The organism is Paenibacillus tyrphae (assembly GCF_000722545.1).
GTDB lineage: Bacteria > Bacillota > Bacilli > Paenibacillales > NBRC-103111 > Paenibacillus_G > Paenibacillus_G tyrfis.
The window spans coordinates 114988-171897 of record NZ_JNVM01000012.1; the positions used below are offsets into that span (position 1 = coordinate 114988).

Sequence of the window (56910 nt, forward strand, 5' to 3'; positions counted from 1 at the left end):
ATATGAAGGCGGGCAACTCCATCATTAATACGGCTTCCGTCACCGCCTACCGCGGCAGCCCGCAATTGATTGACTATTCATCCACTAAAGGGGCGATCGTCACCTTTACCCGGTCGCTCGCTCTTTCGCTGGTCGAGCAAGGCATTCGGGTGAACAGCGTAGCTCCTGGTCCGGTCTGGACCCCGCTGACAGTCTCCAGCTTTCCCGCTGAGCAGGTGAAGACGTTCGGCACGGATACGCCGATGGGCCGGGCCGCCCAGCCGTTCGAGCTGGCGCCGGCCTACGTATACCTCGCAAGCGACGATTCGAGGTACGTCACCGGCGAGACGCTGCATGTGAACGGAGGCTCGTTCATCACCTCCTGACGCCCCAACGTCAAAAAGGACTGCGGAGATAGCCTCCCGCAGTCCTCGGAGTGTTGAGCAAGTGGTCAAATGAGATAATAGAGGTTACGGGAGGGTGAGGTATCCACTTCCGACCGCTGTTGTCATCGGGAAATTTTTATTGAAGCCGCTTAACAGCGGATATTTCCCGAAGACAAAGGCGGCCGCTATCGCTTCTCCAATGGATACCCCACCTCCGTATGTTTCTCTATTTTTTGTTAAAGTCCACTTTCTCAACAAGCTCTGCATAGCCGCAGATCACGGCTTGTCCGCCCCGGGCCGTCACCAGCTCCGCCGTCTCCTCGATCGTTTCCGTCCGGCCCATATCGGAGAGCCGCCCCCGCAAGCTGCGGCCGGTCACATAGACCGTCGCTCCCGCTTCCCCTAGCATTTCAGCGATCCCGCGGCCCGCTCCTCTTGTCACCCCGGCGACGACTGCGATACGTCCTTCCAATGGTTTCATCGTTCATTCCTCCGCTTTCCTTAGCCGTCCGACGGCTGTACTCTGCCATTCCCGCAGTTCGTATCGATCCGCCGGATCTCTAAGCATGTCTCCGTCTTTACACTTTCATCCTATCAATCCTAATATGTCAACCCTTGTCATATTGCTGTGATAAAATGAAAATATCTGATGATGTACAAGGAGCGACTATCATGCGTGCGGACCGACTGTTATCGATTTTATTACTGCTTCAGAACCGCGGCCGAATGACCTCGCGGGAGCTCGCCGAGCAGTTGGAAGTATCGGAGCGGACCATCTTCCGCGACATGGAGGCGCTTAGCGCTTCCGGCATTCCGCTTTATGCCGAGCGAGGCTCGGGCGGCGGCTGGGTGCTGCCGGAAGGCTACCGCTCCCAGCTCACGGGACTCAAGATTGATGAAATCCGCTCTCTCCAGCTCGCCCACGGTTCCGGGATGATGCGCGATTTGGGCTGGCGCGAAGCTTTTGAAGCAGCCTTATTGAAGCTGCTTGCCGCTCTGCCTCCTTCCCTGCGGCGGGATGCGGAGGCGGTCCGTGAGCGCATCCACGTGGACGGAGCCGGGTGGTACGGACCCGCGGAGGAGGTATCGTGTCTGCCCGTCGTGCAGGAGGCGGTATGGGAGGAACGGCGGCTTGCCGTTCGCTACGGGCGGGGCGATGAGGTCGTCGAGCGCGAGGTTGGCCCGCTCGGGCTGGTCGCCAAAGGAAACGCGTGGTACTTGATCGGGCTCGTAGACGGCCAGATCCGCACGTACCGGGTTTCCCGGATACGCAGCGCCATCATCCGGCCGGAGAGCTTCGAACGGCCGGCGAACTTCGATCTAGCCCGTTACTGGGAGCAATCGACGGCCGACTTTAAGTCCCGGCTGCCCAGCTATCTCGTGACGCTGCAAGCGAATGCTTCCACGCTTGTTCTCCTGCGGGAGGAGCACTTCGTCAAAATCCGCGAAACCCATCCGCCTGTCGACGGCCTGACCGAGCTTACCGCTGATTTCCAAACGGCGGATTACGCGCTGCGAATCATTCCGGGATACGACAGCGGACTGCAGGTGCTGGAGCCGGAAGAGCTTCGTGCAAGCCTCCTCCGGCTGGCGGAGACGATCCGTCAAATGTACGGCCAGTGACGACACGGTCCGTTCTGCGCACCCGAAGCCGCAGCGGTACCGTACGTCTCCCGACTCCGGTGCTTGATCGCCGGGGTTATTTTTTCGTGCGGCGACGATTTTTTTGAACAAAAAACGAACGAATCCAGAGCTCGGGACCAATATAGAGTGAAAAAACAACGATAGGGGGGCCGGCCGCCTATGACAGACTCCGAATGGCAGTATTGGATCAAGCAAGCAAAACACGGAAACGAACAAGCGTTTCAAATGATTTACGAGCAAAGTAAAGACCACGTGTACCGCACGGTCACGCTTCTCATCGGAAGCAAACAGGACGCGTGCGACGTGGTCAGCGAGGTGTATGCCGAATTATTCAAGTCGCTCGCGAAATACGACGGACGCAAGCCGTTCCGCTCCTGGCTTACCGGCCTCGTGATCCGCCAAACCCGCAACTGGAACCGAAAGTTGTGGCGGAAATTCAGGCTGCACGAGCGCAGTAAATTGCTGGAAACGGAAGAGCGGACCCCGGATACGGAGGAGCTGTTCCTGCAGCATGAGCATCAGCACGAACTGATCGCTCTTGTCCATAAGCTGCCTTACAAGCTCCGGAGTGTCGTCGTGCTGCGGTATTATCAGGAGCATACCTTTGACGAAATTGCGGAACTGCTGGACATCCCGTCCGGTACGGTCAAATCGAGGCACCACGCCGCGATGGCCAAGCTGCGCAAGCAAGCAGCCCATTTAATCGAAACGAATGAAGGAGGGCTTGCCCCATGTCCATCGAAAATCAATTGAAAACCGAGCTTCAGCAATTTGCCGGAACCCTTCACGCCCCTTCACAGCTCGACGATCGGATCGCAGCGTTAATTCGGAAGCAAACCCGTATGACGGCTCCGTCCCTTAGACCCGGCAAACGTAAATACGCGACCCGGGCAGCTCTTATCGCCGCGTGCATCTTTCTGTTTTCCGGTATCGCCTATGCTTCCAACCTGCTCTATACGATGCAGTCGGATAAGGTTCGCGTGGAGTTGACCCAGCAAGCCGCGGCCACCTTGCCCGCAAGCCTGTCCGCCGAGCTGACGCAATCGGTACGCGACATCCGCAGCCAGCTCGCTTCGGGCGAGTCCGCTTACGTATACAGCGCGGAGCTTGAGAAGCGGAAGCTGCCGGCCCTGCTGAAAATTACCGCCCCCGCCGCCTATACGAACATCGACGCATGGAAAACGGAGACGAAGAAGCGCTTTGTCCCGTTCAAGACGCCGACGGCGCTGCCGGCCGGATTCGCCTTCGTACGGGCGGAGCTGGAGTCTCCTGTAAGCGGCATCGACGCTGCGGCCTACGAGCAGTACCATAGCTTGCTTCGAAAAAAAGCCGGGGCAGCAAACCAAACTATCGTCTGGCAAAAGGCGCCTTCGGCAGATAAAGCCGTCTCCCCGATGGATACGCCCGGGCTGGTCTATGCTAACGGGGACGGGGAACAAATCGAGGTGCGTTACCAAGTGTTCTCCGGAGACGATGCGGCGACCGACGTCCGCACCATAACCGGCGAATCGACAACTGCGGAGAAGGTTTCCGTTTCGGGCAAGGATGGCTATTATACGTTGAACCGCAACCATATGCTCAGCGAAACGGGCGCGATGCAAAGCTTGGCTTGGTTGGAGAAACAAGACGGCAGCACGATCCTGTACCAAGTGACGACTCCTTCGCTGAAAGTGTCTGAAGACGATTTGCTTCACATCGCGAATAGCTTGCAGTAACCTCCCGCGTCCGGTCAATGCTGTCTTGCGAGACAGCAGGGCCGGGCGCTGCCGCTTATCCCATGCAGCAAAAAGGGATCTCCGTGCGCGATTTCACGTGTCGAAAGATCCCTTAAAGCCGTGCTTCAGGCGTAAATAGCGGTTCTCCCGCCGATTCGAACGACAATCCGGCCGCGGGCTTCCGGCGGCAGCCAAGCAAGCGCCGTCTGGGAAATCGGAACCCGGGAAGATGCCGCCTCGTACAAATAAACGTAATTCGGATACGTTACCTGATCGATCAAATAGGCGGACTCGGTGCTTCCCTTCTTGCGGTGCTTGTTCAGCTTGGCAATGATGCCTGCCGCATTCGTGATGCCAATCCCATGGCCAAAATAGCTGTCGCTTCCGAGCTTCACCACGTTCTCTCCCTGCCACTCCATCCATTCCGGATCAACGTCGGGATTTTTGAAATACAGGATGTCTCCCGAATACGTTGGCATCTTCTCGGCAATCGTGATCAGCCGCAGGTCACTATCCACCTCCCACGAATACAAATACAGGTCGGCGAACAGCCGGTTGAACTTCTGATCTCCGATCGTCTCCAGCACCGCTTTGTACAGCACGATGATGATGGCGGTAGCGCATTCGAACGCGTAAGCCCGGCCGTTCGAGAAAATATCCCGGATCGCTTCGGAAGGCAATACGTCATGCCTCATCTGAAATCCGCCATTCTCGGTACGTATCCAATAGGCCGCGTTGCAGCGCGATTTTTTGAAGGAAGCGAACGACGCCGCGCTGTGCTGCAAATCTTTGGCCGCTTGGACAATCGCCGTCCGCAGCCTGAGCTCGAAGCGCAGCGCTCTTTCCGAATCATATTGATACGTCGTGGGGTTCCTGTGTTTCTCCTCGTAGATGTCCCTCTCGGGCGGTTCCCAGCCGGATATATCGACCGACGTTTGGCCGTCCGCAATAACGATCATAGGGACCGGTCACCTCCTCATCAGAGATGCGACACTAGCGCTCGCTCCCAGTATATGCCGGAGAGGGCAAGGATCAGACCCCAAAAGCCTTAATCCATCTCATAGATCGAGCCGGACTTGCTTGCGAACAGCTCGGCGTATACCTTCTCCGCGTAGGCATCCGTCATGCCGGAGAGATAGTCGGCCACGAAGCGCGGCCACGTCCAGCGGTTTTTATGCCGTTCGTAATTTTCGATCCAATCGGGCGGAATGATCAGGTGCCCTTCCTCAGGCACCTTGAAGCTGTCCCACAGTCGCCGTATCATAATTTCGCTGCGCTTCTGGAGCCGCTGCACGCGGAAATCTTTGATTAGCGTCACCCAAGCCAGCTTCTTCAAAATTTCCATCGTCCGCAGCAGCTCCAAATCCTGCTGTCCGTCGCGAACGAACGTGACCCGCTTCCAGCCTTTCTTCGGATCGTCGATAATGCCGACCCGCCCGGCAAAAGCGCTCACCCAGCGGGCTTTCATCTCCCTGCGGGTCCGCGAGACCTCGTTGTCGCACTCGGCGTAGATTTCCTCCCACTGCTCCAGATACGAAGCCAGCACACGCTTGACCATCGCCTTGATATCGACCTGGTCCCAGCCGACCTCCAGGTTCCCCTGGTCGCCCTCGATCTCTTCCACGAGATGCATAGCCAACCGGTCGTCCTCGAAAAAGGTCCGGTTCATCTGAATTTTGCCGGCGCGGATGCCGTCCTCGATATCGTGCGTCGAATAAGCGATGTCGTCGCTCAAATCCATCAGCTGCGCCTCCAGCGTCGAGCAGCTGGCCGGCATGTTCCATTTGTCGCGAAGGCAGCTGATACCTTCCCATTCCATCGGATACACACCCTTAATCCGTCCGGGCGTGTCCAGATTATAAGGGTATTTATTAATCCCAAGCAGCACAGCTGCCGTCAAATCGAGGCCGCTGCCGCTGCCGGCGCGCTTCTCCAGAAACATCAGCAGGCGGAAATTTTGCGCATTGCCTTCGTAAGCCAAGCCGTGCTCTTCGGCAAGCAGCCGGTCCAGCACTTCTTCCCCTTTATGCCCGAACGGCGGATGTCCGAGATCATGCGCGAGCGCAGCGCATTCCACGACAGCCGGGTCCATCATCAAGCCAGGGTGCTCCTTCCGCCGCAAAAACTCGTAATGCTCGCCAAGCCGCCGCGCTGTCTCGCGGGCAATTTGCGACACCTCAATCGAATGCGTCAGTCTTGTCCGATAGTAGTCGCCGGTCCCGGCGCCGAATACCTGCGATTTGCCCTGCAGCCGCCGAAAAGCCGGGGATTGGATGAGCCGCGCATAATCCCGCTCGTATTCGTCCCGTTCTTCGCTGAACGTCCCGGCCACCGGTTCGTCCAAACGCAGTTTACGCAAGTCCATAATAATTCCCCCCGCTACTCTGCTTTCCTATGTCATGAAAAATAACATCATAGGTTGTTGAGCAAATTGTAGCATATTCCTTTTGCAAAGGAAAAGGGGCGCTTTATGGGCTTGTCCTACGTCCTGCTGCCGAAACGGATGCGGGGGCCTCCATGGTGCGGATCGCTTCCCCGAGAAGCCGGGGCAGATTTGTTACCCTGATCCGGATTGCCGTTCTCCCCGGATTTGTGATCCGCTGCAGCTTTGCCGTCAAAGGCGGGCTTGCCCTCCGTTGTGGGATTCCCGCCTGCCTTAGATTTGCCTTCCGACTTAAGATTACCGTCAGCCACGGGCTGGCTTGTGCCGTTCCCGCCCCCGTCGGCTTCCTTGCCGTACGTATACGCTGCTCCGATGTTTAGCTTGCCGCTCAGCTCCCGGATACCCAACTGTCCGAGGTTGTTGTTCAGATCGACATGCTCGACAACCACCTTCTCAATAGACAACGATTGGATCACGATGGCCGGCTGAGTCTGCCGGTCCTCCAGCTTCTCCATCAGTTGGTTCAACCGTTCTTCCAGCTGACGGAGCCGCTGCGCTTCTTCCTGATTGCCGCCTTGCTGTGGAGGCGCGTTGGAATTGGACGTTGTCCCGAAAAGCGATTTCCTATTCATCGTATCCCCACTTTGTTTGGTAATAATCTCAAAGTTATTCGATCTCGATATGTTCATCTTTGCGCCGCGTACGCTCGTAGTTTAGAATCAACAGTCCCCGTTCGAAGTGGGCATGAACCGGAGACTGCTCTCCGAGCTGCGGCAGCGGGATCGTACGCTCGAACGGTCCGTAAAAGCGTTCTTTATGAAGAGGTATGGCGTTATCCACCGGCGGCTTCGCAATGCCCTGAACGGTCAGTTCATTGCCCGACAGCGTCAGCTCCACGTCCTCCTTGCACAGCCCGGGAAGCTCCAGCACGACCCAATTCTCCTCCTCCCGCTCGTACAAATCATACGCCGGATAACCGCTTGGCTTACCGCCTTGCGCGCCTCCAGAAGGCGCTTCGCCATGGGTATCGAATACACCCTTCCAGAAATCCCCTTTTTCAAGCTTCTGCGCCAGCTCCATCCACTGCTTCAGTTTATCCATCTCCATAACCCCGAAGCCCCCCAAACGACCGTTTGCACCTTAGGCCACACTTCAGGAACAAAGGCCCACGCTTCGTTCCTAGTCGAACGCTCTTGCCCCTTCCGCCCGCAACCCGCTGAATGTTAAACGGTATTCACGACCGGCGTGATTGGGCTGCCGAACGTATTCTGATTTTGATCGATAACATCCGGGTCCACTCCAGCATTGATCATCAGCGAAGAAACGGGGGAAAAGTCCCCGTTGGCAAAGTTGGCGCCGACTACTTTCACGTTGACCGTATGACCGCTTTGCACCGTCGTGCCGAAATCAATGTTCGCGTTTTTGGACAATCCATTTGTCTTAATATTAAAAACATTAATAATGTTGGGCATCGTTGGCGCCTCCTTCTGCTTGCAAGCCCGCTGGTAAAGCTATAGCATACGCTTTATTTGGGAGAAATCGTAATCTCCCCTTGATCGTTCAGATCGGGGTCGATATAAATATTGCGCATCTCGGACCGTGGCGGAGAGCCGTCCCCATAGGACGCATTGGTCCCCTGTGTTTTGGAACGCACCGAATGGCCGTGGTGGAACGTTTCCCCGATGCTGAAGGAGCCATTATTCGAGATGCTGTTGATTTTGATATAAAAAATATTAATCGCCGGCGTCGTCACAAGAACCCACCCGCTTTCGGCATTGATTCTATATTGTATGCGCGGAAAGGCAGTCATTTGCCCGCCAAAGCAAAAAAAGCGCAAAAAGACGGCTGGACCTTTTGTCCAACCGTCTTTTTGTTGCTGCAAGCAATCCGTTATTCAGCGTCGCACGGCGCTAATGCCCGTCGGCATTCGGTACGGCTCCCCCGCCTCCCGGATCTGCCGCCCCGGCGGCAGAAGGAGCTCCGGTATATTTGGCGAGATACTGCTTTCCGAACAGTTCATCATATTGAAGCTCCCGGTACTTCTCCACATCGGCAGCGGCCGAAGCCGGAACCGACGCATGCATCTGTCCGTCCGAATCGATGACGAGATTGCGCAGCAGACCCGGAACCTTCTTGGACAGCTCGGCATTATACGCCAGCGCGGCAGGCTTCTCCATCTGCAGCCGGTCCAGCACGTAGGCGCTCAGGAACGAGTTGCTCAGCACCGGCACCTGCTCCTTCGCCATGTCGAAGTTGGACCACATCACAAAAGGCACGCTGTGCATCTTTTTCAGCTCCTCCAGCGACCATTGATCCGATTTGGCCGTATGAATGAACCCGGACTGCACATACGCGTCATAATCGTAACCAAGCATCGGCAGATGATCGCCGTAGAACACGATAATCGTCGGCTCGTTGGAATTTTGGAAATGATCGATCAACAGCTGTAGACTGCTGTCCGCATCGCGGGCACCGTGCACGTACGTTTCCAGCGTATCGCGGGCCGTATCGTCAAGGTTGCCTTGAACTTTAATGGGATTGTCGCTGCCGTAGCGATGATCGTCGTAAGGGCCGTGATTCTGCATCGTGACCGCATAGATGAACGTTGGGTTGGCGTTGGACTCCACTTCCTTGATAATGCTCTTGGACACCTCGTCATCCGCGATGAAATCGCCGCGGTACTCGGGATTCTGGAAGCCGTCCTTGCTCTGGAAGCTGTCGAAGCCCATATGCTTGTAGACGTTCTCGCGGTTCCAGAACCAGCCTTCGTACGAATGGATCGCCGCGCTCTTGTAGCCGAGGCCCTTGAAATAGCTGGCCATGCTCGGGATCGGCTTACTGATGTACTGCTGATACGGCACCGACCCGGCCGGCAGAAAGCTCATGGACTGCCCGGTCAGCACCTCGAATTCTACATTGCTTGTTCCGCCGCCGAACTGCGGCGATAGCAGATAGCCCGACGTGCTCTCCTGCTCAAGCCTGTGAATGGTAGGCACCGGATCTTCGCTGAAGGTCACGTTCGGCAGCAAGGTCGGGTCCCAGAACGCTTCGTTCATAATAAAAATGACGTTCGGCTTCACTCCGCTTGCCGCGTTCGCCGTCGACGTACCGACCATTTCGTTGAGACTTTCGGCCAAATTGGCCATGGTAGGCTCGCTGTAGCCCGGCGGCTTCGGTACGATCGTATTTTTTACGTTCATGGTGAACGCCAAGGATAGCCCGTTCGTTCCGTAGTTTTCCTGCTGGTTCCAGACGATCTCGTTCACTCCCGCCCGGTCCAGCAGCGTTCCGACCCACGGAGCCCGCACGCCGAAGCTGTACAAAGCGAAGATGCACAGCGCGCCGAGGACTATCCGGGTTACTGGGCGCAGCGACAGCCGCGGCACCCACAGGCGGAACAGGAAGATCACGGCCACGATGGCGAAAACCAACCCGATCCGCACAAGGGCGGTATGCGTTGTGACCAGCGGCAGGATGTTCATGCTCTCCTTGTTCAAGAAAATATCCCATGGAAAGAAGGGCTCGCCAATCAGCTTTACCTTGAAATAACTGATCAGCGATACGATCGACAGCAGCAGGGCGCTAATGCCGGCAGACAGCACTAGCGACCCGATGATACAGTAAATCAATACAAATACCAGAAACACAATCAAAGCATTCAATCCGAACAGCTTCCAATTAGCAATTAGCCAAGTCCAGGTCTCGTGTACGGTTCCCCGTCCTATCAGTTCCATGCCAAATACCAGAAGCAGGGGAATTCCGATCATTGCGGCAACGATAAAGCTGTTCCATCCCACGCGGGCAAGCTTTGACCGTGATGACTTTGGCTGTCCTTGGACATCCAAGGGACGCATCGCTTCTCACACTCCTATCAGCCCGCACATCGTTCTTATTGCGGAATCGATTTTTAACTTATTGTAAAGGTTAAATATTAAAGAAAAATGAATTTAAGATGAAAGGGAGAAATTGGCCCTTGCGGCTCAGGACTTTATCCCCGTTATCGACAAAAAAGAACAGGGCTTGCTCCGGAGAGCTTTACCTGCTCTTTCTTATTACCCAGATTTACAAAAGATTAACACCTATGGGGCCGATGGCTGCCATTTTTTTATTTTATACAGCCGCCACTCGTTGTCAAAATCATGATACAGCTCGGCCCATTCGTTGCCTTTTTCGTACAAATCCTTGTATTTCGTATTAATGGCGCTTTTATCGGCGTTCGGCAGCGGCCGCGGAATCAGAATATAATCGACGCCGTTGCCGGGCGGATCGTTCTTGGCCTTCTTGAAGTCATAATCGCTCGTAATCAGAAATTTCTTCGTATTGCGGCTGTTCACCAGAATCGTGAACGCAGAGGCCGAGTCGGTCAGGATGGTCGCATCCCCCATATGCTCGTCCAGCCACTTCGCCACGGACCGGTCCAGAATCTGGCTCTGGTAATATTTGTTCCCGCTCTTGATCGTCAGAAACGTGTTCTCGTCAGGCGCAATTTGCGGGTTGGTCACCGCATACGACAGCAGCACGGAAGTCGCCAGCAGTCCGGCAGCCGCAACCGTGAAGGCGGCCCGGCGCTTCCGGAGCAGGCCTCGTAAGGAATGCGGTCTCATTGCAGAATAGCCATTCCAGTACGATGCACAAAAAAAGCCGTGCGCCGGCTCTTGGACTTTCCGAGTTACGCACGACTTGTGCCGAAGGCTTACTTGCCGCCAAACACGGCTTCGATCCGCTCCAGCTCTTCGCTGCTGAATTCGAGCTTGCTTACCGCGCTAACGGCATCCTCGATCTGGCTTACTTTGCTCGCCCCGATGAGAGCGGAGGTCACCCGGCCGCCGCGGAGCACCCACGAAATCGCCATCTGCGACAGCTTCTGGCCGCGTTCCCGGGCGATGTCGTTCAGCTTGCGCACTTTGCCCATCACTTCGTCCGTCAGCTCCTCCGGCTTCAGGAAAACGCTCGAACCGGCCGCGCGGGAATCCGCCGGAATTCCGTTCAAGTAACGGTCGGTCAGGATGCCTTTGTAAAGCGGCGAGTAGGCGATGCTGCCGACGCCTTCCCGCTCCAGCAGATCCAGCAGGCTGTCTTCGACCCAGCGGTCCAGCATGGAGTAGCGCGGCTGATGAATGACACACGGCGTGCCGAGCGACTTCAGCATGGCGATCGCCTGCTCCGCCCGGTCGGCGCGGTAGTTCGAGATGCCGACATACAGCGCTTTCCCTTGGCGCACGAGGTGGTCGAGCGCGCCCATCGTTTCTTCCAGCGGGGTGTTCGGGTCCGGACGGTGATGGTAATAAATATCGACGTAGTCCAGCTTCATCCGCTTAAGGCTCTGATCGAGACTCGCGATCATATTTTTGCGGGAGCCCCATTCCCCATAAGGCCCCGGCCACATGTAATAGCCCGCTTTCGTCGAAATGATCAGCTCGTCGCGATAGTTTTGGAGATCGGAATGGAGTATTTTGCCGAACGTTTCCTCTGCCGATCCCGGAGGCGGTCCGTAGTTGTTGGCCAAATCGAAATGCGTGATGCCCAGGTCAAAGGCGCGCCGGACCATAGCCCGGCCGTTCTCATAGATGTCGCCGCCGCCAAAGTTGTGCCACAAGCCCAAGGAAACGGCCGGCAGCTTCAGCCCGCTGGCTCCGAGCCGGTTATATTTCATCGTGTCATACCGGTCGCCGCTCGGTAAGTAGGACATATTCGTATTTCCTCCTTCATCCAAGTGATTTTTCCTGCACTTTCTTGTTCCATTGTAGCGCGTTCCATTGGAAAATCGTATGTCAGCATGCTGGACAAATATAGTATAATGTCACTTGATTCTCCTCAGGGCGAGTCCGATTCATGGAGCGGAGGTGGCGATAGTGTGTGCCTTTACGTATGTTCACAGGCCCGGACCGCACGAAGCGGGTACGGACTTGAAGCTGTATTATTGCGGGATGGAAGACTGCGCGCCCGGACATTCTTGGGGACCCGGTCTGAAGGATCATTATAAAATTCATTATGTCCATCGCGGACGCGGCGTGTACCGGACTCCCTGGCATACGTACGAGCTGTCGGCAGGATACGGCTTTCTCGTGTCCCCGGATACGGTTTCGTCCTATCAGGCGGACCTTGACGAGCCTTGGACGTATTCTTGGGCGGCTTTTAACGGAGTGCAGGCGAAGCATTATTTGCAGCGGGCCCGCCTCAGTCCCGAGCAGCCGGTCTTCGAGTGCCGCAGGCCGGAGGTCATCGAAGGCTGTCTTCAGCGCATGTTCGAGGCGGGCCGGAGGTCCCCGAGCCGGGATATGAAGCTGTTGGGCGCGTTGTATGACTTTTTGTCCATACTGACCGACGAAGCTTATGAGGAAGAGGATATGCCGCCGGAAGCTTTTGTTCCGATGCGAGATAAGTATGTAAAACAAACGTTGGAGTTTATCGAAACGAATTATTCGAGGAATTTTACGATCGAAGAATTGGCTCATTCAATCGGTCTCGGCCGGAAATACTTGTCCCGGCTGTTCAAAGAAGCGCTCGGCGTATCGCCACAGCACTTCCTCCTCCGGTATCGTATGGACAAGGCCTGCGAGCTGATAAACAACGGCGCGCTGTCGATCGGTCAGATTGCCTATTCGGTCGGCTATAAGGACCAGCTGTTGTTTTCGCGCATGTTCAAGAAGATGAAAGGCCTGGCTCCCAGCCATTACAGGAACCGGTAGGCTTGGCGGCGCTGCCGCCTCAGCCGACCCGTGAAACCTCCGTGCCGGTTTCCCGGAAAAACCCGTGAAACCTCCCGCAAGAAGAAAAGTTTTTTGCAAAGGGGCGTTGATTGAATCCGTCGCTGCAAGGCAGCCGGTCAAACGTCCAATGTTATGGAGCTATTCCTTGACAGAACCGAGGGTGATACCGTGAATAAAGAACTTTTGCAGGAAAGGATAAACGACCAGAATCGGAAGCATGGCGATAAAGATTTTAGCTGCATTCAAGGTCTGGTTGGAAATTTCGTTCAAGCGCTTTAATGTTTCCGAATCCGTATTAAATTGAGCGGGATCAATCTGGACGACCATCTGCCGAATATAGGTTTGCAGCGGATAATTTTCAGGCTTCGTCATAAAGACCAGCCCGCTAAAAAACTCATTCCAGTGCCCGACAATACTAAACAGCGAAACCGTAGCAAGGACCGGTACGGAAAGCGGTATGAACAGTACGAACAAAGTGTACCAGGGGCCTGCTCCGTCCACCAAAGCCGCCTCCTCCAGTTCCTTGGGCAAGTTCCGGAAGAAGTTCATCACTAGGATCACGTTGAATATAGGCAACCCGCCAGAGAGTACCAGAACCCAAATGCTGTCGATGAGCCCGTAAGCCTTTACGGTTTGGTAAAGCGGAATAAGTCCGCCGTTAAACAGTAAGGCAAACACCAGCACCCACATAAGAATGTTTCTTAAGCGAAAATCCCGGTTGCTCTTGGATAACGGGTAAGCCATAAGCACGGTGACGATGAAGCTGAGAGAAGCCCCCAACACGACACGCTTCACGGACACCCAGAAGGAAAGGAAAAATTCGCTGTCCCGCATAATTTGCTGATAAGAAACGAAGTTAGCTCCAATCGGCCATAAACGGACGATGCCGGCGGCGGCGGCCGATTTTTCGCTTAGCGAAACCATCAGCGTATACCAAATAGGAAGGACGCACAGAAGCGCCACGGATACCAATACAAGGATGAGGATGACGTCGAACACTTTGGAGACGGCAGTCGATTCTTTAACCATATCAGCGCTCCTTTCTTAGAAAATCCGGTAGCTTGTAAATCGGTTGGCGAGATAATAGGAAATGGTGATCAAGATAAAACCTACCGCTGATTTTAACAGTCCTACGGCCGTAGCCAACCCATACTGCAAATTCAGCAGACCTTCGCGGTATACCCAGGTATCGATAATATCACCGGTGGAGTACACAAGCGGATTATACAGGTTAAAGATTTGATCGAAGCCGGCATTGAGCACGTTGCCGAGGCTTAAGATGAGAAGCAGGAAAACCGTCGGCGCTATTCCCGGAAGCGTAACATGGATGAGACGATCCCAACGGCTCGCTCCATCCAACGCCGCCGCCTCGTAGAGGGAAGGATTAATACCCGTCAATGCGGCCAAATAAATAATCATATTAAAACCAAATTCCTTCCATACGTCGCTGCCCACAACAAGAAATGGAAACAGCTCCGGCTTTCCCATAAACAGAATCGGTTCGATGTCGAACATGGAAAGGAGGTTGTTGACCGGTCCGGTATACGAGAAGAGATCGATAATAATCCCGCTGAGAATAACCCAAGACAGGAAATGAGGCAAATACACCAGAGTCTGTATCCACCTCTTGAACATTACGATCCGCACTTCATGAAGCAGCAGGGCAAAAATAACCGGAATGATGAGATGCGCTGCTATCTTCATCACCGCGATAAACAAGGTATTAAAAAATATAAGTTTGCTGTCATTGAGCGAAAACATATATTCGAAATGATCCAATCCAATCCATTTCGAGTCCATCACGCCACGAACAGGATGATAGTCCTTGAACGCAATGAGAATCCCAAACATCGGAACAATGCTGAACATGACTAGCCATACGTACCCCGGGAGAAGCATTAGATAATAATGTTTGGCGAATCCCTTGTTTTTCAAGCCGCCTTCCCTCCTTATATCCGATCAATAAAGACGCCGGACCAACGCCGACGCCCTTCGTTTGCAACTCCTGTTATTTCATCGTTTGTTCGATTTCTTTCGTCACTTGATCGCCGCCTTGCTTCTGCCAGTCTTTAACGAATTGATCGAAAGAATCCAGCGGGGCAGAGCCCATGATGATTTTTAAGAACGATTCTTTTTCCAGTTTAAGCAGGTTGGTCCACTTGTTTTCCATCGTTTGGGTACGTGTATAGGACAAGCTTTTGATTTTATTCACATTCGGATCGAAATGGTTTCTTCCTCCTACGAACAAAGAATACGAACGCATGAAATCCTTGTCAGCCATGTTCCAATACTGGATGTCCATGTTATCGTAAGGCTGCAATTTGGTGTTTTTAATGGTTTCCAGCGTATTTTTCAACAGCTTATACTCCGTGTTGTCCGCATAGTCTTCCGGCTTCTTGGCGCCCGCCAACACCTCTTTCGCAGCTTTCATCTCGAACCCTATTTCGTCGAGAGGCGCAAAGAAGTTGCGGATTAGCATGAATTCGTTCCCGTATTTAGACTCGTCTCTAAGGTAAAAATTATTGATCTTGATCGGTGCTTCCGGATTCGCATAACCTTTGCGTACAACAAGGAATGTGTTCGAAGGATTCGTTGTCATGACGTTGTACTTGCCGTTCTCTCCCAGCGGCAGCGCATAAGCCTGCCAGTTCGCCTTCGGATCGTTCTGCCAGGCGCTTGGCAGCGGCCAATACCCCCCATAGAACCCGCAGAAGAACATGCCGGCTTTTCCGCTGATCACAACTTCTTCCGGCGTCTTGCGAATGCCTATTTCCTTATCGATGAGGCCTTTAGCGTACATATCTCGCAACTTGGCAAGAGCCTTTTTGGCTTCCGGCATGGTAGAACCGTACACCGGCTTCCCGTCGGCGCCCTTTACCCAAAATCCCGGATAGGCGTTATAAGCCGAAAAAATGGCGGTAAAGTCAAAATTAGGCGGACCTTGGGTAAAATCGTTGTACAAGCCCGTGCCTGCCGCAAGACCGATGGTGTCCGCTTTGCCGTTTCCGTCAGGGTCCTGTTCCACGAAAGCTTTTGCTACCTTTTCCAGATCCTCAATTGTTTTCGGAGGCTGCAGTCCAAGCTTATCCAGCCAATCTTTACGAATCCACAGCCAGCTGAAGTCTTCCGCGGTTACGGACGGAACAGCCATGATCTTGCCGTCAAAGGTTACTTGGCTCTTGGCGAGCCCATCCGTGCTTTCAACGATTCTTTTGACAGCGGGAGACGCAAATTTGTTGTAGGCATCGGTTAAATCCTCAATTTCTCCGGCTTTCATCATTTGATTCAGCTGTACCTGGTTGACTACCATCGCATCAGGTAAATCGTTGCTGGCGATAGCCAAATTCATTTTTTGATCAAAATTCGTTTTGGCGACCTGCCAAGCGATTTTCAGATCAATATTCAAGCTTTCTTTGATCGCTTTATTCCAGACATTGTTTTCGGGAGTTTCCCCTTTACTCGATTTAAAGCTCGGATCCACACTGTATGCGATATTAAGGGTAACCGGTTTCTCGTACTTTCCAAAAGGATCGGCAGCCACAGCCGGTTGAGAATTTGCTGCCGTGCTGCCCGTTGCACTTGGCCCGCCTGACGTGCTGGAACACGCCGTTACGGTAACCATAGAAGCAGCGAGTAGAACCATGACGGTTTGTTTTGACATGTAATCCCCTTCTTTCGTATCATTCAGCCTTGATTTTAGTATAAAAGATATAGACGATACTCTGGGATAGGAAACGAGCGCAAATCCAGGTAGACAAATGCATGCAATTTATACGTTCATCCAGGTGTGCATACAATCGTTTTCTGACATCTGTCCCCCCTTGAATTGAACATTTATCTACCCGTACAAAAAGAAAAGGCGCCGTCTGTGCGAGCGCCTTTCCTCTTTTTGACCGTCCGCAAGATTTCCGCTCATTTGCCTTTTCGATGCGTCATCCGATATTCGCTCGGAAGCATGCCCGTTAACTCGCGAAAAATTCTGCTGAAGTATTTTTCATCGGAATACCCGGTTTGTTCGGCAATCCATGCAATGGTATCGTTCGTATTAAGCAAATACTCCTTCGCCTTTTCGATTCGAACGGAGCGAGAAAACTCGTTGAACGTTTTCCCGATAATATCTTTAAAGCATTGACTGAAATAACTGCGGCTTATGTTCAATCGTTGCGCCAATTGGGCTGCCGTCAGAGGCCGATTGATTTCGGCTTGAACCATCGAAACTGCTTTTGTCATGCAATCTATAATTTCTTGGGAGTATGAAGCGTGCCCTGTGGATTCTTGAATGTCTCTTCGGAGCTTGCTTAGCCATTGTTCGACCTGAAACCAGGAGTGAAAAGCGTGGATCCTTTGAATTTTACCCATTGGAGTCTGGGCAAACAAGCGGTTCCACTCCATCACAAGCGAATATAACAGCCCAAGCAGCTGGCTTTTATGCAGTCTCAGCGATTTCATATCGCCAATGAGCTTCTCATATAAATCATCGTTATGGAACCAGCCTGAAGTCAGCCAGCTTTCCTTTACCCTTGCCAGCTGTTCGTCATCCGGATCAGCATACGATTCGAAACCGTCTTTCATGGAGGCGGAAGCAATGGGACAATCCGGCTGATACTCGTAAAACAATTCCTTCTCCGCATAAGCTCTGACCCATTGCTGAATCTCCTTCCACGAACGTCCATGGAGATCGGATAAAATAAGCAGCATGCTGGCCGGTAACGTGCGCGTCTTCTCCGATAAGGTTTCAAACAGCCTGCTCTCTTCCCCCTTCATCGGCAACCCGATCCAACTGCTGCGATCCGCTTCCATCAAGGCATCGTCCGCCTCAAGTTTCAGTTCATGAAGCCAATTAGGGCCGGACTCGCGATCTAAAGACAACAGAACGAATCCCTTCTCGTATACTTCGTTTACTTCATCGGGAATAAAGGTCTTTTGACTTTGGCGACTTTGGGACATTTGCTCGCTTATCCGGCCGGCGATTCGGCCAAGGACCTCTTCAAACTGCTCCTTCTCCAATTGTACCTTGGCAATGTAATCGATAGCTCCAAGCCTGAGCGCTTCCTGTATATATTCAAAATCCTGATGGAGCGTTAATACGACCATGTGGAGATGAGGATAATGTTTACGGGCCGTCCGCATTAATTCGATCCCGGACATCACCGGCATAGCCAAATCGGTCAACAATAAATCGACGGGCTGCGATTCCAGGAACTCCAACGCTTTCGCACCATTATTAGCTTCACCGACAACCTGCATGCCAAACTCTTGCCAAGGCATAGCCGAAATCAGACCTTTGCGGACTAACTTATCGTCATCCACTATAAGTACTCTTATCATTGCCGGTTTTCCCCCCAATACTAGGCAAGGTGAGTAACACGCTCGTGCCCTTACCGATTTCACTCTTTATTTCCAGCTTCGCTTTATCCTCATAGCGAGCCTCCAGCATTCGCTTTACATAATTCATACCGATTCCCATGCCGACCTTCTTCTGTTCCACCGTGCGATTATTCAGCAGCTCGCGAATCGTTTCCTCCGACATCCCCGAACCGTTGTCATGTATTGAAATCTGTATATCCTTATCGAGTATAACGTTAACTTGAATATAGCCGTCATCACTCAACCCGTGATAAAGGGAATTTTCAACAAGGGGCTGAAGAATAAATCGTGGAACGGGCATGGTCAGCACATTCTCGTCCACTTCAATCCGCACATCAAATTGAAAGTCGTATCGGATTTGCTGCAAAATCAGATACTGTTTCAATGCGTCGATCTCTTCCTCAATCGTGGAGGCTTGCCCCAATTTACCCAGGTTATAATACAGTAATTTGTTTAAGGATTGGACGAGCCGGTCGATCTCTTGCTGTCCGTTCATGACGGCCAACCAATGGATGGTGTCCAGCGTATTCATCAGGAAGTGGGGGTTAATCTGATAGAGCAATTTTTCAACTTCGAGATCTACCCGATTCTTCTCCTTTTCCTTCACCTCGTTAAACAAATCCCAGATTTGCTCTCTCATCCGCGAGAATTGGCTTAATAGATGATCAAATTCGATAATGCGAGTTTGTTGTCGATGATGGGTCATCACTTTATTTTGGGACATCCATTTAATTTCTTTATGAAAAAGGTTCAGCGGCCTGTACACCATCTTCCATAGCAACCAGGCCAGCAATAAGGTAACGCCAAGAAACAGAAGCGATACAAGAAGGATTTGCAGGATCCATCTGTCTTTCTCCAAGTTATAATCAGCCTGTGAGATAACGGAGACAACACTCCAGTCTTGAGCCGAAGTCTGCTTAAACCAATGATAGCCTTTGTATAATCCGGCCCCCTCCCCTTTAGAAAAATCAGGAAATTGAGCCCCGTTAGCAAATACCTCCGGAACCTCGCTGTAGGCAATCCGACCGTGACCATCTAGAATAAGGTGGGACAAAGCCCCTCCGTATTGGTCGTTGTTCAAAATATCTTGCGTTAACCGGAAGCCGGATTCGATATAGACATAAACGTCATCGCGGTCCGGCAGCTCCACCTTTCTTAACGCAGACAAGACCACTTGATCGTCAAACTGGTTCATGCTGACATGGGGACCGTAATAGGCAATGCCGTAATATTGGGCAAGCAGCGGCAACTTTTCCGGTGAAAAATTTTCTTTTATTGGGAAATTCGCAAACTGGACGGTACCTTCCTTCTTAAAATAGTACATCGTCAACCCGATGTTCGGGTTCGTAAATGTGATGAGGTTCAGCTCGTTTTCCAGCTCTTCTCTGGATTTCATCCGTTGGAACGGATCCTCCGATTGCCGGAGCACCTCGTCCAATTGCTTGCCCAGGGTGCCGCGGTAAGCCAATTGCTGCGAGATATGATTCAAATTGCTGATCGAATTCCTTAAGGAAAGCTCTACCTGTCTTAAATTGCTTTTGATTCCGCTTTCAACTTTGTTACCGAAAATGGAATCAATCGTGTAATAAGAAATGAGAAAAATACTTAAAAAGGGAGCCAAGGAACTGAAAAAGAATATGAGAAAAATCCTTCTCTTTAATGTCACCGGGAATGAACCCCCTTCAGAGTTCCTTGAGTAAGCGTTGCTCATAAAGCCGCTAAAGAAGCTTGGCTATGAAAAGTTTTCTTGAGTATATGTCGCCCAAAACGTTAAAGTCAATACTTTTCCCGTCAGCCGGATACAGCCCGTGAAATCTCCCTTACGTTCGTCCGTATTACCTACTACTCACGAAAACGGGAGGAATTCGCGATGCTTAAACTCCAGCTCCTGATTAGCGGCTGCTGCATTTTGCAATCTCAGCAGCGTGTTGTCCAATTCCAATCGAAACGTTTCCGTATCCGCATAAGGCGGCTCCACTTGCAGGAGCCGCCTTATCATATGTTTGACGCCGTCGGACACGGCAAGCTCCTCCTGCCAATCGGCCGGCGGCCCTTGCTCGGCTCGGACTGCTTGACCACCACATGCTCGCCGGTACGGATATCGCGGCACCGGTATGCCAGCCCGTAGCTGCCGCTGCCGAGTGAACGGACGATCGTAGGTACCTGCCAGCAGCCGCCCCCGGGCGGGTCCGCGCTTAACGGCATATGACGATGTGCCGGGAAAACGAGCCTTTGCGCACAACGCATCGGTCCAGAACGGCGAACCCGGCCTGCCCGGCGAGCGTCTCCACCGGTTCGGTGGACACGATAACGGCCCGATCCGCCAGCCGCCGGACGTTCCCGAGCAGGCGAAGCTGTTCTTCCGGCGAAATGACCGAGCACAGGTTGTACGGCAGGTCAAGGACGGCGGCATCGTACCGGCCGCTCACGTCCCCGATATCCGCCACGCGGACGACGTCCGGCCGTCCGAAGTGGGCGAGATTCGAGCGGGCGCCGCGGACCGCAAGCGGATTGATGTCGGAGCCGACGATATCGATCCCCATCGAGAGCGCCTCGATCAGCACCGTGCCGATGCCGCAGCACGGATCGACCGCCCGGACGCCGGCAGGCTGCGGCACGGCAAGGTTAGCTACCGCCCGGGCAACCCGCGTGCTGAGGGCGGTGGAATAATTATGCGGCTTCCGGCTGTGCTTCAGCCAGACCGCTTCGTTCTGCCGGCAGGGGCCGAGCACCCAGCGCCCTTCGCCGGTGCAGGCGAAGCCCAGCAGCCAATCCGGCTGGCGCATGTCGGCCCGGCCGCGGATACGCGCGCCGAGCTCCCGTTCCATGGCGCGCTGGTCCTCGTACGCCGCATGGTAGCCGGCCTTGACGAAGACGACCTTGAACGAGCCGCCGTCCAGCTCCAGCGTCCCGGCCAGCTCCCCCAGCTCCTGCAGACTGGCAGCCTCGCACAGCACATCAATGCGCTGCTTGACGAACGGGCTGCGGCTTGAATCGACGTCCGCCGGACTCTCCAGCCAGCCGTCCCGCGCATCTGCGCCAAGCAGCGTGCGCAGCTCCAGCGCGCACAGCTCCGCCTCGTCCTCGTGACAGGCGTAAGTATACAAGTATGACACCGGTCTCGTACCGGACCATTTCATTAGCAGTTCTCCCCTTACCTCTGCACAAGCCTTCAAGTCTGGTTGTAATCTTATCAAAGGGGGCGTCCGTATTCAAACCGAAAAAAGGCCGATCCCGATCCAGATAGATTTCACGCCCAATTCACTATAACCAAATTTTCCATTCCTTACCTTAACCGCTTCATTGCATAATAAGTTCCATAGTCGATCGACTGAACATAAAGAAGAGGTGACGGAATGTCCATTGAACTGCGGCCCTTGCGGCTGCCGGATGATTACAAAGCGTTAGCGGCACTGTTGAATACCCACTGGTCGGAGCCTTGCACGGCCCAAAGGCTGGAGGAAGACGATGCCAAGCTGTATACAGTCGGCCATACATACCTCGATGAGAACGGTCTGCTTGCCGGCTATGACCGTACCCGGTGCGTTGCCGTTACGGAGCAGGATGTCCTTGTCGGATACGTCTGGTCTTGGCGTGCGCCATGGACGGAGCCGGGGCATCTCAATAACACGCTTATTGTAGCCGGAGAATACCGTCGGCAAGGAGCCGGACAGCTGCTGCTCGAGCATGTCATCGATTGGGGAACCGCTCTCGGGGCGACGACCCTCGTCACGGAGGCTTGGGACGATCACCCGGATGCGCTGCAATTTGCCGAGCGCCGGGGGTTCACGGTCGAACGGCACGCTTTTCAATCGGTGCTGAAGCTGGATCGAGTTGATCCGATTCGCCTGCGCGAGGCCGAAACGCTCAAGCTGCTGGAGAGCGAAGGCTTGCGGTTTCTGACACTGGCGGACGAGCCCGGCGAGGAAAGCGAGCGGAAGCTGTACGAGCTGTACAAGGAGACGCTGGTAGACATTCCGGGGTATACGGGAGAGGTTCCCGGCATTCAGGAATGGCGGAAATGGTACCTTATGGCCGAAGGCTACGCACCGGAGCAAGTGATCATTGCAGCGGACGGCGACAACTATGTCGGAGTAACCAACGTGCTTCACAATCAGCTGACCAACGGGATGTACCACGAGTATACGGGAGTGAAGCGGGCCTACCGCGGACGTAAAATTGCGCAGGGCTTGAAAATCAAAGCCATGCTCTTGGCCAAGGAACGGAATGCCGCCTATATCCGCACGGACAACGATTCCATGAACGCGCCCATGCTCCGGATCAATCGCAGCTTGGGCTATGAGCCGCTGAGGGGGACTTACCGGTTAACCGCCAAGCTGCGGGATGTGGCGCGACTCGCGGCCCGGAATTAGCGGGATCGCTTGAATCTGGAACGGCCGCGGACTATTATTTCAAGCGCTGCGATGAACCATTAGGCTATTCGAAGCGCGCCCAAATGCGTTTGAGAACGATTGGACAAAAAAAATCGGCCCTGCCGCATAGCTGCATAAGCAAGGCCGATTTTCCATGGAGCTCCATATTCACAACTATCATCAAAATGATTCTCTTCCACTTGCTTACGGAAACTTCATAATTCCCATCACGTGATCGAGAGGAATATAGCCGATGTTTCGGCTGTCGCTGCTGTTGTTCCGATTATCCCCCATCACAAAAACGTGCTTGTCGGGAACCGTCCACTTCCGGTTCGAGCTAAAAATCATCGCCTCTTTCATGTAAGGCTCCTGCAGCGCTTCCCCATTCCGGTAAACTTGATTTTCCTTGAACTCCAGAACGTCGCCTGGTTTGCCGATGACTCTTTTAACATAAAAAACATGCTCGTCCGTGTTCCCTCTGAAGTATTGCACCATGGGATTCTCCAGGATGCTGTCCGTCAACGTCCGTTCCCGGTTAACCCGACTGTCGATCACGACGATATCGCCGTACTCCGGCAAATAAGAAAAGGTATGGGATAATTTCGAAACGTAGATCCGCTGATCGTTCTGTAAAGTTGGATCCATGGAATGCCCTTCGACCTTGAACGGCTGGAAAACAAAGATGCCGATGACCAAGGACAGAATAAAAGCCATGGAGAAAGCGCCAATCCAGTTTCCAAGTTCTTTTAGTGCTTTCATCAGGCGGTAGCTACCTCCCTATATTAATATTTTCCATTATGCTGGAAATGATTAGAAAACGCAAGTTTTGCGCAGCGACTAAGCACTCTCTCTTTGACGAGAAGAAAGACAAGACCTTTGCGTCCTGTCTTTCTCCAGCTGTGCAGCCCCGGTTTGCGTGCCGATTTACTGAATCCTTGCGTAAGGCGAATCCAGGTGTCCGATTTCGTCGCTGATCGCTTTCATTTTCGCATCCAGCTCGACGGTTAGGTGCGCGGCGGACAGCAACTCCTGTTTTAGACGGTCCGGAATGTCCTTGTTGTACTTGTAAAAAATTTTATGCTCCAGGCTGGCCCAAAAATCCATCCCCAGCGTGCGCAGCTGGATTTCGGCCTTGACCAGTTGCGTGCCCTTGGAGAGCAGCACCGGAACTTCGACGATCAGATGCAGGCTCTGATACCCGTTCGGCTTCGGATTGCGAATGTAATCCTTGCATTCGATGATCTTCATGTCGTGCCGGTTGTTCAGAATCTCATACAGATCGTAAATGTCGCTCAGAAACGAGCAAATAATCCGCACGCCGATAATATCGTTCAAATGGTCCCGCGCAGCGACAAGGCTGATCGGCAGCCCTTTGCGCTGCAGCTTGTTAATGATGCTCTCTGGCGATTTGATCCGGGTCTTAATATGCTCGATCGGGTTGTAATTGTAGACGTGCAAGGCCTCTTCGTTAATATGCCGGATCGTCGTGCTCAACTGCTCCATCGCAAATTTGTAAGGCAGGAACATCTCTTTCCATTCGCCGGCTGCTTTCAATTTATCGATCATAGTCTGGTCCCTCGTCAATTAAGTATTGGATTAGACCACCCAATGGAGTCCTCTTTTATCATAAAAAATTATGGCGCCCGAAGCAATTTTGTGAAAATAATGTGGACAAACTCCCGCCCGACCCTGCTGCTAACCCAGTCCCATAAACGGCAAAAACCTCCGGAAGGCGGCGCGGAGCCCGTCTCCCGGAGGGTACCTATTACAGCTTCAAACTGACGATCAGCATGACAGCTAGCGTTAGCGTCATAAAACCGGCCGTCGCGGCCACATAGCCGCCGATGCGGGCTGGGGCGGCCGCTCCTGTCCCTTGCCCGTTCTCGGCGTTCAGCCGCTTCTTCAACCGGCTGCCGAGGATACCGGTCAGAATGACCGCGAGCAGGATGACCATCCCGCCTCCTTTTTCCATGACCTGCAACCATAACGGCTTGCTCTGCGCAGGAATATTCATTTGGACGATCATGACGACGCCCGAGATCAGAACGACGAGCGCGCTGGGATGGGCGATTGTGCTGATCACGCGAAGCGTCTTGCGGGCCAAGGCGCGCAGCTCCCCGGAACCAGGTCTTTGGTTAAGCATCGGCAGCATGACGACCGCCGTCAGGCCCGAGCCGAGCCATAGGGATAAGCCGGTCAGGTGCAAAAACAACAGAAAGCCGAACATGAGGAATACCTCCTTCAATTCATTTATTGTCGTCTAGTCTAGGATGAGTGAACCTGCGGGGTCTGTGCACTCGACGGCTTGCGCTTTCCGGTCAGCACCATAATCGAGGGCAGCAGCAGCCCGCGAACAAGGAACGTATCGATCAAGATCCCGATCGTCATCGTCAGCCCGAACAGGAACAGCTCCTGAAGCGGCTGGGTCATCAGCACCCCGAAGGTCGCCGCGAGAATGAGGCCCGCGGAGGAGATCACCCCGCCCGTTAGCGACACGCCGCGGCTGACCGCTTCGCTCCACCCCATCTTGCGCGCCTCTTCCTTCACCCGGGAGACAAGCATGATGTTGTAATCGACGCCCAGCGCGACCAGGAAGACGAACGTATAGACCGGCAGCCGGTAACTGATCGCGTCATAGCCAAGCAGGCTGTGTGCAATTACCCAGCCGAGCCCCATCGTTGCCGCGTAAGACAGCAGAATCGTCAGCATCATGTACACCGGCATCAGCAAGGAGCGGGTTTGAAACCCGAGCATGACGGTAATCAGCAAGCCAATCAGCGAAAACAAGACAAGCGTATCCCGCTCGTTCATCGCTCTGACATCAAGCTGCTGCGCGGTTTGGCCGGCAAAATGCAGCGAATCGCGCAGCGGATCGAAGCCGCTGTCCTTCAGCATCGCCTCGGCGTTCCCCCGCCATGCGTTCAGCGCGTCCAGCGCCGCGGGATCGTATGGGTTGCCCTTCACAAGCAGCTGAAGCCGGACGGACTGCTTATCCGGCGACAACATGTTCGCCGGCCAGTCACCACGCACGGTGTCCGGTTTGGGCTCCACCGATTCGACGCCCGTCTGCTTGGCGATCAGGCCAGTCAGCGATGTCAGCTTCTCCCGGAACTGCGGCTCCTCCGAAAGCGGACGATCGGACTGCAGGATGACCGTAACCGGCGCCAATTGGCCCGGCGGATACGACTGCTCCAGAAGCTCGAACCCTTGACGGGACGATGCCGTATCCGGGAACGACTTCAGCAGATTGAACGAATATTTCATGCCGCTGATATTTAACGAAGCGAACAGCAGCAGCACGGTGAGGACGCCCGCCGTCATGCCGGGGCGTTTGGCGACCAGCGAGCCTGCCTTGGCCCACAGTCCCGCAGGTCGGGTGTCCCGCTCTTCCAGCTTCGGCACGAAGGGCCAGAACGCTTTGCGCCCGACCAGCGTGAAGACGGCCGGAATCAGCGTCAATCCGCTCAGTAAAATGACAGCCATGGCCACGGCAAATACCGGCGCAAAATAGTGATACGGCTTAAAGACGGCCGCGAGCAGCACAAGCACGGCAACGAGCACCGTTCCGCCGCTGAACAGAATCGGCTCCGCCACCTGATTCATCGCCAGGCGCATAGCGTCGTGCTTCGAGCCGACCTTGCCGAGCTGCTCCCGGTAGCGGGAGAACACGAACAAGCAGTAGTCCGTTAAGACCGCGAACAGCAAAATCATCATAATGGACAGCGCCTGCTTATCCACGACGAGCCAGCCGTTCTTGGCGGACAGCCCCAATACTCGGTCCACGGCCTCATATACAACGCCCGAGATAACCAACGGAAGCACCGCGAGCAGTGGCGAACGGTAAATCAGAAGCAAAATGACGAGGATCAGCCCGACCGTCGCGAGCATGAGCACGAAATCGGCATTTTTGAACAGCGCAATCGTATCTGCGGCAATGCCGGCCGGCCCCGTCATTTCAAGCTGCAGCTCCCCAAGTCCGATCTTCCCGGCCTGCTCCCGGATTTGCTTCAGGGTGTCGTATATCCGGTCCGACTCCAACCCTTTCTCCAGCGTTACATTCAGGAGCAGCGTCCTGCGGTCCTCCGAGAACAACCGGTCCTGCGCCGCTTCGGGAAGCCGGTGGAACGGCAGCGCTCCGGTGACGTGCTGCGGCTTACTGTCGGAGGCGAGCCATTCGCTGAGCTGGCGGATTTTAGCCCGCTCCTCCGTGGTAATCGCCTGCTTCCCGTGCAGCACCAGCAGGGCGGTTAAGCCGTCGGCGGACGGAAATTGCTCATTCATGATCTGCTGGGCCGCCGTGGACGGCGTATTTTCTTTGACGCTTCCTTCTCCGCTGCTGATGGCGAATTTTTTGGCGGACGGCGCCGCCGCGGCCAGCACAACGACAAGCAGAAGCCAGCCGGCGACGATGCTTTTGGCCCCTTTGGGGCTGCTTACCCACGAGGAAAATGTATGCAAAGCGCGAAGCATTTTTTCAATTCAACCTCCTGTCCTCGATCTCACTTCGGATTCTAGGACAGAAATATGAATGGAAGATGAATGAGAGATTACGATTATGAACGGGGCAGCCGGACGGTGAATACCGTTCCTTCGGAAACGCGGCTGTGTACGTCGATCGTGCCTTCGTGGAGCTCGACGATTTTCTTAGCAATGGCGAGCCCCAGACCGCTGCCGGAGCGGGAACGGGTTCTTGCTTTGTCCGCTTTGTAGAAGCGGCCGAAAATATGGGGCAGCTCAGGCTCGGGAATACCCATACCGGTATCGGAAACCCGAACGATGATATCTTCCTCCACCGAAATACCGATGGTCAGCACGTCGCCGGAATCCGAAAATTTAATGGCGTTCGTAATCAAATTAAGCCATACCTGATGCAGCAGCTCGCGGTCGGCACGGACGACGATCTCCGGAAGGTCCAGCTCGACGGTGATGCCCTTTTCCATCCATTGCCACTCCGTCACGAGCACCGCCTGCCGAAGCTGCTCGTCCAAGCGGAAGCTCGTTTTCTTGATAACGCCCGTTTCTTTGTCCAAGGCGGCGAGCGTCAGCAGCTGCTTGCTGAGCGACGAAAGCCGTCTGCTCTCCTCCTCGATAATGTGTAAATACCGCTGCGCTATCTCGGGCGGCAATTCCCCCGACTGGATCGCTTGAGCGAAGCCCTGGATCGACGTTAACGGAGACTGGATTTCATGGGAGACGTTGGCGACGAACTCCTGCCGCATGCTGTCGAGCTGGCGGAGCGCTTCGGCCATATGCGCGAAGTGGCGCGCCAGGTTGCCGATTTCGTCGGCGCGCGCCACGTCGAGCCCGATCTCGTAATTTCCTCCGACAATGCGAGTGGTCGCCTCCGTCAGCGCTTTGACCGGCTTGACAATATACCGCGTGCAGACCACGATGAGCAGCATGCTGAAGACAAACGTCGCCGCGAGCAGCACCGCCATGAGCAGACGGACCTCCCCGATCTGCTGCTCCAGGGCCGGCCGCAAAAACAACGCGTGGCGTTCTCCCCGGATATCGAGCGGGATGCCGACCGTGTTGCGCAGGCTGCTTTCGAAAAAGCCCGTAATCGTCAGCAGGCGGGGCTCCTCCGTGATGCCGCGGTAGATTTCGCCGTCCAGCACGCGGCGGATTTGATCCGGCGCGCTCTGCGTATGCCGGAACGGCTCGCCGTAGAAGACGCCCTGCCCCTTGCCGTCCGCAAGGTACATTTGAAAGCCCAACTGGGCGATGCTGCGAAAATAGCTGTCCGGATCGGTATCCGGCATCCGCTCGAACAGCGTCCGGATTTCTTTGGCGACCTTCATGATCTTCTGTTCGTTATACTCCCGGATCTGGGTCCGGTAGTACATGTTAGCCACCAGCAGGGCAAACACGCCGCTGACCATGGCGATCAAAATATACGTTGCGACGATCCGCACATACAGCGTCTTCATTCGCCCCGCACCTCTAGCTTGTACCCCAAGCCGCGCACCGTCGTGATGACAAAATCGTCTGTCACCGGAGAAAACCGCTCCCGCAGCCGTTTCACATGAACGTCGATGGTCCGGCTGTCGCCTTCGAAGTCGGAGCCCCAGATGAGCTGCACCAACTGCTCCCGGGTGAAAATACGCCCAGGATAGCTAGCCAGCTGGCACAGCAGCTCGAATTCCTTGAGCGGGAGCGTCATCGTCCGATCGCCGACTCGGATCTCGTAGCTGCTGCGGTCAATGACCGTCTCGTTCAACCGGATTTTCGCCGACGATACCATCTGGTACCGCCGTAGCAGCGCCTTGATCCGAAACAGCAGCTCCTTCGGCTCGAACGGCTTCACGACGTAATCGTCGGTTCCCGACAAGAAGCCTTTTTCCTTGTCCTCGACTTCACCTTTGGCCGTCAGGAGAATGACGGGAATGTCATAGTGGCCGCGAATATCGTGGCACAACTCCCAGCCGTCCTTACCGGGCATCATAATGTCTACGACCGCCAGATGGATCTGTTCGCGCTCCATCAGCTCTGCGGCGGCCAGCCCATTGTCCGCTTCGTAGACGACATAGCCTTCCCGGCTTAGAAAAAAGCGGAGCAGCTCGCGAATATGCGCGTCGTCATCCGCCACCAGTATATGTACTCTCAAAGTCGATTCACCTGCCGTCTGGAAATACGTATCCGCCCATCCGCCAATCGCTGCGAATCGTTTGACGGATCGTTTCACTCTCATCATGCCCGATTTGCCTTCCGTTTTCAAACGCGTGGTTGAGGGCAGAGTTCGCAATGACTGAGGGTATAGATTTGACGCCGTTTCCTCTGCGCTGCTTATGATTTTGTCTTTGTTATCACAGTTACAATCTCATGATGAATATAATGAATGGACTATACAGGAGGGAGGGTGTCGAGGCTTGGCTCCTTCTATAAATCCAAAAGTGCAAGAAAATGCGTTTCTTTCCCCTTTCCAGCCCGCACATCAGGTCAAAATTTTGGCGGTCGGTTCCGGCTCGTTTCTGCTCTCGTTAGTTACAGCTTTGTTCGAATCCGGATTATCCAAGTTCGACGTTTTGCTTACAGACTCTGCGGCTGCCCATCGGCAGCGGCTTGCGGAATGCGTTGAGCAAGCCCGTGCGGCGCATCCCGAAGCCTCGGTAAAGGAGATCGACTTTCCGAAAAACGCGGAGATTCCGTGGAGGGAGGCGGTTCGGCCGTACGATGCCGTCTTGTTTGTTTCCCAGAAAAGCCGTATCGAAGAACTCCAAGTTCTTCATGCGGCTTGCAGGGAAGAAAAGAAAGTGTTTCTTCCCGCCATCCGTGCGAGGCAAGTGGGTTTGGCGGGTCCGTTGGTACATCCGGATTCGGAGGGGTGTTGGGAATCGTCCTGGCGGCGCATCCATCAATGCGCTCTTATTAAAGATGCTCACTCGCAACCTTTTTCTTCCGAGGCCGGGGCATTGCTCGCGAATGTGATCGCATTTGATTTGGCAAAATCGGTTACTGGAGCGGCCAAACCGGAATTGAAGGATCAAATTTTTTGTCTTGATCTGCGGACGTTGGAAGGAAGCTATTATTCGTTTATCCCCCATCCGCTTGTTACCGGACATCGTCCCATAAAACAGATTCAAGATCTGCACGAACAAATCGAACGGAGCACAGGCAGGAATGCATCGAACGGGCTGTTCTCTTTCTTCAACGGATTGACATCGGCGGTATCGGGGATTTTTCACACTTGGGAGGAGGGAGAGCTGGGACAGCTTCCGCTTTTCCAGTGCCTTGTTCAGGCGGTTGACCCGCTATCGGATGGTCCGGCTGACCTGCTCCCTGAAATGGCGTGTGCGGGTTTGACTCATGGTGAGGCCCGGCGGGAAGCGGGATTGTCCGGGATTGAAGCGTATGTCTCAAGATTGGCAAGCCGAGCTCTTACGACTCCCGCCTCGAATCGAAGCTCTGATAACCATAAAATCGGACCGCAGGAATATGTGGGAATCGGAGCAGGGGAAACGATCGATGAAGCCGTTTGCCGCGGTTTGCAACAATGGTTGGAGGAAGATCTGGCAAGGCAAGTATCGGCAGGCCAGAAGCCTTCCGTTATTCCGGCGAGGCTTGGCGAAATGGAGGATGAGCTCTGCCGATATTACTTGCAGGCATTAACCCAAATGCAAGGAACACCGGTGATTGGGCTGGGCGAGGAACGCGTCGGTTTTCCTGTGATCTGGGTCGGCGCTAACGGCTGTTGGTACGGTTGTGCGGGCTTGAATACGACATGGGCCCTGCGGCTGTCGCTGCAGCGGGCATTGTTGAGAGCGCAAAACGAGTCAACTTGTCTCATCGCGCAAGGGGTAGAGGCCCCTTCTGTACATTTGGAAGAAAAGACTTCGCCAAGCCTTGTCATTTCATCGGGGGAAAGAAGCGCACAAGCGGAGATTCTACAGCTTTCTCTGCAGGCTTTGAAACGGAACCGTAAGCGGCTTTTGACCTTGGACATGGCGATGGAACCGTTTTTGAGAGAGGGACTGGGCGGGGTCGTTGGCGTGCTTGTACGGGAGGAGGATGCCCTGTGAAAAAGCTTGTTACAGTAATTGGAGAGGGGCTGCTCTCCGACTTCGTATACAGAGAACTGGTTAACCAATACGAGATTATTCGCCTGGCCCGCTACAATGAAGACGTACCGCAAACGACGCAATTGGCTTTGTTGCTGTACGATGACTGGCGTCCTTCCGAGTATCGGATGGCCGAAGAGGTTCTGCAAAGCTCCGGCCTCCCTTGGCTAAGCGGCTTTATTTCGTATGACGAGGGCATCGTGGGGCCGTTGGTACGCCCGGGTATACCCGGATGTGCCCAGTGTGCGGAAAGCAGGAGACAAATGGCCGGACACGGCAGCGAGGCCACGTCGGAATGGCTGAAACTTCTCCTGCAGGGGGAAAAGCCCAGCCGCGCGCCGGTTTCGCGTCTGGCGCTCTTCCAGGTGGCATGCCTGATTGCGGCGGAAGCGCGGAAGGTACTGCGGGGGAGGGAGTCCCTCTTGGAAGGCCGGATATTCTTAATCGATTTGAAAACGTTGAAAAGCTCGCTCCACTCTTTTCTTCCCGACCCGTTCTGTCAGATTTGCGGCCGGCTGCCCGATGATTCTCCCGAGGCGGCCCGCATCTTTTTGCGGCCGAATCTGAAGACAGACGCCAACAGTTACCGTTGCAGATCGATGGAGGAATTGAAAGAAGTATTGACCATCCATTACCTGGATGACCGAACCGGCTTGCTAAACGGGAAAACGGCCAAGCTCGAATCGACATTCGCTAATGTGATGGTAAATCTTCCGGTGTTGATCGGAAAAGATATATTGTCAGCCGGCCGGACTCATTCTTATGCAGAAAGCGAGCGTACCGCGATTCTGGAGGGCTTGGAGCGGTATTGCGGCATGTTGCCCCGCGGCAAACGAACCGTAGTGCACGACAACTACCGCAAATTGGCGGAGCAAGCGCTTGACCCCGTTACGGTCGGAGTCTATACGGAGGAGCAGTATGCGCTGCCGGATTTTCCGCTCGAGTCGTTTGATCCCGACCGTCCGATCAACTGGGTATGGGGCTATTCGTTTTTGCAAGAACGCCCCATTCTGGTTCCGGAATCACTTGCTTATTACAACATAGATGCCGGAGATCGTTATGTAATTGAAACCTCCAATGGCTGCGCCCTGGGCGGGAGCTTGGAAGAAGCCATTTTATACGGTATTTTGGAAGTGGCGGAACGCGATTCGTTCCTGATGAGCTGGTACGCGCGCCTGCCTATCCCGCGCCTTGATCCTTATTCCGCTGGAGACAGAGAATTGCGGCTCATGATTGACCGTTTGCGGGCAGTAGCCGGATACGATATATATTTGTTTAATTCGACGATGGAGAGCGGGATTCCGAGCATTTGGGCGCTGGCGAAAAACAGGAACCCAAAGGGAGCAAATGTCTTCTGCGCGGCTGCAGCTCATTTGGACCCGTTACGGGCTGCTAAAAGCGCGATTCATGAGCTGGACGGCCTGATACATTACTTGGGCACAACCTTTGAGACGAACCGCGAAGAGATCATCCGAATGTGCAGCGATCCTTCCTTGGTGACGGAGATGGAGGATCATCCCCTGCTGTACTGTGTGCCTCAAGCCGAGGAACGCCTGCGCTTTTTGCTGGATGAGCATCGTCCGCTCCGAACATTCGACGAAGAATTCGAGCGAAAGACTGGGCATGCGGATTTAACCGACGATTTGAAGGATATTTTGCAAAAGTTCCGGCGTTTGAATCTTGATGTCATTGCTATAGACCAGTCAACGCCAGAAACTGTTCGAAACGGATTGTATTGCGCGAAAGTATTGATTCCGGGTATGCTGCCGATGACGTTCGGACATAACTTTACTCGCTTGGCAGGCCTTGAAAGAGTATTGAAGGTGCCGATGGAACTCGGATATGCCATGCAATTACTGTCGATTGAACAGCTCAATCCGCACCCGCATCCGTTTCATTAGGGGCAATGCCGGCCTTGACTTCTTTCATTTCAGAATACATTAACCCTGTACTGACGAGGTATGGGGTTCGTTTTGCGTACGGCCCGGCAATCAAACGCGTGGTTGATCCGCCGGAAAATCTCGCTGGGCGAGCTGCCGAAGCTGCCGCGTATTATTTACAAAACGGACCCGGACCAACTCATGGTCCAAGCCCGTCTATCGGTTTACCCGTTCGCCGGCTGCTTCCCGTGGAGGCGGGGCGCCGGTTCGAGGTCCGTTTCCGCAGCTTCCTGTGGCTTCGGTCCTTGGCCGCCGCTTCCGGTACGCAGCGGAATCTCCTTCAAGAAGAACGTCAGCACAAGCGCGACCACCAGCAGCGCAGCCCCCGCCAAAAACACATTGGCCAGCGAGTAACTGAGTGCCTCACGAAGCGAATCGATCATCTGGCCAAATACCGTCTGCAGCTCCGGCGGCAGGGCTGCCTGAATCTGCGCCAGCTTCGGCTGATCAAGCAGCATCTGCGGATTGTGGAACGCAGCGAGCTTCTCGGCCACCTTCGGATCGAGCTTGCTCAAGTCGACGCCCCGCCCGCTGGCCAGGATTTCCTGCAGCTTGTTCGTCATGCCCGTCGACATGACCGTTCCCATGACGGCGATACCGATCGTGCCGCCCAAGCTGCGGAACAGCTGCGAGGAAGCCGTGGCGACGCCAAGATCTTTCGGCGATACAGCATTCTGAACGGTCAGGGAAAAGACCGGCATCCCGAGCCCCAGACCGAAGCCGAACACGATCATGCTGAGCACCGTCACCGGGATCGTATTCATGTAATGCATGATCATCATTCCGATGACCATAATGACAAGCCCGATAATCGCGATCCGCTTGTATTTGCCCGTCTTCGTGATCAACTGCCCGCTGATCGCGCTGGTGACGACCATCCCGATGGACATCGGCATCGTCACATAACCGGAATAGGTCGGCGAAATCCCCATCACGCCCTGGACGAAGAACGGCGTATACATGAGCGCTCCCATCATCCCGGCGTTCATGATAAATCCAATAACGTTCGAGATCGTCACAATCCCGTTTTTGAACAACGAGAGCGGCAGCACCGGACTGTTCACCCGGCTCTCAATCCATAAGAAAATAACCAGTGCCGCCACTGTACAGGCGAACAAACCGAGAATTTGCGGCGAGCCCCATGCGTACTTCGTGCCGGCCCACGAGAAGGCGAGCAGCATCGGCACGATCGTCAGCGTAAGGAACAACGAGCCGAAATAATCGATCGATTCCGCCGGCTTGCGCTCCACCTTCGGGAACATCGTCAGAATCATGATAAAAGCGACAATGCCAAGAGGAAGGAAAATCCAAAACACCCAGTGCCACTCAAAATGATCGACGATATAGCCGCCAAGGGCCGGGCCGACGACGCTCGCGAACCCGAACACCGACATCATGATCCCGGACCATTTCCCGCGCTCACGGGGTGCGAACAAATCCCCGACGGCCGTAAAGGCCGTAGCCATAATAATTCCGGCGCCCAGCCCCTGGATACCGCGGTACGTAATCAGCTGAAAAATATCACCGGACGTTCCCGCCATAAAGGCGCCGATCATAAATAAGACGATCCCCGTTAGAATAAACGGCTTCCGGCCGTAAATATCGGACAGCTTGCCGACCAGCACCGTCGCGATCGTCGAGGTAAGCAAATAAATCGTGATGACCCATGTATAGTAGTCCATCCCGCCGAGCTTGGCGATAATTCGCGGCAGAGCCGTTCCGACGATCGTCTGGTTAATGGCCGAAAAGAACATCGCCGCAATAATGGCGATCATAATCGTGATTTTGCGTTTATACGATAAATGTTCCACGTTACCTTCTTACTCCTCTCCCAAATGGTCCACGTTGTTCAGCATCCGGTTAAAGAATTGGAGATGCTGCCGGATCTCCTCCTCCGACAAACCGGCGAACAACGATTCGACCAGTTCCGTCTGCTGCTCTCCGAGCGCCCTGAGCTCGCTCAAGCCCCGTTCCGTCATTTCCAGATACACGACCCGCCGGTCGTCTTCTCCCCGATACCGCTTAGCATACCCCTTCTCTACCAATTTATCGGCTTTGGCGGTAATCGCTCCGGACGTCAGTTCGAGCGCCTCGGCCAAATCGGATACCTTCTGCGGTCCTCCGCGCAGCTGACGGAGCACCATAAACTGGGCCATCGAAAGCGACTTGTCGATATGCCGGCTCCACAGGTACGACATTTCTTTGACAACCTTCCGGAACGTGCGGGCCAGTTCGGTTTTTAATTGCTGCTCCTCGTTCATGAAAATCACTCCTTTCGTGTCAAAAGATGCCCCCCAAAGAAGGTGCTTTCAAAGTAAAACCATTAAATCACGAAATAATTTACTAATAAACAATTAAAATATTTACTTATTATACACCAAAGGCAATCGTTTGTGAAATATTTTTGAAGCTGCTGGAAAAAATAAAAACATCGAATGTAACAAAGATTTTAGAGGTGCGAATTCCAATCCGAGGGAGAGGTAGGACGATGCCGTTATTTTCTCGAATTCCGAACCGAGGTCCGAAGCTTCCCGGCCGGACGCCCGATTCGCCTTCCCGTGAGGCTCCGCAAGGGAACTCCGAGCCTCCCCTGCCGCCGGATGGCTGCGCTGACCTGGACCTCCGTCTTCATTGGTTTCAAGCGCAGCTAGACAATTGCTCCGACGCCGTGTTTCATTCGTTTACCGCCGGGCCGGAGCAACGATTCGCGCTGCTCTACATTCGGGGTATGGTTGAGCAAAAAACGTTGGAGGAAAACGTTTTAAACGTCCTGCTGTCTATGCAGGCCTACGATGCGGCTGCGTTCCGCCGGGATATCTTCGAGCGGAAGCGCTTGCCCATGCCGAACCCGACGGTGACGCTCTCCTTGCCGGAAGGTCTGACGGCCTTATTGGGCGGTCATGCCCTGCTTCTCATGCAGGACGAGCCCCGGATGCTGGACCTCGCCGCTACTTATTTCGAGAAGCGGGCGATTGAAGAAGCGCCGAACGAAGCGTTGATTCGGGGGCCGCGGGAAGCGTTTATCGAGAACTTGGAAGTCAACATCACGCTCATCCGAAGACGGCTGAAAACCCCGGCATTAAAGATCGAAACGATGAAGATCGGCACCCGTACGCAAACGGACGTGGCGATGCTTTTTTTGCAGGACGTCAGTAAGCCGGAGCTTGTCGCCGAAGTAAGGCAGCGGCTGTCGCAGATCAAGATCGACGGAGTGCTGGGAAGCAGTTATTTGGAGGAACTGATCGAGGACAATCCTTATTCCCCTTTTCCGCAAATGCAGTATACCGAACGTCCCGATGTCGTCTCCGCGGCGCTGCTGGAAGGCCGTGTTGCCTTGATCGTGGACGGAACGCCCATCGTCGTACTCGCGCCGGTCTCCTTGTTCATGCTGATGCAGTCGGCCGAAGATTATTATCAGCGTTATATCGCTTCCACCTGGATTCGGTGGATCCGGTTTTTATTTTTGTGCGTTTCCATGCTGCTGCCTTCGACCTACGTGGCCGTTACAACCTTTCATCCGGAAATTATCCCTTCACGGCTCCTGATCACGGTCGCTTCATCCCGGGAGGTAGTGCCTTTTCCGGCGCTGATCGAGGCGTTCATGATGGAGATTGCCTTCGAAGCGCTTCGGGAAGCCGCGGTCCGTATCCCCAAATCGATCGGTCAAGCCGTTTCGATCATCGGAGCGCTGATCATCGGAACGGCTGCGGTTCAAGCGGGAATCATATCTGCGGCCATGGTCATCATCGTCGCGCTGACAGGGATCGCTTCTTTTATCATTCCGCATTACGATCTGGGGCTGGCCATCCGGCTGCTGCGTTTTCCGATCATGATTCTGGCCGGGATGTTCGGCTTGTTCGGCATTGCTTGCGGCCTGCTTCTCGTCTATCTGCATCTGCTCTCGCTGCGCTCCTTCGGGCTCCCGTATCTTGCTCCGCTGGCTCCCCTTGTGGCGCCGGATTTAAAGGATACGGTAGTCCGGACCTCGTGGCGCATGATGAAGCTCAGACCTTGGCTTATCTCGGCCGGGCGGCCCTCCGAACGAATGAATGCCCGTTCGCGGAAGCCGGAACAGGAGGGCGGCAACGATTGAAATTACTTGACTGCGCGTCTGTCGTCAAAATCAAAGCCGCCGTCTCTCTCTGCCTCCTTGTGCTGCTGACCGGCTGCTGGTCTTCCGTAGAGCTTAACGACCGTTCGTTTGTCCGCATCCTGCTCGTGGGCAAAGCCAAAGAGGGCATTGAGCTGAGCCTGGGCTTTCCTCTGCCGAACCGCATGATTCCCGGCATGGTGGGAGCAGGTTCCGGGAAGGGGAAGCCGTACGTTTTTATCACCAAAACAGGGGCCGACATCGGAGAAGCCTACCGCAAGATTCAGTCCGATCTGTCCCGGAAAATCACGTTCGGACAGACGGGCACCGTCATCATCAGCGAAGATTTCGCACGGGAGGGCCTCTCCCCGCTGCTTGAATTTTTGGCCCGGGAGCCAAAATTCCACGTCAATGCCAATGTGTTCGTTTCTTTTGGAAAGGCCGACGATATCGCTTCGGCTCCTGCGGTATTCGAACGGTTCCCCGTTGATATTTTGACGGGATACGTCAAGCAAAACGTCACTTTACGAACGACGGTGAAAGATTTTTTAATGGCCAGTTATTACGGAGGGGACGTGCTCGTGCCGTCGTTAGTCTTTACTTCGAAGAAAATCGCCGACGAGCAGAAGCCGCCCGGCAAATGGATGGGCACTGACGGAGCGGTTGTGTTCAAGCAAAACAAAATGGTCGGGACGCTCGATACGACGGAGATGCGAGGAGCCCTGTGGGTCTCGGGGCAGCTGCAGGACGCGGAAATCAGCGTGCCATCTCCAACAGACGGGAAGCTGGTCAGCTTTATGATCGAGCAGATGCACAGCAAGATCAAACCGGTGCTAACCGGGGATAGCCTAACCATGCATATCACAACGAAAGCTTCGGCAGAAATGTTGGGGTCTGACTCCCGTCTGAATACGGAGAACCGGAAGCAGCTATCCGAATTAGAGCATCGGCTGGATGCGGTGGTGGAGCAGCGGATGAACAGCGCAATTGCCAAAACCAAGGAAGTTCGGGCCGATGCCTTTCAATTCGCCAAATATATCGATTGGAACTATCCGCGGCTGTGGAAAAGCATTAAGCCTCAGTGGAGGGAATGGTACCGGAATCGCCTGAAACCGGTCATACAAGTGAACATCTCGATTAAACGTTTGGGAACGGTCCAACAGTCCGCCACACATACGGAGGGGACAGAATGATTGGGATCGGACTCGTATACGGCTGCATCCTGCTATACGAATGGAAGTATCTTGCGGCACGCAACCGACGGCGCCGGACTTATTTCGTCGTGCTTGGGTCCTTGACCGCGATGTTCCTCGGCTTTGAGGCGGTTTATGTATTCAAGGAAAAATGGGCGCTGATCAACGTCGTAGAAACGGTATTCGGACCGATCCAAAAGCTGATTTTCATGAAACAGTAATGGAGGGAACAAGGCATGGGGAAAATTACGCAGTTGCAAATTTATATGCTGTTTTCCTTGTATTTGTTCACTACGATCTTGGGCTTTCGGATCGGCTCCATTGTGAAAATCGCCAGTTATTCGACCTGGCTCTGCATCCTGATCGGCGGTTTCCTGGGTTGGGCCCTTGCCTATGTCTCCTACCGGCTTGCGATTAAACGTCCCGCCGAGCATTTTGTCCTGTACGGCCGCCATATTGTAGGCAAATGGCTGCATTACCCGATCGTGCTGGCCATGGCCCTTTTCTTTGTGTTTACTGCGGCTGTGCTGCTCCGGGAGCTGCAAGACTTTCTGATCCAGATTTATTTGCTGACCACCCCCTCTTGGGCGGTGTCCGCGCTTTTCGCCTTTTGCGTCGCCTGTGCCGTCCGGTCGGGAATCGGGGTCATTTTCCGAAGCGCGCAGGGGGTGTTTTTCATGAGTATTGCGGGCATCATCATCGTCCCCCTCTTCGTGCACAATGAAGTAGACCTTAACATGGCTGTTGCGCTGTGGAATCATTTTAATGCCCCAAGCCTTTGGGACGGTTCGCTTTTTGTCGCCTCGTTGTATGGGGAAACGGCGTTTATTCTGTTTCTGTTCCCTTACTTCGCCCGGCAGCGCAAGACGATGCACTCGCTGGCGGCGGCTGTTCTCACCTCGGTGATCATTATCTTGAGCAACTTTATTCCGGCGCTGCTTATTTTCGGTCCCGATCTGTTGGGCAACCTGACGTACCCCGAGCTGGAGCTGATCCGATACATCCGGCTCGGTGCTTTTTTGGAAAATTTGGACCCTTTGATCATCGTGTTATGGCTGGTCAGCTTGTTTGTGAAAATCAGCTTGTTCCTGTTCCTCGCGGTAAACACGCTGGCGCAAACCTTCTCGCTAACGGACCATAAGCCGTTTACGTTGTCCATGACGGCTTTGATGGTTGGCTTCTCCTTGTACATGGCGGAGACCACGATGGATATCGCCCAATTGGGCAAGAAGGGAATGATCGCCTTCCTCCTGATTGTCGAAATGATCCCGCTCTTCTATCTGGCGGTTGACCTCATCCGGTCGCCGCGTCATCGGAACCCGCATCAAACCTAGACATTTCCTGTAAATATATGCGTTTATCCGTTACGCGGTACGGGCAGCCGAATACACTAGGGATAGACTCCAACTCCATACCATCACGAATGGGAGGAAACCCGTGTGGCTCACCGAACTCTCAAAACGAGATATCGTCTCCTGGCCCGCCGTTACGGACTCCAAATCAAGCGAATCATCCCGCGCCATTCGCTTTACAAACGCAATGCCGCTTACCGTGCAATCACCGATCGGGGCGACTTCCTGCTGAAGCCGTTTTGCCGAAGCCGCATCCTTGGCCAGCGTACCCCCAAGCAGCAAATTGAGCGCATTTCCTCACACATCCGCACGCTGCAGGAGGCCGGCTACCCTCACTTGCCGAAGTGGTTGACAACGTCATCCGGCCGTTACTGGACCAGCTATCAAGGCAAACCCTATTATTTGACGGAATGGATTAAAGGCCGGGAGCTTCAAAACGATGTACAAGACTATGACAGCCTTGGAAAAGCATTGGCTGGACTTCACAATGTCTGTCCAACCACCCGTTTGCCTATGTCCCACTTCACGTTAAAGGAAGTCGGCTTCTTGAAGTGGCAGGAGGCATTGTTTCGCCGTCAGCTCGTGCGGTTGGATAGACGGCGAGGCCGATGGTTTCGAAAGCATGGGGCCGAATGCATCGCCTTGGCGGACGAAGCCTGGAGGATCATAAAGGCACCGGAGGTACAGCGGCTGATCTTGATGGAACATGAGCATCCCGCTCTAATTCACAGCGATGTTACTTTTCCGAACGTCATCATCCGGTCCGACGGGCTGTTCCTGATTGATTGGGACCGGGTACGGCTTGGATCGATTTATCTGGAAATTGCCAGAACGCTGCAGAATACCGCACTGTTCGAACCGCCGCGCATGGAAGCGCTGCTGCGCGGATATGAACAATTCAGACCGCTGCTGCCGGAAGAACGTCTGCTGATCAGCGCCTTTTTCCGGCTGCCGGTCGAGGCTTGGTTATCCGCAAACCGCATAGCTTTTGGCCGCAGTCCAAGTGCGAACCACGTGCTGAAAAAAACGTGGCGCCCGCGTTTGAACGCTATCGGCTGGATGGATAATTGGGCCCGGACAACGACAGCGCCAGAAGCATCAGGCCACCATCACCCAGAGGGGGCGGGGATAAACGAAGAAGGCGAACCGGCTGCGATGTGAATCGCTGCGGCTCGCCTTTATTTGGAATCGGATTAATAGCCAACCGTAAACCGTTTACGGGAGAAGCGCGGACGCTCCGCCTCGTCCAGCATAGCAACGGCGTAGTCCTCGACCGAGATGCGGCTGTTCCCTTCGGCATCCGTGACGAGCAGGTTTTCTTCCGTACGGTATTGGCCGGTTTTTTCTCCCGGTTGTATGAATGCGGCAGGGCTCAGGTTCGTCCAATCGAGCTCGGATCGGCGGTAGACCTCCAGCGCATCCCGGTGCGCCAATGCAATTCCCTTCCATTCCGCGGGGAATTCAGGCGTATCGACCAGCTGCACGCCCGGAGCCACTTCCAGACTTCCTGCGCCACCAACGGTCAGCAGACGGCTGACGCCGGCCTTTTTCGCCGCATCAACCAACGCTTGGGCTGCTTGGGCCAGCTTCTCCTCTTGGCCGTGCGCCGGACCGTAAGCGCTGATCACGATATCGTGACCGGCTGCCGCTGCGGCGAGACTATCCGCGTTGAATACGTCTCCTGTTACAGCTTTCAGGTTCTCGCTCTGTTTCGTCACACGAGCCGGATCGCGCACGATGGCCGTCACTTGATGCCCACGGCTCAAGGCTTCCTCCAATATCCGCTGTCCGATCGTTCCCGTTGCTCCAACCAATGCAATTTTCATCGTTAATCCATCCTTTCGTCTTATAAAATGTTAGGGTGATCAAATGTTATCGCGGTTAATCGCATTCTCCATCCACGGAGCATGACAAGCCTTCGGCGGCCTTGCCGGCTTGACCGGCCAGTTCCTCGGCGATCACCTGCTCCAGCGTCTCCCGGTTCGCCACGCCCCGCAGCACCTTATCCCCGATAAAAAACGTAGGTACGGCCGTGATACCCGCTTCCCGGTAAGCATGATTCAGCGCTTGCTGATGAGCTTCCTTGTATTTCCCCGTTTCCAGCGCTTCCCGGTACTCGGCGGCATCCAGTCCGATTTCGCCGGCCAGCTTCGCAAGCACGTCCGGGTCCCCGATATTTTGCTCCTCCTGGAAGAACGCCCGGAACAGCCGGTGGTTGTACTCGTTTCCTTTGCCATGCTCCTTGGCGTATTGATATCCTTCAAACGCAAGGTGGGTGTAAGGATGCGGGGAAAGCCGCGGAAGCTTCATATCAATACCCAGCCGCTGCGCGTAAGGAGCGATGGATTGCTCGAACATCTTCAATTTCGGCGGGTCGTTCCATGGGTCCAGCGGCTCGGTCGGGCTTGGGCGCAGCTCGAAGGGCATCCATTCCACCTCGACGTCCTTGCCCTGTACGGCCTGCTCCAGCGGTCCTTCAGCAAGAAAACAGAAGGGACATACGTAGTCCGAATACACTTGAATTTTGACGGTCATCTTTGAATTCACCTCCTTAATAAGGTCTTCCTAGTCTCTTCTTTCCATTCACATGTAACCACATTAGTTACAGGTTACGCCAAAAAAAAGGGTTACCGGTCACCCCGCACCAAATCGAACACAATCTGGTCCAGCGTAACTTTCGCCAACTCGTCCTCCATGGCCGACTCCGCCCGTCTGAAGACGGTGTCCAGCGTGCCTTGAATATTTTTCCCGACCGGGCATTTCGGATTCGGCTTATCGTGCGCCGCGAACAGCTCCCCCGGCGGATCGTTCTGCACGGCGCGATAAACTTCCAGAAGGCTGATGTCATGGGGTTGTCGGGCTAGCGATGCGCCACCGACGCCGGGACTCGTATGCACCAGCCCGGCTTTGCCGAGCAGTCCGATCACACGGCGGATGACCACCGGGTTCGTGTTGACGCTGCCCGCGATAAATTCCGACGTGTTCCGGCCTTCCTTATTAATATCGAGGAGAGACAAGATGTGAATCGCTACGGCAAAACGACTGCTGATCGACAATTCATATCCTCTCCTCTCTGTCAAAATCCATCACCTGTAACCATTGTAGTTACAATAAATCATTTTGTCAACCCGAAAAAGATACGGAGGCTAGGCCCATCCCCAACAACCCACGCAAATATACCGCATATACTAGAACAACAGGTTTATGGTCTACAGACGGATTAAGCATGTTCGCCTGCAGATAAGGAAGGCGGGAGGCACGAAATTATGCCAAATTACAGCATATTTAATCGTTCGAACGGGCCGCTGTATACCCAGCAGGTCAATACGTTCTCCGCCCCCGGTATCGACTCGTCACCGGAAGGCGGAGCAGCTATGTCGGGCATTTTGTTCTCCGCCAACTTCTCGTCGTCGATCACAGCCGCACAGGATGCTATTTTGCAGGTTTCCAATCCGGCCAACAGCGGCAAAACGATGTACGTCTCGCGCATCGCAGGAAGCTCCTCGATCTCGGGAACAACCGTCAATGTGCTCAAGAACGCAACGGTTGCCGGTTCCGCCGTGACGCCGGTGAACTTGAACTTCGGCAGCACTACGGCATCGGTGATGACCGTACAAAGCTTGGCCGGAACCATGGGCGGGACTCCGGTCACCATCCTGACTTTAATTTTGGCGGCCGGATCGTTCGTCTTGGAGCTTGGCGGGCGAATCGTCGTGCCGCCCGGAAATTCGATTACCGTCAGCGTCGGGGTCGGCGCGGCGACGGCCTCCGCCAACATCAACTGGTGGGAGTACTGATTCGGAGGTGCGGGGATGACGAACTATAATGTTTTCGACTATAAAAACAATCCGGCTTACGTGCAAATGACCAACACCGTCCAAACGCCCGACATTACTGCCCCGCCGGAGACGAGCGCCGGAAGTGCCGGAAGCTTGTTCAGTCTGACCGGCTCCGCTTCGGCTTCGGTCGTGGCGGGTCTGACATCGGCGACGTTCTCGCTTCTGCTGTCCAATCCGTCCAACAGCGGCAAGACCGTATACATCTCCCGGTTGACGGGCAGCATCGGCGGCTCCTCTCTGCTCTCGTCGCTTTCCGGGAGCACGACTTTATTCATGGGCGGGACGTTATCGGGGGCTACGTCCCAGACACCGACCAACAACAATTTTAACAGCACGACGGCGAGCGTCGTCTCCGCTGAATCGTCCACATCGGGCGTAACCGGAGGGACCACCGTTTATTCTTATCAGCTGGCTCCCGGACCATTCGTACAAAATTTTATCGGCGGCATCGTCGTCCCTCCCGGAAGCTCTCTGTCAGCAACGGTCACGTCGTCCAGCTCCGTCGTGGGCCTTACGATTACATCCGCGATCAATTTGGCCTGGTGGGAGGCTTGAGCGAATACAAACAAAGCACCGACCGTTTTGTCCGCGGTCCGTGCTTATTTTATTAGGCCTCGCCGTCCGCTCACGGGTTCTTCCCGTCGCGTCCGATCCGGTATTCGTAGTTGTCCTTGCACAATTGCAGCAAATCGTATTTCAAGCCCCGCTTAGGCGTCGTAATCTTGATCGCCCGGCCTCCCGTTCGCCGCAATACGGCACCCACCGAACGGGGATCGCTCACTTTGTTCACGATGAGCTCGTCCGGCCCCTCGGTTTCCCCATAACGGCTAACCAGAAAACGGTCGCAAGCGACCTCGTCGTAAGCGCGCTCCAGTTCATGCATCTGAAAATCGCGCAGCATGCCCTCCTGCACCTTGGCGATCAGCACCCGATCCTCGCCGAAATACAGCACATCCTGATGGGTCGAGCCTTCCCGGTCGACGATCTGCTTCTCCGGCATTTCCTCCAAAATACGCAGGTGGTGGAGCATGCTGCCCGCTTTCTCGAATTCCAGACGTTCGGCGTATTCGCTCATCTTGGCGCGCATCGCGGCGATCAGGTTCTCCCCTTGGTTCAAAAGCAAACTGGCCGCCTGCCGCGCCGTCTCCCGGTAAGCCTCCTCCGCGATTTTCCCTTCGCATACGCCGCTGCACTTGCCAAGGTGGTAGAGCAGACAGACGCGCTTCGGCAGCTTGTCGCACGTCCTCAGCTTATAATGCTCCGTGACAAAATCGAGCACGGCATCACGGAAGCGGGCGCTCCGGTAAGGGCCGAAGCGGTGCTCCTTTCCTGAAGCCGCAGCCCGGTCTCCACCACTTGCGGTCTGCAGCCTGCGGTCGCGGTAATATTCGGTCAGCCGCGGAAACCGCTCGTCCGTCATTTGCAAATAAGCATATCCGCTGTTATCCCGCTTGAGCGCCCGGTTGTACGGAGGCTTATGGATTTTGATCAAATTGTTCTCCAGCAGCAGACTTTCCGACTCATTGTTGACCAGCACCACTTCAATGGACGCGATGTCCTGCACCATTTGACGAATGCGTCTGCGCTGATCCCGGTTTTGGAAATACGAGCGCAGACGGCTGCGCAAATTTTTGGCTTTGCCGACGTAAAGGATGCGGCCTTCGGCATTTTTCATAATGTAGCAGCCCGGGCGTTCTGGATAATCGCCCGCTTCGAATTGAAATGGCATCGCAAACTTCCCCTTTTTCGCGCGGTTCCGCGCACGGCTTTCCCCGCACGGTTCCTTTAGAGGCTTTTGTCCATTTTAACCTGCTCTACAGCGACCGTAAACCCTCCTGCCGTCAAAACCTCCGCGCAGACAGACGTCTTCGACAAGTTAAACGCACGTTTCCGCAGCGCATCGGCTCCGGCAAATACTTCCGAGCACAAGAGCCGGACGATTCCGCCCGCATCCGTGACGTCCGGGCTCGTTACGCATTGGTACAAAATTGTCGAGACATGCTCACCCGACGCATCGTACACCCGCTTAGCCAGCGCATAACCGACGGGGCAGCCTTCCGAGTCGGATGCGATAACCGTGTACCCGTCCTTCAAGCTCTGCCAGCCCGTCTGCCAAGCCGCGTTTGCGTTGTAGAAAGGAAGCCGCGCCGCTTCATGCGGGCCCGACCAGCGGACCGTATAGTCCTCTCGCGGAAGCTCTCCCGACTGCCAGGCCTCCGACGATTCCAGCAGCACCAATTGATCGGTTACCTCGTAGCCCATTCGCCGGTATAAGGCAATAGCCTTTTCGTTCTGCTTGAACGCTTCAAGCGTCGCCCGTGATACGCCTTCCTCCTGATACAACCGGATGGACGCTTCCAGCAGCTGTCTGGCGACGCCATGCCTGCGGTGCGACACGGCGACGGCTGTTCCCCCGTTCCAGGCCGTTTTGACGCCGTTCGTCGTGCGGATGCCGTTCAGAATGATCCCCACCGGCTCGTCCCCGTCAAACGCGACAAAGGAATGGTCCGCCGACAAGCTTTCGGCCACCATTCGCGCCAAGAACGTATCGACCGTCATGACGATCTGAACATAGTAATCCTCGAACCCTTTGTTCCAAACCTCTATCGCTTGATTCAACGTACATTCGGACAGCCGCTTCACCGTCAGCTCCATTGCCGATTCCCCCATTACGTATGATTTTAGGCGGAACATGACGTTCCCCTCCCTATTCCCTAGATTCTCATACAGATTCCGGAATTGCAAGATGCTGGAATTCCCCTTCCCCTCAAGGGAACAGCAAAACCATTTCCCGCGTCTACTCCATGTGCGCACAACATATCAACACATAGGAGATTACGCATGAAAAGAGTTATTTTAAGTATCGCTATCCTCTTGGGGGTCGTTTCCCTTTTGCTTTTGCTGACCGCACTCAAGCTGTCCGATATCACAACGGCCAGGCAGCCGGAAGCCGAAATTCATTATGAAAATAAAGTGATCGTTCTGGTGTACCATGACGTCCAAGAACCGGATGCGGCTGGCATGCCCCGCCTCTTGACGGTCACGCCACAACAATTCGAAGCTCATCTGAAGGCTCTGAAAGACCACAGCTATCAGGTCATCAGCATGGAAGATTACGTCCGCTTCGCCCGGCAAGGGAAACCGGTTTCCCCGAATGCCGTCGTCCTCACCTTCGATGACGGATACGAATCGTTTTATACCCGTGCCTATCCGATTCTGCAAAAGCACGGCGTTCCCGCATCCAATTTCGTGATCGGAGCGCCGACGGATAAGAGAGATCCCAAAAAGGGACAGTATTTGACATGGAACCAGATGCGCGAACTGATCCAAACGGGGCATGGCATTTACAGCCATACCTACGATTCGCACCGCATGATCGATACAGCGCCGAAAGGCCCGCAGCAGCCGGCCTTGACACATCCCGCCTACCTGGCACAATGGAAACGGTCAGAATCGGCCGAAGAGTTCCGCAAGCGGATTTTCAGCGATTTAACCTTCATGAACGAGCGGCTCCGCACCGAGCTTGGTGACCGTTCAAAGCTGCTCGCTTTTCCGTATGGGGCGTACAATAAAGAAACGCTGCAAGCGGCGGAGGAAGCAGGCATCGAGCTGCTGTTCACCATCCGCGAAGGCATTAATACCGCTTCAGACCGGTTGGTGCACCGGATCGACGCAGGCGAGCCGTATATAACCGCGGACACTTTGATCGCGACGATAAGCAAGTACCACTAAAATAAATGATAACCATCTTTAAAAATAAGGAGGATGTCCGGAAGCCGGCAGTAAAAGTCTTCACTTTGCCGGCGGCCGGCACATTCGCTTTTATTAAAGCTTCCCCGTGTTTTGACCGTCATGACACGTTCCCCCTCTCTGCCCCCCCTCGATCCTCATGCAGCTCCCACAATTTGAAATTATCGGAATTCAAATCATTTGAACCGCCCGCCGCCTTCGTTCGCCTATATCATGTGCGCACACCACGTCAAGCTTAGGAGGCACGCATGAGAAGGCTTATCCCGGGCGTCGCTTTTCTGCTGCTCTTGCTAACCGGAGTCACACTGACCGGACACACGCTGCAGTCGGAGGTCGAAGCCCATTATCAAAATAAAGTTATCGTTCTGCTTTACCACGATGTCCAAGAGCCGGAAGTCGCCGGCTTTCCGCAGCCTTCGACGGTTTCAACCGTCCAGTTCGATGCTCATCTGAAAGCTTTGAAGGACCACGGCTACCAGATCATCGGCATGGAAGACTACGTCCGCTTCGCCCTGCAAGGAAAATCCGTTCCCGCCGACGCCGTCGTCCTCACCTTCGATGACGGGTACGAATCGTTCTATACCCGTGCGTATCCGATTCTGCAAAAGCACGGCGTTCCCGCATCCAACTTTATGATCGGAGCGCTGTCGGATACATATCATCCCGATGCGGAGCCGCATCTGACGTGGGACCAAATGCGGGAGCTGGTACGGGCGGGATACGGCATCTACAGCCATACCTACGACTCGCACCGCATGCTCCATACCGCCCCCGGCGGACAGCCGCAGCCGGCCTTGACCCATCCCGCCTATCTGACCCAGCGGAAGCGGGCCGAGTCGGCCGAGGAGTACCGCAGGCGGATTCGCAGCGACTTGACGTTTATGAACGAACGGCTCCGCGCCGAGCTTGGCAATCATTCGAAGTTGCTTGCTTTTCCGTACGGGGCGTACAATGAAGAGACGCTTCAAGCGGCGGAGGAAGCAGGCATTGGGCTGCTGTTTACGATTAAGGAAGGCATCAACTCCGCTGCGGACCGGCTGGTGTACCGGATCAATGCAGGCGAGCCGTATATGACGGCGGACGCCTTGATCGCGACGATAAGCAAGTATCATTAAAGAAGGAGCAAAATTTTTTTGCGGAATCAATGAACCGGAGCCCCGTTTCGTTCGCCTATAAGGTAGAGGAAGTCAGGAAGGTGACGTAAATGGATCAGGAAAAGCTATATATGAAGCAGTGCAGGAACGGAGATAAAGAAGCTTTTTTCAAGCTGGTCGAACCGTTGTTAGGCCGCGTTTACAGCACGTCGGCCGCGATACTGCGTTCCTCGCATCTGGCGGAGGATGCGGTACAGAATGCGTTGCTCGAAGCGTATCAAGCCATTATGAACGGCAAAAATATTCGCAATTTCAAGAGCTGGTTCAATCATTTGACCGCCTGCCGCGCGCTCGATCTGGCCAGGCAACGTTCGAAATTGGCTAGCCGGACCGGCGATCTGGAGGAGATTGAAGTCCCGGACGAGCAAGCCTCCCCGATCGACGCGCTCATCCACAAGGAAGCGGGCCACGAGCTGCTGGAATCAGTGATGTCGCTGGACATCAATCACCGGACGGTCGTCATTTTGTATTATTACCAGGAGCTGTCGATTGACGAAATCGCCGATGTGCTCAGCGTGAAGAAGGGCACGATCAAATCGCGGCTGCACGCTGCCCGCTTGAAATTGAACGAAAAAATGATGCAACCTAATCCAAAGCAGGTGATGGAATGTTGAAGTCAGTACGCGATAAACAAGTTAAAGAAGAGCTCACCCAATCGCTTCAAGAGCTTCCTGTCCCGGCATCGCTGCTTCAATTCGCCAAGGACGTTCCGGACATGGCAGAATCGCTGCCTGCCATCCCGGCCCGCAGGCCGATCCGGCAGCGCAGCAGGAAGGCACGCTTCACCATTGCCGCCGCCTGTGCCTTGGCCGTAGTCGCTTCGGTCGGCGCCGCGCAGGTTTCCCCGACGTTCGCCGATATGGTGAAAGGCATTCCCGGCTTCTCAGGCGTGTTAAGCTGGCTGGATGAAATGCGGGGCTATGACGGTGTTCGTAATGCGCACTCCTATGGTTATGAACCGGCCGAACCTGTCGTGAAGCAATTCGGCGACGTCACCATCGGTATCAGCGACGTCTATTTGACCGGCGATAAGCTTTTCTACAAAACGTTCGTCAAATCCGACGAGATTAAGAAAAACGCGTTCAAACGAGATAACGGCGGTTGGGATGCGGACTGGAGAAACACAACGGATTATTTGTTCCATATCGTTGACTTTAAAGAAATTAGAGGCGGAGGCAGCGGGGGCATCATTATGTCCGACGATTCAACCAAGGAGCCTATTTATGCCGGAACTCACAGCTTCACCCTGACGCCGCAGCAAGTCCAAGATTTTATGAATAAGAACCCGAAGGAGCTGCGGTTCAGCGTATCCAAGGTTCAACCGGGGCAACAAAACGCAGAGTTCTTGTTCGAGATCAGCGTGCCGTTCGATAAATCGCAATGGCGTGAAGACCTTATTGTTCCGCTTCATCAACAGGTTGAGGTGGCCGGGGACCCGGATCTTCCGTCGTTTGCCTTGGATCAGGTCAAGATTACGCCTACGAATACGCACCTTGATGTGAAGATCCAGCAGGGGTCAAACTATTATTTGGAATTCAGACAGGTTTACGATTATGAGCGTAAATTCGACCCTTATCTTACCGACGATAAGGGGAACAAATACCCGTTACAGGTGGATAGTCCGCAGAAAATGTATGATAGCCTTGCTCGGCCTGGCGATTGGGACGGCAACAAAATGGAGTTCATGTCTTCGCCTTATTTCGACCCGTCCGTGAAGCGGCTAACCTTGCACCTGAACGGCTTCCAGCTTACCGAAAAAACGCCGAGCGCCTCATTTACGCTCTCGCCCGGCGAAAAGCTGCCGAAAACGGTACGCTTTAAGGATAAACAATTTACGATCGTCGGGACCTCTTATAAAAAGGGTTACCTGTGGCTTAAAATCAAGAAGGATCGTCCGGAAGACGTCCGCTTAGGCATCCAGTTCGGCATTCCTCAGGACCACAGGAAAGCATATACAGAGAAAATAGAGAATACACCGGAATTGAAGGAATTGTACGAACCGCGTCCCGGCGTTGCGGTAATCGATGGGGTGGCACGGTCCGAGCGGCCGGAGGATGACTATTTCGAAGCCAGCATTAGAACGCCTGAGCAGGACTCTTACGAAATTACGATGCTGCGTAACTCCAACCCGATCCCGCTAAAAAAAGAGATCACGTTCGAAATTAGAAAGTAGCAGTCTTAATCTTACCGATACTCGGCACCATCATTTTTATTGAGGCTTCCCCGTGTTTTGAACGCGTTCATGTCGGAATCACGCCGGCATGATGCGGTCAAGGCACGGGGTGTTTTTTGGGGGGAATTAGGAGCATTACGGTTCCATAATAATGGCTACCCATGGATGTTGCTCCAGTACCAGCTCTACCTTTTGAATATGGTAAGAGATGCCTTTATACGATACGTTATTGATTTCATTCAAGCCTCGCACAAAACTCCAAATATCGGCGATCCGGCTCTCGTAGGTTTCATCCGGCATGATCCAACGTACGGTAATTTGATTAATCATGTATTTCCCTCCATTTTTCAAAAAAATTCATGATTCATAAACTTTTATTCCAAACAAAAAATTGTCTGTGATATCCAAATCGTTTAAAGTATATTTAACAGTTCATTTTCATGCACAATCATTACTATGATACGTATTGCGCTATAAACATCGGGATATAGCGAGTGATGACCATGTTTGGAGGACGGCTTCGCCTGCTGAGAAGGGCACATAAGCTTACGTAAGAAGCCCATAGGCTTCAAACCGTGAAAAAATCTACCATTTCACAATACGAAAACGGCGTGAATGAGCCGGACTAGCACCTTCCTTAAAATCAGCGAAGTGTTCCAAGCCAGTACGGATTATTTGTTGGGGAAAACGGACATTCCATCATGTCATGGTTCGGACTTTAATTCTACAGATGAAGTGTTTAAGCAACTATCCAAAGACGAAAAAGCGTCCCTGCTTGGAAGCCTAGAAATTTACCGTAAAAGCAAACCGCGCTGGGAAAAAGGCAGCAAGTAATCTGTTGGATGTCAAAAGCTTTTAATATCAGAACATAAAGTTCTAAAACTTATTTTATTGGAACTTTATGTTCCAGTCAAGTGTTTAAGGAGAACCTTATGTCTACCATTGCCGAACGATTAAAAGAACTACGCGAGCAAAATCAGGTCAAACGAGAGGAACTCGCCCAAATCCTCGGGGTTTCCGTTCGTTCAATCAGCCATTATGAGTTGGGCAACAGACGGCCGGATTATGAAGGTCTTCTTGCTCTTGCAGATTATTTCAACGTTAGCTTAGATTATCTCGTTGGCCGCTCCAATGATCCGGAAAGACACTAACGGATGTAAAAAAACCTTGATTCGGGCACAACCAACCGTGACCCAAAACAAGGTTTAATTTATTTTATCCCGTTATTTATTTGTAATAATAACCGTTTGGGACGAAGGCTCCCACTTCACTTCCGCCCCCAGCGCCTCGCCGATGAAACGGACCGGGACCATCGTATGGCCGTTCACGATCTGCGCCGGCACTTCCAGCGTTTTGGCCGAACCGCCGACCGTGACATTTTTATCGCCTATTTTCAAATATACCGTCGTCGTTCCTTTCTTGGCGGTGACGGACTGCTCCTTTTCGTTCCAGTCGATCGTGGCGCCCAGCTTCTCAAAAATCGCCCTTAGCGGCACGAGCGTGCTGCCTTCGACGATAACCGGCGGCTGCTCGAAGCTTTGCGCGGCACCGTCAATGGTTACCTTAATAGCTTCGGTGCCACCTGTAGACGCTTCGAAACTGAAGGTATCGCTGCCGAATACCGGCGTGAAATCAACCGACGTTACGATACTCTCGCTGCCACCGCCACGCGGACCGGTTGTGATTTCTTTTAGCAATATGCCGGTTTCTTTATCGAACCATTGCTCTCTAGCCGGGACGACACCGTTATCCACTCTCTCGATCCCTTGGGCATCCGTAAATTTTCGATTCAATTGCTTGCTTGCGCCCGACAGGTGATAAGCAGTCCGGCCAAGGAGCGTTTCTTCTCCTTTAATAACCGGAGCTTCGTTGTCTTCTAACAGCGCCTTCAGTTCTCGCTTGGATATGTTGGAATAGCTGTACCATTCCATCCCGTTCAGCTTTACTCCGCTTGTTTTCCCTTCCGTGATGAAAACTCCGTCGTCTCCGTTGATGATCGAGGTGCTCATCGTTTTGCCGCTTCCGTCATAGTTGATCTCCGATCGGTACCGGGCATTCGGCGCATCCTGCCATTCCTTGTATGACACAACCTTGCTCGTTCCGTTTTCGAACGTGGACGTCTCCTTCCATTCCAAGTAAAACGGGCTCGGCTTCTTCCCTTCGATTTCCTTGGCGACCTGCTCAAGGGTCAATGCGCCGGTGCCGGCTCCTGCCGGGGCAGCCGTCGCTCCGTAAAGAGGCAGCGCCATGGTAAGCAATGCGAGACCTAGTCCTGCGGACACCCATTTTCGTTTGTTCAACATCATCATATCCTCCATCTTTCCATATATGGGATTGCGGCGGTGCTGAATTTTCGCCCCGAATCGTCGCCGCTTGGGCCGGACGAAAACACCTCCTTATCTTAAGGCGAAGCAAAACCGAATTCGGTTCACCCACGAACCGAGTCGCCCTTCCGTTCGCCTATAAGGTGTACGACCCAAAAAGAGGAGGAGCAAACCACAATGAAAAAAACTACCATTGCCGTATTAAGCGCAGCCGTATTATTAGGAGGACTCGCACCGCTGGCCGTTCGGGCCGATGCAACCGCCGTTTCCGCAAACCAAACCGCCGCAGTGCCGATTGCCACTCAAGATACAAAAACCTTCAATTTGAACCCGGCCATCCAAAAGCAGTACGGCGGGACCACGTTCACGTTGAAGTCGCTGTCGGCCTCTCCGGAGACGACCGAATTTGTCTTGGCCCGCCACGTCCCGGATGGGATTGCAAAAGAAGTCGATGAACAGCTCATGAAAATGAGTTATTTGGTCACGGACGACAACGGATGGATCTACGAATACCAAAAAGCTAATGAGAAAGGACAGGAGCAGCCGGACGGCTCTTTCGTCCCTTACTATACCGAAAATGTGGAGCCTTTGCAGGGTAAGCCCAAGGAACTGACCATTAGACCGTATGTAGGAGGCTGGTACGACGATACAAGCACGATGTTTTCGGATAAAGCAAATGTGACCGCGCCGCTGACCGGTCAATATCCGCTGACGCTCGATCAAGGCAAAATCGGCAGCATGTCGGTAACCGGCGTAGACTTCGGCAAGGATAAAACTATTCTGAAACTGGCGATCACCGGAGAAACGGCATCCGTTCAGAAGACAGGCACTTGGCTGGTACAAAACGGGAAGCAGCTTGATGTGACCCGCACGGAATTGGTTAGCGTAGAGGACGGCGTCTACCAGTACGAGCTGGAATTTCCGGCCGTGGACCGGACAGCGCCGCTTGAGGTGCTGACCAAGCGCATGATGCCTGTGACGTTCCTGAAAGAGCTGGAGATGAAAGTTCAGCTTCCGCAATAACGACAGCAACCCGCGCGGAGTTACGCTCCACGCGGGTTGTTTTTATGCTACAGTCCTTTGCCTACAGGCTGAATCGTTCTCAGCACTTGTGCAGCGACCTTCGGGCCGATCGTGGACGCGATGACCCATTCCGCCAACTGTTGGGCGGCCAGACAGCCGGCAGCGGTCGCGATTCTTCCGTCGCTGACGAAATCTTGGGCGACCACCTTCACGTTCATCTTCTCCAGCATCTTCCTGCGGGTCGGATACGTCGTCGCTTCTTTACCTTCCAGCAACCCGAGCGCCGCCAAAATGAGCGCCCCCGAGCACATCGATCCGATCCACTGCCTATCCGGGGCCAGCTTGAGCTGGGATAGGTACTCCGGATCTTGAATCAGCTCCGGGACCAGTACCCCGCTTGTAAAGAGGACCGCGTCCATCTCTTGCAGCTCGTCGATCGTCCCCATCGTCTGGATCGGCAGCCCGGCATCGGACACGTGCGTATCCTTGGTCCCTACGATCTTCACCTGCCAATCCTCCACGCCCGCAACGGAACGGACACGATTCAACAAGTCCCACGGAAGAAACAAATCCAGATCGGTAAACCGATCAAAAATGACTAAGGCAATTTTCATCTGTAGCTTCCCTTTCATTTGCAAATTAGAAGTAGCGTATTTAGTTATTTCACGCATTCGCAAAAGGTATTTTGTGGTAAAATTTGATTTGCAATCCTCTAAGGAGATCCCTGCTTTTAATTTTTATTCAGGAGGTTTTCCCATGAAAACGGCTATAAAGATAATTTTAAGTATAATCCTAGTTTTATCTATATGTCTGAACTTTTTTTAATTTTCTTTTAATTCCCATTCAATAAAACAAGAAACTATTGATCGTGAATTGAACCGCGCTATCAGCAGGATTTCAGGAGCCTTAGATTCTATAGACAATGGTAACTACAGTGGCTATTTGCTGGCTATCGAGCATGCTTCTAAAGCAAATGCTTTGTCTCAATTTTCATCTTATCCTCCCGAGGCTAACCTAACAGGTATAACAGCTGAATTGATTAATGAATTTAGAAATCTAAATATAAAACAAAAGAAATTAGCAGATAAAGAAGAATTAATGACTCTCTTTCAAAAACTTTCTTCAGACCCGACTAATCGTGAAATATCTGAACGTATCATTAAACTTCTGCAAAAGAATTGAAAACCACGGAACATTTACTTGATCATCAACTATTCCTCATCGCTTCGACTGACGCCAAAGCAAGTAAAGAAAATAAGGACCGCCGACAGCCGAAACGACCAGTCCGGCGGGAATTTCCAACGGCGGCACAAGCCCCCTGCCGAGCGCGTCCGCGACGAGAACGAGCAGCCCGCCGAGGAGAGCCGCCGTGGGGATCAAAATGCGATGACGCCCTCCGACAAGTTGTCTGGCGGCATGCGGCACGATCAGCCCGACGAACCCGATCGTGCCCACCACGGCTACGGCCGAACCGGTCAACGCGACGGCCATCGCCAGCAGAGACGCTCGCAGAAGCTCGACTTTGACGCCGAGTCCAAGAGCTACCGGGTCTCCGAGACGGATCACGTCCAGATGAACGGCAAGCAGCCAGGCGAGCGGTATGAGAAGCAGCATCCAAGGCAGCACTTGCAGCACTTGGTCCCATGACCTGCCCCACAAACTTCCGCTGAGCCAAATAAGCGCCGTGTTCACGTTGGGCGTGGCCCGCAACACCAGCAAGTGAATGCCCGAGGAGCAAAGTGCGCTGACGGCCACCCCCACCAGCGCCAGCCGGACGGGAGCGACGCCTCTGCGATAAGCAAGCAAATACACGGCAAATGCGGCAGCGATACCGCCGCCGAAGGCTGCTGCCATGAGCGCAAAAGGCGCTGACAGCGGAAACAGCAGCGTCACGACGACTGCAGCCAACCCCGCGCCTCCCGTAATGCCGAGCGTATCGGGAGCAGCGAGCGGATTGCGCATGACGCCTTGGGCGATGACGCCCGCGACGGCCAGACCGGCACCGGCCAGCAGCGCTAGCGCAATGCGGGGCAGCCGGTAGTCGAAAATAATCGAAGCCGTGTTCGGGTCGCCTTGGCCGACGAGCGACGCCAGGATCGGCCCGATCCCGAGCTTCGCATCCCCGATGCCGATATTGGCTATGGCGCAAAGCAGGGTCGCGAGCGCCAGCAGGCCGAGGACGCCGGCATTTCGCCGTCTGCCTGCCGCAACCGGAGCATGCTGTCCGTTCATTCGTCGTTCCCCTCCTTGCGTCTGCGGCGGGCCAAATAAATAAAATACGGCGTGCCGATCAGCGCCGTGACGACGCCCACCGGTGTCTCATACGGAAACAGCACGAAGCGGGAGGCGAGGTCCGCAAGCAGCAGCAGCACCGCCCCAAGCAAGGCGGACAGCGGGATCACCGCCCGATAGTCCGCGCCGGTCAAATAACGCACGATATGCGGCACGATCAACCCGACAAAACCGATCGGACCGGCGACGGCTACGGACACGCCAGCCAGCAGGATGACAACGAGCGTGATCAAGCTCCGGGTCTTCCATACGCGCTGGCCCAGCCCGCGGGCCATATCTTCGCCCAAGCTAAGGATGGAAGCGGAGCGTCCGAGCGCGAAGGCGACGGCAAGCGCGGGAATGCCCCACCAGAGGAGCGTTTGGACGTGCTCCCATTTTCTCCCTGATACCGATCCTGCAAGCCAGAACAGTACGCTATCGGTTTTCGTTTCGTTGAAAATAAGCAGTGCCTGCGTCGCCGCCGACAGGATCGCTTGGATGGCTACTCCCGTCAGGGCCAAGTTGACCTCCATATGAGCTCCTTTAAAGGCGGAAGCCATCGCGAAGACGACAACCGCCGCTGCGGCTCCCCCTGCAAAAGCGGCAGCCACCGTATATCCGCCCGTCACAAACGGATACGTGACGGTCACAAAAACGACCGCCGCCGATGCCCCAGCGTTAATCCC

The 56910-nt window shown here is 54.1% G+C and carries 58 protein-coding genes and 1 pseudogene (2 of these 59 cut by a window edge); 22 read left to right on the forward strand and 37 right to left on the reverse strand.

Features of this window, described 5'->3' with window-relative positions:
- Positions 1-365 carry the 3' end of an SDR family oxidoreductase gene (locus ET33_RS16110; protein WP_036683528.1) on the forward strand. 541 nt of this gene lie to the left of the window's left edge, so 365 of the gene's 906 nt are visible here — the last part of the coding sequence; the start codon falls outside the window, past its left edge; it ends in the stop codon at positions 363-365.
- Between the two features lie 250 nt (positions 366-615).
- Here the strand turns inward: ET33_RS16110 and ET33_RS16115 are convergent.
- Positions 616-846: pseudogene (locus ET33_RS16115) on the reverse strand (hypothetical protein); the annotation flags it as partial.
- A gap of 191 nt (positions 847-1037) precedes the next feature.
- On the opposite strand from ET33_RS16115, the gene ET33_RS16120 reads away from it, so the two are divergent.
- From ET33_RS16120 to ET33_RS16130, 3 genes are all read left to right on the forward strand, one after another.
- Positions 1038-1988: a helix-turn-helix transcriptional regulator gene (locus ET33_RS16120; RefSeq protein WP_036683536.1), complete on the forward strand. Its 951-nt coding sequence runs from the start codon at positions 1038-1040 to the stop codon at positions 1986-1988.
- A gap of 180 nt (positions 1989-2168) precedes the next feature.
- Positions 2169-2762: a sigma-70 family RNA polymerase sigma factor gene (locus ET33_RS16125; RefSeq protein ID WP_036683539.1), complete on the forward strand. Its 594-nt coding sequence runs from the start codon at positions 2169-2171 to the stop codon at positions 2760-2762.
- Positions 2741-3724 (forward strand): DUF4367 domain-containing protein, encoded by a 984-nt coding sequence (locus tag ET33_RS16130; protein ID WP_036683542.1) that lies wholly within the window; start codon positions 2741-2743, stop codon positions 3722-3724. Before ET33_RS16125 ends, ET33_RS16130 begins: the two co-directional genes overlap by 22 nt.
- A 125-nt stretch (positions 3725-3849) precedes the next feature.
- Here ET33_RS16130 and ET33_RS16135 read toward each other — a convergent pair whose 3' ends face one another.
- The 9 genes from ET33_RS16135 to ET33_RS16175 form a co-directional block, all read right to left on the reverse strand.
- Positions 3850-4683: a protein-glutamine gamma-glutamyltransferase gene (locus ET33_RS16135; RefSeq protein ID WP_036683545.1), complete on the reverse strand. Its 834-nt coding sequence runs from the start codon at positions 4681-4683 to the stop codon at positions 3850-3852.
- Positions 4684-4772: 89 nt separating this feature from the next.
- Complete coding sequence (locus tag ET33_RS16140) at positions 4773-6089, reverse strand: deoxyguanosinetriphosphate triphosphohydrolase family protein (protein WP_036683550.1); 1317 nt, start codon at positions 6087-6089, stop codon at positions 4773-4775.
- 116 nt (positions 6090-6205) lie between these two features.
- Positions 6206-6739, reverse strand: coding sequence for a hypothetical protein (locus tag ET33_RS36455; RefSeq protein WP_051775374.1), 534 nt, complete (start codon positions 6737-6739; stop codon positions 6206-6208).
- Positions 6740-6773: 34 nt separating this feature from the next.
- Positions 6774-7214, reverse strand: a complete 441-nt coding sequence (locus tag ET33_RS36460) for an Hsp20/alpha crystallin family protein (RefSeq protein WP_051775375.1) — start codon at positions 7212-7214, stop codon at positions 6774-6776.
- Between the two features lie 116 nt (positions 7215-7330).
- Positions 7331-7579, reverse strand: coding sequence for a spore germination protein (locus ET33_RS16155; protein WP_036683554.1), 249 nt, complete (start codon positions 7577-7579; stop codon positions 7331-7333).
- Positions 7580-7632: 53 nt separating this feature from the next.
- The gene (locus ET33_RS16160; protein WP_036683891.1) at positions 7633-7860 is read right to left on the reverse strand and encodes a spore germination protein; all 228 of its coding nucleotides are present in this window, start codon (positions 7858-7860) and stop codon (positions 7633-7635) included.
- Positions 7861-8017: 157 nt separating this feature from the next.
- Positions 8018-9961, reverse strand: coding sequence for an LTA synthase family protein (locus ET33_RS16165; RefSeq protein WP_036683559.1), 1944 nt, complete (start codon positions 9959-9961; stop codon positions 8018-8020).
- 225 nt (positions 9962-10186) lie between these two features.
- Positions 10187-10711, reverse strand: a complete 525-nt coding sequence (locus ET33_RS16170; RefSeq protein ID WP_036683563.1) for a hypothetical protein — start codon at positions 10709-10711, stop codon at positions 10187-10189.
- An 89-nt stretch (positions 10712-10800) separates the two neighbouring features.
- Positions 10801-11796: an aldo/keto reductase gene (locus ET33_RS16175; protein WP_036683567.1), complete on the reverse strand. Its 996-nt coding sequence runs from the start codon at positions 11794-11796 to the stop codon at positions 10801-10803.
- 163 nt (positions 11797-11959) lie between these two features.
- Here ET33_RS16175 and ET33_RS16180 point away from each other — a divergent pair, with 163 nt between their 5' ends.
- Positions 11960-12796, forward strand: a complete 837-nt coding sequence (locus ET33_RS16180) for an AraC family transcriptional regulator (protein ID WP_063761656.1) — start codon at positions 11960-11962, stop codon at positions 12794-12796.
- Positions 12797-12955: 159 nt separating this feature from the next.
- On the opposite strand, the gene ET33_RS16185 is transcribed toward ET33_RS16180, so the two are convergent.
- The 8 genes from ET33_RS16185 to ET33_RS16210 all read right to left on the reverse strand — a co-directional run bounded on the left by ET33_RS16185 (position 12956) and on the right by ET33_RS16210 (position 21324).
- Positions 12956-13846 carry a carbohydrate ABC transporter permease gene (locus ET33_RS16185; protein ID WP_036683571.1) on the reverse strand — a complete coding sequence of 297 codons (891 nt, stop codon included), beginning with the start codon at positions 13844-13846 and terminating at the stop codon, positions 12956-12958.
- Between the two features lie 15 nt (positions 13847-13861).
- Positions 13862-14752 (reverse strand): ABC transporter permease, encoded by an 891-nt coding sequence (locus tag ET33_RS16190; protein ID WP_036683574.1) that lies wholly within the window; start codon positions 14750-14752, stop codon positions 13862-13864.
- 73 nt (positions 14753-14825) lie between these two features.
- Positions 14826-16478, reverse strand: a complete 1653-nt coding sequence (locus ET33_RS16195; protein ID WP_036683578.1) for an extracellular solute-binding protein — start codon at positions 16476-16478, stop codon at positions 14826-14828.
- A 251-nt stretch (positions 16479-16729) separates the two neighbouring features.
- Entirely contained in the window at positions 16730-18145 is a 1416-nt protein-coding gene (locus ET33_RS16200) for a response regulator transcription factor (protein ID WP_036683582.1), read from the reverse strand.
- Complete coding sequence (locus ET33_RS16205; protein WP_051775376.1) at positions 18120-19850, reverse strand: sensor histidine kinase; 1731 nt, start codon at positions 19848-19850, stop codon at positions 18120-18122. The genes ET33_RS16200 and ET33_RS16205 overlap by 26 nt, the downstream gene beginning before the upstream one ends.
- Before the next feature lie 180 nt (positions 19851-20030).
- Complete coding sequence (locus ET33_RS38925; protein ID WP_161783546.1) at positions 20031-20204, reverse strand: hypothetical protein; 174 nt, start codon at positions 20202-20204, stop codon at positions 20031-20033.
- Positions 20180-20389: a hypothetical protein gene (locus tag ET33_RS38440; protein ID WP_152570649.1), complete on the reverse strand. Its 210-nt coding sequence runs from the start codon at positions 20387-20389 to the stop codon at positions 20180-20182. The genes ET33_RS38925 and ET33_RS38440 overlap by 25 nt, the downstream gene beginning before the upstream one ends.
- Entirely contained in the window at positions 20380-21324 is a 945-nt protein-coding gene (locus ET33_RS16210) for a TRM11 family SAM-dependent methyltransferase (RefSeq protein WP_036683585.1), read from the reverse strand. The genes ET33_RS38440 and ET33_RS16210 overlap by 10 nt, the downstream gene beginning before the upstream one ends.
- A gap of 216 nt (positions 21325-21540) precedes the next feature.
- Between ET33_RS16210 and ET33_RS16215 the strand changes: the two genes are divergently transcribed.
- Positions 21541-22557 carry a GNAT family N-acetyltransferase gene (locus tag ET33_RS16215; protein ID WP_036683588.1) on the forward strand — a complete coding sequence of 339 codons (1017 nt, stop codon included), beginning with the start codon at positions 21541-21543 and terminating at the stop codon, positions 22555-22557.
- A 204-nt stretch (positions 22558-22761) separates the two neighbouring features.
- Here ET33_RS16215 and lepB read toward each other — a convergent pair whose 3' ends face one another.
- The 6 genes from lepB to ET33_RS16245 all read right to left on the reverse strand — a co-directional run bounded on the left by lepB (position 22762) and on the right by ET33_RS16245 (position 29164).
- Positions 22762-23316, reverse strand: coding sequence for a signal peptidase I (gene lepB, locus ET33_RS16220; RefSeq protein WP_036683589.1), 555 nt, complete (start codon positions 23314-23316; stop codon positions 22762-22764).
- A 165-nt stretch (positions 23317-23481) separates the two neighbouring features.
- Positions 23482-24123, reverse strand: a complete 642-nt coding sequence (locus ET33_RS16225; RefSeq protein ID WP_036683593.1) for a GTP pyrophosphokinase — start codon at positions 24121-24123, stop codon at positions 23482-23484.
- Between the two features lie 199 nt (positions 24124-24322).
- Positions 24323-24784, reverse strand: a complete 462-nt coding sequence (locus ET33_RS16230; protein WP_036683596.1) for a hypothetical protein — start codon at positions 24782-24784, stop codon at positions 24323-24325.
- Positions 24785-24822: 38 nt separating this feature from the next.
- A complete protein-coding gene (locus ET33_RS16235) occupies positions 24823-27027 on the reverse strand; it encodes an MMPL family transporter (protein ID WP_036683600.1) in 2205 nt (734 codons plus the stop codon).
- 83 nt (positions 27028-27110) lie between these two features.
- Positions 27111-28487 carry a sensor histidine kinase gene (locus ET33_RS16240; RefSeq protein WP_036683604.1) on the reverse strand — a complete coding sequence of 459 codons (1377 nt, stop codon included), beginning with the start codon at positions 28485-28487 and terminating at the stop codon, positions 27111-27113.
- On the reverse strand, positions 28484-29164 hold the full coding sequence (locus ET33_RS16245) for a response regulator transcription factor (protein WP_036683902.1): 681 nt from the start codon (positions 29162-29164) through the stop codon (positions 28484-28486). Before ET33_RS16245 ends, ET33_RS16240 begins: the two co-directional genes overlap by 4 nt.
- A 262-nt stretch (positions 29165-29426) precedes the next feature.
- Here ET33_RS16245 and ET33_RS16250 point away from each other — a divergent pair, with 262 nt between their 5' ends.
- Together ET33_RS16250 and ET33_RS16255 are read left to right on the forward strand one after the other, a co-directional pair.
- Positions 29427-31076 (forward strand): bacteriocin maturation protein, encoded by a 1650-nt coding sequence (locus ET33_RS16250; RefSeq protein ID WP_152570650.1) that lies wholly within the window; start codon positions 29427-29429, stop codon positions 31074-31076.
- The gene (locus ET33_RS16255; protein WP_036683607.1) at positions 31073-33016 is read left to right on the forward strand and encodes a TOMM precursor leader peptide-binding protein; all 1944 of its coding nucleotides are present in this window, start codon (positions 31073-31075) and stop codon (positions 33014-33016) included. Before ET33_RS16250 ends, ET33_RS16255 begins: the two co-directional genes overlap by 4 nt.
- A gap of 203 nt (positions 33017-33219) precedes the next feature.
- Here ET33_RS16255 and ET33_RS16260 read toward each other — a convergent pair whose 3' ends face one another.
- Together ET33_RS16260 and ET33_RS16265 are read right to left on the reverse strand one after the other, a co-directional pair.
- Positions 33220-34866 carry an MDR family MFS transporter gene (locus ET33_RS16260; RefSeq protein WP_036683611.1) on the reverse strand — a complete coding sequence of 549 codons (1647 nt, stop codon included), beginning with the start codon at positions 34864-34866 and terminating at the stop codon, positions 33220-33222.
- Positions 34867-34875: 9 nt separating this feature from the next.
- Positions 34876-35316, reverse strand: a complete 441-nt coding sequence (locus tag ET33_RS16265) for a MarR family winged helix-turn-helix transcriptional regulator (RefSeq protein WP_036683615.1) — start codon at positions 35314-35316, stop codon at positions 34876-34878.
- A gap of 227 nt (positions 35317-35543) precedes the next feature.
- Here ET33_RS16265 and ET33_RS16270 point away from each other — a divergent pair, with 227 nt between their 5' ends.
- From ET33_RS16270 to ET33_RS16290, 5 genes are all read left to right on the forward strand, one after another.
- The gene (locus tag ET33_RS16270; RefSeq protein ID WP_036683618.1) at positions 35544-37148 is read left to right on the forward strand and encodes a spore germination protein; all 1605 of its coding nucleotides are present in this window, start codon (positions 35544-35546) and stop codon (positions 37146-37148) included.
- Complete coding sequence (locus tag ET33_RS16275) at positions 37145-38338, forward strand: Ger(x)C family spore germination protein (protein ID WP_036683621.1); 1194 nt, start codon at positions 37145-37147, stop codon at positions 38336-38338. The genes ET33_RS16270 and ET33_RS16275 overlap by 4 nt, the downstream gene beginning before the upstream one ends.
- Entirely contained in the window at positions 38335-38559 is a 225-nt protein-coding gene (locus ET33_RS16280; protein WP_036683624.1) for a hypothetical protein, read from the forward strand. The genes ET33_RS16275 and ET33_RS16280 overlap by 4 nt, the downstream gene beginning before the upstream one ends.
- Before the next feature lie 15 nt (positions 38560-38574).
- Positions 38575-39672: a GerAB/ArcD/ProY family transporter gene (locus ET33_RS16285; RefSeq protein WP_036683627.1), complete on the forward strand. Its 1098-nt coding sequence runs from the start codon at positions 38575-38577 to the stop codon at positions 39670-39672.
- Between the two features lie 105 nt (positions 39673-39777).
- On the forward strand, positions 39778-40851 hold the full coding sequence (locus ET33_RS16290; RefSeq protein ID WP_036683630.1) for a phosphotransferase: 1074 nt from the start codon (positions 39778-39780) through the stop codon (positions 40849-40851).
- Between the two features lie 32 nt (positions 40852-40883).
- Here ET33_RS16290 and ET33_RS16295 read toward each other — a convergent pair whose 3' ends face one another.
- The 3 genes from ET33_RS16295 to ET33_RS16305 form a co-directional block, all read right to left on the reverse strand.
- Entirely contained in the window at positions 40884-41516 is a 633-nt protein-coding gene (locus ET33_RS16295; protein WP_036683632.1) for an NAD(P)-dependent oxidoreductase, read from the reverse strand.
- A 55-nt stretch (positions 41517-41571) separates the two neighbouring features.
- Positions 41572-42225: a DsbA family oxidoreductase gene (locus ET33_RS16300; protein WP_036683635.1), complete on the reverse strand. Its 654-nt coding sequence runs from the start codon at positions 42223-42225 to the stop codon at positions 41572-41574.
- A gap of 92 nt (positions 42226-42317) precedes the next feature.
- Entirely contained in the window at positions 42318-42746 is a 429-nt protein-coding gene (locus ET33_RS16305; protein ID WP_036683640.1) for an Rrf2 family transcriptional regulator, read from the reverse strand.
- A gap of 210 nt (positions 42747-42956) precedes the next feature.
- Here ET33_RS16305 and ET33_RS16310 point away from each other — a divergent pair, with 210 nt between their 5' ends.
- The gene (locus ET33_RS16310; protein WP_036683643.1) at positions 42957-43487 is read left to right on the forward strand and encodes a hypothetical protein; all 531 of its coding nucleotides are present in this window, start codon (positions 42957-42959) and stop codon (positions 43485-43487) included.
- A 15-nt stretch (positions 43488-43502) separates the two neighbouring features.
- A complete protein-coding gene (locus tag ET33_RS16315; protein ID WP_036683648.1) occupies positions 43503-44084 on the forward strand; it encodes a hypothetical protein in 582 nt (193 codons plus the stop codon).
- Between the two features lie 70 nt (positions 44085-44154).
- Here ET33_RS16315 and ET33_RS16320 read toward each other — a convergent pair whose 3' ends face one another.
- The gene (locus tag ET33_RS16320; protein WP_036683652.1) at positions 44155-45258 is read right to left on the reverse strand and encodes a GIY-YIG nuclease family protein; all 1104 of its coding nucleotides are present in this window, start codon (positions 45256-45258) and stop codon (positions 44155-44157) included.
- A gap of 56 nt (positions 45259-45314) precedes the next feature.
- Positions 45315-46223 (reverse strand): GNAT family N-acetyltransferase, encoded by a 909-nt coding sequence (locus ET33_RS16325; RefSeq protein WP_081890347.1) that lies wholly within the window; start codon positions 46221-46223, stop codon positions 45315-45317.
- A 147-nt stretch (positions 46224-46370) separates the two neighbouring features.
- Here ET33_RS16325 and ET33_RS16330 point away from each other — a divergent pair, with 147 nt between their 5' ends.
- Positions 46371-47261, forward strand: coding sequence for a polysaccharide deacetylase family protein (locus tag ET33_RS16330; RefSeq protein WP_036683656.1), 891 nt, complete (start codon positions 46371-46373; stop codon positions 47259-47261).
- On the opposite strand, the gene ET33_RS40265 is transcribed toward ET33_RS16330, so the two are convergent.
- Positions 47258-47383, reverse strand: a complete 126-nt coding sequence (locus ET33_RS40265) for a hypothetical protein (RefSeq protein WP_268808321.1) — start codon at positions 47381-47383, stop codon at positions 47258-47260. The genes ET33_RS16330 and ET33_RS40265 overlap by 4 nt on opposite strands.
- A gap of 144 nt (positions 47384-47527) precedes the next feature.
- Between ET33_RS40265 and ET33_RS16335 the strand changes: the two genes are divergently transcribed.
- The 3 genes from ET33_RS16335 (at position 47528) to ET33_RS16345 (ending at position 50606) form a co-directional block, all read left to right on the forward strand.
- Entirely contained in the window at positions 47528-48394 is an 867-nt protein-coding gene (locus ET33_RS16335; RefSeq protein ID WP_036683660.1) for a polysaccharide deacetylase family protein, read from the forward strand.
- Positions 48395-48483: 89 nt separating this feature from the next.
- On the forward strand, positions 48484-49047 hold the full coding sequence (locus ET33_RS16340) for an RNA polymerase sigma factor (RefSeq protein ID WP_036683665.1): 564 nt from the start codon (positions 48484-48486) through the stop codon (positions 49045-49047).
- On the forward strand, positions 49041-50606 hold the full coding sequence (locus ET33_RS16345) for a hypothetical protein (RefSeq protein ID WP_036683667.1): 1566 nt from the start codon (positions 49041-49043) through the stop codon (positions 50604-50606). The genes ET33_RS16340 and ET33_RS16345 overlap by 7 nt, the downstream gene beginning before the upstream one ends.
- A gap of 135 nt (positions 50607-50741) precedes the next feature.
- On the opposite strand, the gene ET33_RS16350 is transcribed toward ET33_RS16345, so the two are convergent.
- Positions 50742-50936, reverse strand: coding sequence for a hypothetical protein (locus ET33_RS16350; protein WP_036683670.1), 195 nt, complete (start codon positions 50934-50936; stop codon positions 50742-50744).
- Positions 50937-51538: 602 nt separating this feature from the next.
- Here ET33_RS16350 and ET33_RS16355 point away from each other — a divergent pair.
- Positions 51539-51757, forward strand: coding sequence for a helix-turn-helix domain-containing protein (locus tag ET33_RS16355; RefSeq protein WP_036683673.1), 219 nt, complete (start codon positions 51539-51541; stop codon positions 51755-51757).
- A gap of 72 nt (positions 51758-51829) precedes the next feature.
- Here the strand turns inward: ET33_RS16355 and ET33_RS16360 are convergent, their stop codons facing one another.
- A complete protein-coding gene (locus ET33_RS16360; RefSeq protein WP_036683677.1) occupies positions 51830-52909 on the reverse strand; it encodes a copper amine oxidase N-terminal domain-containing protein in 1080 nt (359 codons plus the stop codon).
- A gap of 198 nt (positions 52910-53107) precedes the next feature.
- On the opposite strand from ET33_RS16360, the gene ET33_RS16365 reads away from it, so the two are divergent.
- Entirely contained in the window at positions 53108-53953 is an 846-nt protein-coding gene (locus tag ET33_RS16365; protein WP_036683681.1) for a DUF5643 domain-containing protein, read from the forward strand.
- Positions 53954-54000: 47 nt separating this feature from the next.
- Here the strand turns inward: ET33_RS16365 and ET33_RS16370 are convergent, their stop codons facing one another.
- Complete coding sequence (locus ET33_RS16370; RefSeq protein WP_036683684.1) at positions 54001-54567, reverse strand: DJ-1/PfpI family protein; 567 nt, start codon at positions 54565-54567, stop codon at positions 54001-54003.
- Positions 54568-54826: 259 nt separating this feature from the next.
- Here ET33_RS16370 and ET33_RS38445 point away from each other — a divergent pair, with 259 nt between their 5' ends.
- Positions 54827-55135: a hypothetical protein gene (locus tag ET33_RS38445; RefSeq protein WP_152570651.1), complete on the forward strand. Its 309-nt coding sequence runs from the start codon at positions 54827-54829 to the stop codon at positions 55133-55135.
- A 36-nt stretch (positions 55136-55171) separates the two neighbouring features.
- Here the strand turns inward: ET33_RS38445 and ET33_RS16375 are convergent, their stop codons facing one another.
- Both ET33_RS16375 and ET33_RS16380 read right to left on the reverse strand, forming a co-directional pair.
- Complete coding sequence (locus ET33_RS16375) at positions 55172-56185, reverse strand: FecCD family ABC transporter permease (protein ID WP_036683687.1); 1014 nt, start codon at positions 56183-56185, stop codon at positions 55172-55174.
- Positions 56182-56910, reverse strand: the 3' portion of a protein-coding gene (locus ET33_RS16380; protein WP_152570652.1) for a FecCD family ABC transporter permease. It continues 321 nt past the right edge of the window; only the last 729 of its 1050 coding nucleotides appear in the window; the start codon falls outside the window, past its right edge; its stop codon occupies positions 56182-56184. The genes ET33_RS16375 and ET33_RS16380 overlap by 4 nt, the downstream gene beginning before the upstream one ends.

Bases quoted from the DNA above. Each gene is read 5' to 3' on its own strand.
- ET33_RS16330 (WP_036683656.1), top strand. From the start codon at position 46,371: ATGAAAAGAGTTATTTTAAGTATCGCTATCCTCTTGGGGGTCGTTTCC.
- ET33_RS16155 (WP_036683554.1), bottom strand. From the start codon at position 7,579: ATGCCCAACATTATTAATGTTTTTAATATTAAGACAAATGGATTGTCC.
- ET33_RS16215 (WP_036683588.1), top strand. From the start codon at position 21,541: ATGTCCATTGAACTGCGGCCCTTGCGGCTGCCGGATGATTACAAAGCG.
- ET33_RS16360 (WP_036683677.1), bottom strand. From the start codon at position 52,909: ATGTTGAACAAACGAAAATGGGTGTCCGCAGGACTAGGTCTCGCATTG.
- ET33_RS16285 (WP_036683627.1), top strand. From the start codon at position 38,575: ATGGGGAAAATTACGCAGTTGCAAATTTATATGCTGTTTTCCTTGTAT.
- ET33_RS16265 (WP_036683615.1), bottom strand. From the start codon at position 35,316: ATGAACGAGGAGCAGCAATTAAAAACCGAACTGGCCCGCACGTTCCGG.
- ET33_RS16120 (WP_036683536.1), top strand. From the start codon at position 1,038: ATGCGTGCGGACCGACTGTTATCGATTTTATTACTGCTTCAGAACCGC.
- ET33_RS16210 (WP_036683585.1), bottom strand. From the start codon at position 21,324: ATGAAATGGTCCGGTACGAGACCGGTGTCATACTTGTATACTTACGCC.
- ET33_RS16370 (WP_036683684.1), bottom strand. From the start codon at position 54,567: ATGAAAATTGCCTTAGTCATTTTTGATCGGTTTACCGATCTGGATTTG.
- ET33_RS16240 (WP_036683604.1), bottom strand. From the start codon at position 28,487: ATGAAGACGCTGTATGTGCGGATCGTCGCAACGTATATTTTGATCGCC.
- ET33_RS16310 (WP_036683643.1), top strand. From the start codon at position 42,957: ATGCCAAATTACAGCATATTTAATCGTTCGAACGGGCCGCTGTATACC.
- ET33_RS16140 (WP_036683550.1), bottom strand. From the start codon at position 6,089: ATGGACTTGCGTAAACTGCGTTTGGACGAACCGGTGGCCGGGACGTTC.
- ET33_RS16350 (WP_036683670.1), bottom strand. From the start codon at position 50,936: ATGATTAATCAAATTACCGTACGTTGGATCATGCCGGATGAAACCTAC.
- ET33_RS16280 (WP_036683624.1), top strand. From the start codon at position 38,335: ATGATTGGGATCGGACTCGTATACGGCTGCATCCTGCTATACGAATGG.
- ET33_RS38440 (WP_152570649.1), bottom strand. From the start codon at position 20,389: ATGCCGTTAAGCGCGGACCCGCCCGGGGGCGGCTGCTGGCAGGTACCT.
- ET33_RS16375 (WP_036683687.1), bottom strand. From the start codon at position 56,185: ATGAACGGACAGCATGCTCCGGTTGCGGCAGGCAGACGGCGAAATGCC.
- ET33_RS16195 (WP_036683578.1), bottom strand. From the start codon at position 16,478: ATGTCAAAACAAACCGTCATGGTTCTACTCGCTGCTTCTATGGTTACC.
- ET33_RS16315 (WP_036683648.1), top strand. From the start codon at position 43,503: ATGACGAACTATAATGTTTTCGACTATAAAAACAATCCGGCTTACGTG.
- ET33_RS36455 (WP_051775374.1), bottom strand. From the start codon at position 6,739: ATGAATAGGAAATCGCTTTTCGGGACAACGTCCAATTCCAACGCGCCT.
- ET33_RS16325 (WP_081890347.1), bottom strand. From the start codon at position 46,223: ATGTTCCGCCTAAAATCATACGTAATGGGGGAATCGGCAATGGAGCTG.
- ET33_RS16230 (WP_036683596.1), bottom strand. From the start codon at position 24,784: ATGTTCGGCTTTCTGTTGTTTTTGCACCTGACCGGCTTATCCCTATGG.
- ET33_RS16235 (WP_036683600.1), bottom strand. From the start codon at position 27,027: ATGCTTCGCGCTTTGCATACATTTTCCTCGTGGGTAAGCAGCCCCAAA.
- ET33_RS16200 (WP_036683582.1), bottom strand. From the start codon at position 18,145: ATGATAAGAGTACTTATAGTGGATGACGATAAGTTAGTCCGCAAAGGT.
- ET33_RS16335 (WP_036683660.1), top strand. From the start codon at position 47,528: ATGAGAAGGCTTATCCCGGGCGTCGCTTTTCTGCTGCTCTTGCTAACC.
- ET33_RS16355 (WP_036683673.1), top strand. From the start codon at position 51,539: ATGTCTACCATTGCCGAACGATTAAAAGAACTACGCGAGCAAAATCAG.
- ET33_RS16130 (WP_036683542.1), top strand. From the start codon at position 2,741: ATGTCCATCGAAAATCAATTGAAAACCGAGCTTCAGCAATTTGCCGGA.
- ET33_RS16175 (WP_036683567.1), bottom strand. From the start codon at position 11,796: ATGTCCTACTTACCGAGCGGCGACCGGTATGACACGATGAAATATAAC.
- ET33_RS16135 (WP_036683545.1), bottom strand. From the start codon at position 4,683: ATGATCGTTATTGCGGACGGCCAAACGTCGGTCGATATATCCGGCTGG.
- ET33_RS16295 (WP_036683632.1), bottom strand. From the start codon at position 41,516: ATGAAAATTGCATTGGTTGGAGCAACGGGAACGATCGGACAGCGGATA.
- lepB (WP_036683589.1), bottom strand. From the start codon at position 23,316: ATGAAAGCACTAAAAGAACTTGGAAACTGGATTGGCGCTTTCTCCATG.
- ET33_RS16165 (WP_036683559.1), bottom strand. From the start codon at position 9,961: ATGCGTCCCTTGGATGTCCAAGGACAGCCAAAGTCATCACGGTCAAAG.
- ET33_RS16345 (WP_036683667.1), top strand. From the start codon at position 49,041: ATGTTGAAGTCAGTACGCGATAAACAAGTTAAAGAAGAGCTCACCCAA.
- ET33_RS36460 (WP_051775375.1), bottom strand. From the start codon at position 7,214: ATGGAGATGGATAAACTGAAGCAGTGGATGGAGCTGGCGCAGAAGCTT.
- ET33_RS16185 (WP_036683571.1), bottom strand. From the start codon at position 13,846: ATGGTTAAAGAATCGACTGCCGTCTCCAAAGTGTTCGACGTCATCCTC.
- ET33_RS16320 (WP_036683652.1), bottom strand. From the start codon at position 45,258: ATGCCATTTCAATTCGAAGCGGGCGATTATCCAGAACGCCCGGGCTGC.
- ET33_RS16340 (WP_036683665.1), top strand. From the start codon at position 48,484: ATGGATCAGGAAAAGCTATATATGAAGCAGTGCAGGAACGGAGATAAA.
- ET33_RS16270 (WP_036683618.1), top strand. From the start codon at position 35,544: ATGCCGTTATTTTCTCGAATTCCGAACCGAGGTCCGAAGCTTCCCGGC.
- ET33_RS16125 (WP_036683539.1), top strand. From the start codon at position 2,169: ATGACAGACTCCGAATGGCAGTATTGGATCAAGCAAGCAAAACACGGA.
- ET33_RS16225 (WP_036683593.1), bottom strand. From the start codon at position 24,123: ATGATCGATAAATTGAAAGCAGCCGGCGAATGGAAAGAGATGTTCCTG.
- ET33_RS16300 (WP_036683635.1), bottom strand. From the start codon at position 42,225: ATGACCGTCAAAATTCAAGTGTATTCGGACTACGTATGTCCCTTCTGT.
- ET33_RS40265 (WP_268808321.1), bottom strand. From the start codon at position 47,383: ATGACGGTCAAAACACGGGGAAGCTTTAATAAAAGCGAATGTGCCGGC.
- ET33_RS16365 (WP_036683681.1), top strand. From the start codon at position 53,108: ATGAAAAAAACTACCATTGCCGTATTAAGCGCAGCCGTATTATTAGGA.
- ET33_RS16170 (WP_036683563.1), bottom strand. From the start codon at position 10,711: ATGAGACCGCATTCCTTACGAGGCCTGCTCCGGAAGCGCCGGGCCGCC.